This is a genomic window from Streptomyces sp. NPDC001020, from assembly GCF_053599115.1.
Map to the genome: position 1 here is coordinate 1 of NZ_JBSFLQ010000002.1, position 57,540 is coordinate 57,540.

Consider the following 57,540-nt stretch of genomic DNA (forward strand, 5'->3'; position numbering starts at 1 on the left):
GGCCGGAGACGGGGTATCAACATATCTGGCGTTGATTTTTGGCACGCTGTTGAGTTCTCAAGGAACGGACGCTTCCTTTGTACTCACCCGAGAGATTCACTCTCGCGCTTTCCTCCGGGCGCTTCCCTTCGGTGTTTCCGACTCTATCAGATCTTTTCTCGACCCGATTTCCTCGGCGCTTTCCAGGTTCCCGCTCTCGCGTTTCCCTTTCCGGCGGATCCGACTTTATCAGAGTTCTAGGGGCCGATTGACCGGCGTCCATTTCTGAATCATCGGAGGGGCCTCTCGGAACGATGTTCCGGAAGCGACTAGATGCTCACTGTTACCGGGGGGACTGGTCCACCCCTAGGCAACTGTTCGAATCTACCTCCCCACCCGAGCTGTGTCAACGGCTCCTGTGGGGCGAAGAGGAGACTAGCAGGTCAACGCGGGGAAACGCACATCCGACAGCGCCGCTCGCGCGTCAGGCCGCCGTCGGAAGCGTGGCGCTGCGTTCCGCCTCGTCCACGTCGCCGGTGTCGCCGGCCCTCGTCGCACGCCCGCCCAGGACATAGACGTATGTGAGGAACGCCAGCTCAGCGACGATGCCGATGCTTATCCGGGCCCAGGTCGGCAGACCGGACGGGGTCACGAAGCCCTCGATGGCGCCCGAGACGAACAGGACCAGGACGAGGCCGATCGCTATCCCCAGGGCGGCCCGGCCCTCCTCGGCCAGGGCGGTGCGGCGCGAGCGGGGGCCCGGGTCGATCAGGGTCCAGCCGAGTCGTAGCCCCGTTCCGGCGGCCACGAAGACCGCCGTCAGTTCGAGCAGACCGTGTGGGAGTACCAGGCCAAGGAAAGTGTCGAGACGACCTGCCGAGGACATCAGGCCGATCCCCACCCCCAGATTGAGCATGTTGGTGAAGAGGACCAGGAGGACCGGCAGGCCCAGGAAGACGCCGAGGACCAGGCACATCGCCGCGGCCTGTGCGTTGTTCGTCCACACCTGGGCGGCGAAGGCGGCGGCTGGGTGGCTGGAGTAGTACGTCTCGTACTCACCCCCGGGGCGGGTCAGATCGCGTAGTTCGCCGGGCGCCGCGATCGAGGACTGCACCTCCGGATGGGTACCGATCCACCACCCCAGGAGCGCTGCCACCAGTGTGGAGATCAGCGCGGTGGGTATCCACCAGCGGCTCGAACGATAGACCGCGGCGGGGAATCCGTAGGCGAGGAACTGTGTGACATCGCGCCACGAGGCGTGACGGGTGCCTGTCACGGCACTGCGCGCGCGTGCCACCAGTTGACTGAGGCGGCCCATGAGCTGGGGGTCCGGCGCGCTGGACTGGATCACGGACAGATGTGTGGCGGTGCGTTGGTAGAGGGCGACCAGTTCGTCCGCCTCGGCTCCGGTGAGGCGGCGCCGGCGGTGGAGCAGGGCTTCGAGGCGGCCCCACTCGGCGCGGTGGGTGGACACGAACACGTCGAGGTCCATGGGATGGGCAGCTCCTCGTCCTCTCGTCCTGCTCGTCCTGTGTGCCAGCTTGTCTACTGCTGCGGCGCATGCGCCCTCAGCTTGGCAGACTGGCGGCTCTCGGGGTGGGCCAGGGGAAGGACAGCGGGTGTGAGTGAGCTAGTGACGGGTGAGGCGGTGGCGCTGGAGCTGCGCCCCGCGAAGCTGCCGAGCCGGGCACTGGCCGTGTTGCTCGACCTGGTGGTGACCATGGCCGCCTACGTCATCGTGATGATCGCCGTGGTGGCGTCCACGTCCGGACTGGACGACGCCGCTCAGACAGCGATGTCGATCGCGGCCTTTGTCCTCGTGCTCGTGGGCGGGCCGATCGCGGTGGAGACACTCAGCCACGGTCGTTCGCTGGGCAAGCTGGCCTGCGGGCTGCGTGTGGTGCGGGACGACGGGGGGCCCATCCGCTTCAGGCACGCGCTCGTCCGGGGCGCAATCGGTCTGGTCGAGATCCTGATGACGTTCGGGGTCGTCGCGTGCATCGCCTCGCTGGTGTCGGCGCGGGGCCGACGGCTCGGTGACGTGTTCGCCGGAACACTGGTCGTACGGGAACGGGTGCCGGGGGGCCGTACGGGCTTCGTGCCCCCGCCGCCGCCCTGGCTGTCCGGGCGGTTCTCGGAACTGGACCTCTCGGCGGTTCCGGATGGGTTGTGGCTGGCGATCCGGCAGTACCTGACGCGGATGCGGCAGCTGGATCCGCAGGTGGGCTGGACGATGGCGGAGCGTCTGGCCTCCGACCTGGCAGCGCATACGGGGGCGCCGGCGCCGCATGGGGTTCCACCGGCCGCGTATCTGGCGGCCGTGGTGCAGGAACGACAGGCGCGGGAGGCGCGACGGGCGTTCGGCAGCCGGGGGCAGGGCGGGGCCGCGGGTGTGCGCCCGCAGACCGGTCTCGTCACGTATGGGCCCACACCGACGCCGGAACAGGACCCGGTCGCACCGGAGGCCGGTTCGTGGTCGGTTCCCGGGTCGGACGTCCCGAGCCCGTCCGGATCGCCGGTTCGGTCGCAGACGAACGCACAGCCCTGGGCGTCGACGCCCAGGGCACCGCAGGACGGGCCCTCGGGACCGTCGGGCACCGGATTCGTGCCACCGGCCTGACGCTCTTTCCGAGCAGTCGGCCGGGCTGTGGTCACGTGAACGCCGACGGCGGTGACTCGAGGTGCTCCAGCTCGACGCCGGGCGCGGCGAGCACCACGTCGCCGGCGATGTGGACGGTGTCCCGCTCCCCGGTGTCCAAGGCTGTGACCTGGTATTCCTCCACGATCAGGGGGGCGCTGTCAGTGGCGTGTGCTTCTCTTGCGATCAGGGCCCAGGACTGGTCAACGGTGCGGGGAGCGAGGACCGGATCCGTGAACGAGACGAGGCGTACGCGCGTCGCGGACGAAGTGGGGGTGAGGCGCAGTAGACGGGCGGTGGCGACGAGGAACGCCGGGGACGTGCCGGTGAAGGCGTGGGCGCGGACATTGCCTTCGGTGGCGTGCGCGCCGGTGGGGTCGGTACGCACCCAGGTGACGCCGTCGAGGGCGGCGCCCCGCACCTGCCAGCCGGCAGCGTGGAGTTCGAGGCGGATGGGACGGCCGAGTTCGTCAAGGGCGAGGTCGACGGAGCCGGCGTGGTCCCCGGTGGGGGTGGTCAGTTGAGAGACGTAGCGCCAGCCGGAAGGGCCCGGCGCGCACTGGAAGTGTTCTTCGGCGAGGAGGGTGTGGTCGTGCGGATCGTGAAGCGAATAGCGGCCGCGGGGCATGGGGGTCCTGGATCGTGACGGGTGGGTCCGGCCGGTCGGCCTGGCCCGGCATATGAGGCAGGCCCCCGGCACGGGGGTGCGGGGGCCTGCCTCGGGACCTGCTGCTGAAGGGCGCATCCGGAAAACGGACGTGCTCACCATGCGATGGCGCGAGGGCGGCGTGCGCCGACAGCCTGCGGCGTACGCGCGCCCCGGCGCCACGGATGATCAGTAGCGGTAGTGGTCCGACTTGTACGGGCCTTCGACATCGACGCCGATGTACGCGGCCTGCTCGGGGCGGAGGGTGGTGAGCTTCACGCCGAGCGCGTCCAGGTGGAGGCGGGCGACCTTCTCGTCGAGGTGCTTGGGCAGCGTGTACACGCCGACCGGGTACGCGTCGGGCTTGGTGAACAGCTCGATCTGGGCCAGCGTCTGGTCCGCGAAGGAGTTGGACATCACGAACGACGGGTGACCGGTGGCGTTGCCCAGGTTCAGCAGACGTCCTTCGGACAGCACGATGATCTTCTTGCCGTCGGGGAAGGTCCATGTGTGGACCTGCGGCTTGACCTCGTCCTTGACGATGCCGGGGATCTTGGCGAGGCCGGCCATGTCGATCTCGTTGTCGAAGTGACCGATGTTGCCCACGATCGCCTGGTGCTTCATCTTTGCCATGTCACTGGCCATGATGATGTCCTTGTTGCCGGTCGTGGTGACGAAGATGTCGGCCTGACCGACGACCTCGTCGAGGGTCGTGACCTGGTAGCCGTCCATCGCCGCCTGCAGCGCGCAGATCGGGTCGATCTCCGTCACGATCACCCGGGCACCCTGGCCGCGCAGCGACTCCGCACAGCCCTTGCCGACGTCGCCGTAACCGCATACCACCGCGGTCTTGCCACCGATCAGGACGTCGGTGGCGCGGTTGATGCCGTCGACCAGCGAGTGGCGGCAGCCGTACTTGTTGTCGAACTTCGACTTGGTGACCGCGTCGTTGACGTTGATCGCGGGGAACAGCAGGACGCCGTCGCGCTGCATCTCGTACAGGCGGTGCACGCCGGTCGTGGTCTCCTCGGTCACGCCGCGGATCTCGGACGCCAGCTGGGTCCACTTCTGGGGGTTCTCGCCCAGGGTGCGGTGGAGCAGCTGGAGGATGACGCGGTGCTCGTCGGACTCGGCGGTCTCGACGGCCGGGACCTTGCCGTCCTTCTCGTACTGGACGCCGTTGTGGACGAGGAGGGTGGCGTCACCGCCGTCGTCCAGGATCATGTTCGGGCCGCCGGTGGGGCTGTCCGGCCAGGTCAGCGCCTGCTCGGTGCACCACCAGTACTCCTCGAGCGTCTCGCCCTTCCAGGCGAAGACCGGAACGCCCTGGGGGTTGTCGGGGGTGCCGTTGGGGCCGACGGCGATGGCGGCAGCCGCGTGGTCCTGGGTGGAGAAGATGTTGCAGGAGGCCCAGCGGACCCGGGCGCCGAGGGCTACCAGGGTCTCGATGAGCACGGCGGTCTGGACGGTCATGTGCAGGGAGCCGGTGACGCGGGCGCCGGCCAGGGGCTGTGCCTCGGCGTACTCCTTGCGGATCGCCATCAGACCGGGCATCTCGTGCTCGGCGAGGGTGATCTCCTTGCGGCCGAACTCGGCCAGGGAGAGGTCGGCGACCTTGAAGTCCTGTCGACTGTCGACAGTCGTCATTGCGGGGTGCTCCTCGAGGGTCGGGGCGAGGTGGATACGACTGGTCCGCGCGACGGTGGACACAGGGCGCCCGGAAAGGGACGCAGGCATGCCCGCTTCGCGCAGCGCAGTTCGTCGGAGGCCCTCTCTCCCTCGGTCGGCCCGCGTGGGCCGCCCGACCGCCATCAGCAGCGACGTCTGGCTCCGTCAAAGCTACACCGGGCGGCCCCGCGCTCCCCAGTCCGCATCCCGAGACGCCCGGTTGCTTCCGGCCATTTTCGGCCGGTGTCCGCCCCGTCGGCCCACCGTGCTCGGCTTGGGAGTCGGCGCGTGGGCGCACGGCGACGGGCGGCTCGCCGGTGTCGGCCGTGGTCCGGGCGCGAGCAGGGGACGGTCAGTGGGCGGCTGGGGCCGGTCCCCCGGGCGTCGCCTCACGATCCGGGCCCTTGGCCGCTTCCGCCGCACTGTAGATGTCCGGCTCCAGGTAGATCACGCGGGCTATCGGGACGGCGGTGCGGATACGGGCCTCGGCGGCGTCGATGGCGTTCGCGACCTCGGCGGCGGTGTCGTCGTGCCGTACGGCGATCTTGGCGGCGATCAGCAGCTCCTCGGGGCCGAGGTGGAGGGTGCGCATGTGGATGACGCCGGTGACCGTCTCACCGTCGACGATCGCGGTCTCGATCTTCTTGACCTCCTGGGCGCCCGCAGCCTCGCCGAGGAGCAGGGACTTGGTCTCGGCGGCGAGGACGAGGGCGATCAGGACGAGCAGCACGCCGATGCAGACGGTGCCGATGCCGTCCCATACGCCGTTACCGGTGAGCAGCGCGAGGCTCACGCCGCCGAGCGCGAGTACCAGGCCGATGAGCGCGCCGAAGTCCTCCAGGAGGACGACCGGCAGTTCGGGCGCTTTGGCACGGCGGATGAACTGCGCCCAGGAGAGGTTGCCGCGCAGTTCGTTGGACTCCTTGATGGCCGTGCGGAAGGAGAAGCCCTCGGCGATGACCGCGAAGGCGAGGACGCCCACTGGCCAGTACCAGTGCTCCACTGCGTGCGGGTTCCGGATCTTCTCGTAACCCTCGTAGATCGCGAACATGCCGCCGACCGAGAACAGGACGATCGAGACGAGGAACGCGTAAATGTAGCGCTCGCGCCCGTAGCCGAAGGGGTGCTGTGGGGTCGCCTCGCGCTGGGCCCGCTTGCCACCGATCAGCAGCAGGAACTGGTTGCCGGAGTCAGCCAGCGAGTGGACGCCCTCGGCGAGCATCGATGACGAGCCGCTGAAGGCGAACGCCACGAACTTCGATGCCGCGATCGCAAGGTTGGCGCCGAGTGCCGCCACGATCGCCTTGGTGCCGCCTGACGCGCTCATGTGTTCGCGTTGTCCCTTCGTAGACCCGCCCTGGGCACTTGTGCGTCACGCACGCCGTCCCGGGCTTTGCCCGCCCTTTGCTGGTGAGTCATTGTTGCAGCCCGGTCCGACGTCGGTGCGCGGACTGGCACAGCGGCTGGGCGCGGGGTCGGGATCAGACGACGACCGTGGCCCGGAAGAGCGTGCCAGCCCCGGACACCTCGGCCTTCTCCTCGGCCGGTACGAAGACCGACTCACCGGGGGTGAGCTTGTGTCCTCCCGCTCGTACGGAACCGGCCGTGCACAGCAGGATCTGCGGAGTCGCGCACGTGACGTCGTGCGGGGCTGTGTCTTCCGGCAGGACGTACCGGGACAGGCGGAACTCGTCGACGGGAGTCTCGTAGACCTCTTCTTCGCCGGCGGGGGAAGCCGTCGGGCGCAGCACGCCGGGGTCGCCCGCCTCGAAGCGGACGATGCGCAGCAGCTCGGGGACGTCGACGTGCTTGGGGGTCAGACCGCAGCGCAGGACGTTGTCGGAGTTGGCCATGATCTCGACGCCGAGGCCGTTCAGGTAGGCGTGTGGGACGCCGGCGCCGAGGAACATGGCCTCACCGGGGTGCAGCCGGACGTGGTTGAGCAGCATGGCGGCGATCACGCCGGGGTCGCCGGGGTAGTGGTGGGCGATGTCGGCGTACGGAGCGTAGGCGCCGCCCAGGCGGGCGCAGGCGGCCGCGGCCTCGGTGACCGTGTGGGCCATCTTCTCGGGGTCGGCGGTCAGCACGGCGGTGAGGACCTCGCGCAGGGCGTCCTCTTCGGGGTGTGCGCGCAGCAGGTCGACGTACGGCTGGAGGGAGTCGACGTCGAGGCCGGCCAGCAGGTCGGCGGCTGCGGCAGCACTGCGGAAACCGCACAGGCCGTCGAACTCGGTGAGGGCGCAGATCAGCTCGGGCTTGTGATTGGCGTCCTTGTAGTTGCGGTGGGGCGCGTCGACGGGGATGCCGCGGGACTGCTCGTCCTCGTAGCCTTCCCGGGCCTGCTCGAGGTCAGGATGCACCTGCAGGGAGAGCGGGGCTCCGGCGGCGAGGATCTTCAGCAGGAACGGCAGCCGGGGGCCGAACCTGGCCACCGTCCGGTGCCCGAGTTCGCGTTCCGGTGCCTCGTCGATCACCTCGTCGAGCGGGCCGCGCGCGGTACCCGAGGGCGCTCCCGGGTGGGCTCCCATCCACATCTCCGCCTGTGGCTCAGCGGTCGGCTCCACGCCGAGGAGCCGCGGGATCGCGGTCGTCGAACCCCACGCGTAGGGGCGGATGGCGTTGTCGAGGCGGTCCATGGGTGACTTTTCTCCGTACGTACGCTGCTCGGCGGGTGCTGATCAGAAGACGTGCGCCAAGATCAGGCCCTCGAAGCGAGCGCCACGTAAACGGCGGCGAAATCCGTGATGGCGATCAGCTCAGCGAGGGTCTCCAGGTCGTCGCCCTCCTCCGGTTCGAGTTCACTGATCGCCGTGTCGTGACTGAGGGCCAGTTCACGGGCGGCGGGGGCCGCGCTGAGGCCACTGATCGGGCGGTCGCGCAGGAGGATCACGCGCGCGTGGAGGGCCTGTGCCTCCTCGACGCGGTCGCGGAAGAAGTCGTCGGGGTCGGCGCCCGCGGCGAGTGCGCCGGAGAGCAGGACGCTGTGCGCGACCAGCGCCTCGGGTAGCTGAGCGGTGAGCGCTGCGCGGCCGGCCAGCTCCGCGAGCGCGGCGGCGAAGCGGCGACCGGCCGGCGCGGCGGAGACGCCTTCCGTCCAGATCACCGGAAGGGCCTCGGCCAGTTCGGCGGCAAGGTTCTTCGCGGGGTTGTCGTAGGTCGCGATGGCCGGGCCGCAGCGTTCGGCGACGTGGTCGAGTCGATCGGCGACCTTCGCCAGCGCGTCGGGCGGCGCGGAGAGCAGCCCGGTGCGGTCGAGGAGGACGAGCAGCGGGGTGAGCAGGGCCCACAGAACGCCCGGCGCCGATGCGGCGAGGGGTTCCTCCTGCTCGTGCGGGGCGGTCGCCATCGGGACGACCAGGCCGTGCGAACCGGACACCGCATCCGTGATCGGAGAGCGGTCGGGGGCCACGGCGACGACTGTGCAGCCGCGCCGGTAGGCCTGGTCGACCAGGATCGACAGGCCGGGCTCGGTGCCGTCGGGCGTGGCGATCAGCAGGAGGTCGACGGGGCCGGCCCAGCCGGGCAGCTCCCAGCGCAGGGCACCCGCGGCGGGAGCGACGCCGGTGGGGTCGATCCGGAGCACCGGGCAGGCGGCGCCGGCGAGGGTGCCGAGCAGTTCGGCAACGCCCGCGGAGGCCGTGCCGGGGCCCGCGATGAGCACTGCGCGGGGACGGCCGTCGGGCTTCAGGTCGGTGATCCCCGCCTCTGCGGCGTGCCGCACGGCGGTGCGGACCCGGGCGCCCGCCTCGGCGGCGCCGCGGAGCAGCGCACGGCGGTCGGCGCGCGCGAGGGCCTCGGGGTCGTCAAGCAGCGATTCGTCGAGCATGGGCGGCAGCCTCCGATCGCCGGGTCCGCTACGCGGGGCGGCGAGCCTCATCGACGAGCAGGACGGGGATGCCGTCCCGTACGGGGTAGGCGAGGCCGCAGTCCTGGCCGGTGCAGACCAGCTCGTTCTCCTCCTCCTTGAGGGGGGAGTGGCACGCCGGGCAGGCGAGGATCTCCAGAAGGCCGGCTTCGAGCGGCATAACAGGTCCCTTCGGGGCTGGTGCACTTGGCCTGGTCAGATTACCGCTGTGGTGGCCACCGCGGGACTTGAGGCGAGTGGCCGGCTCCCTCTCGGCGGCGAGGAGGAGCCGCGGCGGGCGGGGAAGCGGCCGGAACGGCCGTCCCCGCCCTGCCGGGTCGTGCGGGCGGCGGAGTCAGCCCCGGATGATCTCCAGGGCCTCGTCCCTGAGCTTCGCCATGGTGGCCTCGTCCCTCGCCTCGGCGTTCAGCCGGAGCAGCGGTTCCGTGTTGGACGGGCGGACGTTGAACCACCAGTCGGCGGACGAGACGGTCAGGCCGTCCAGTTCGTCGATATCGATGCCCTCGCGGCCCTCGAACGCGGCCTTGACCGCGGCGAGTCGGCCCTGCTGGTCGTCGACCGTGGAGTTGATCTCGCCGGAACCCACATAGCGGTCGTACTCGGCGACCAGTTGCGACAGCGGGCCGTCCTGGCCGCCGAGGGCAGCCAGGACGTGGAGCGCGGCCAGCATGCCTGTGTCGGCGTTCCAGAAGTCCTTGAAGTAGTAGTGCGCGGAGTGCTCACCGCCGAAGATCGCGCCCGTACGCGCCATCTCGGCCTTGATGAAGGAGTGGCCGACGCGGGTGCGCACCGGCGTGCCGCCGTTCTCCCGGACGACCTCGGGGACCGACCAGGACGTGATCAGGTTGTGGATGATCACGCCCTTGCCGCCGTGCCTGGCCAGCTCGCGCGCGGCGACCAGGGCCGTGATCGCGGAGGGCGAGACCGGGTCGCCGTTCTCGTCGACGACGAAGCAGCGGTCGGCGTCGCCGTCGAAGGCGATACCGATGTCGGCGCGCTCCTCACGCACGCGCTCCTGCAGGTCGACGATGTTCTTCGGGTCGAGCGGGTTCGCCTCGTGGTTCGGGAACGTGCCGTCCAGTTCGAAGTACATCGGGACCAGGTCGATCGGCAGCCCGGCGAGGACGGTCGGCACGGTATGTCCGCCCATGCCGTTTCCTGCGTCGACGACGACCTTCAGGTGAGAAGGGTGCGAAGCGCCTTCCGCGGAGGGGAGGCGGTGGGAGGCGGGCGGACGGATGGAGGTCAGGTCGACGAGGGAGCGCAGGTGCGCCGCGTAGTCCTTCAGCGTGTCGCGCTGTGTGATCGTTCCGGGTGTGGGGGCCGGCTCGGGCGCGCCGGAGTCCACCCACCGCTCGACCCGTGCGCGGATATCGGCGAGCCCCGTGTCCTGGCCTACCGGGGCGGCGCCCGCGCGGCACATCTTGATGCCGTTGTACTCGGCCGGGTTGTGCGAGGCGGTGAACATCGCGCCCGGCAGACCGAACGCGCCCGACGCGTAGTACAGCTGGTCCGTCGAACACAGGCCGATCTCGGTGACGTCGACGCCGCGTGCCACCGCGCCGCGGGCGAACGCGCGGGACAGGCCGGGGGACGAGGGCCGCATGTCGTGACCGATCACGATCGCCTGCGCTCCGGTCACCTCCGCGAAGGCCGCCCCGAAGAGCTCGGCAAGTGAGTCGTCCCACTGGTCCGGGACCACTCCGCGCACGTCGTACGCCTTCACGATCTGCGACAGATCAGTAGCCACGGACAAGCCTCCCGAATTCTCGATGATGCCCCCAAACTACCTGCTGGAACCAGCGCCCTGCCGCCGCTACCCGGTGCCGGAAAGGCGGTTCCGACGGAGTTCATACCGGAACCGGAAGTGCGCACGGGTTCCCGTCCTGGCTGCGACGGCCGTACGCGCAGTGGAATTCGGAGCGATCCTGCCGTCGGCCGCCGGCGCCCATGGGAATGTCGACCAGGGTGCCCATACGTCAAGGAGGATCCGACGGCGGCCAGTTGGGCGGGCACGGAAGACGAACTCGGTGGCCTGCCCGTACGCGTCGCGGCCCTGGCGTCCGCTGGTGGTCCTGGTGCCGGTCGGGGCTAGCGACTCAACCGCCGGGCGCGTGTTCTCAGTTGTCGGGCGAGCGCAGTACCCGCAGGTGGCCGCGGCGTGCGACCTCCATCGGGTCGGCGGTACGGGCGCTGCCTCCGCTCTCGGCCGCGCGCTGCTGCGGACGGGCCGCCTCACGCACCGCGTTCGCGAGCGCCTCCAGGTCGTCACCACTGGGGCGGGCGGGGGCCGAGCCGTCCAGCAGTCGGACGACTTCCCAGCCGCGGGGGGCCGTCAGGCGCTCGGAATGCTCGGCGCACAGGTCGTAGCAGTGGGGTTCGGCGTAGGTGGCGAGCGGGCCGAGGACCGCGGTCGAGTCGGCGTAGACGTACGTCAGCGTCGCGACGGCGGGTCGGCCGCAAGCGGTGCGCGAACAGCGACGTACAGGGCTCACGACGTTGGACGGTACCGCACTCTTGAGCGGGCCGCGACGACTCTCCCCCAGGTCACTCCGCCGTGTCGTGCTGTGAGACGCCCCACACACCCCTCCGGATCGGCCTCATTGACCTGCGCCGACACCGCATGAAGAGGCCCTGGACAGACCTGAATCCGGTCACCACTTGGTACAAATCTCGTCAATTTTCATGAGGTTGGCCCTCCCGGAGAGATATGGAATCGAGCCCAAGCATGGCTGGAATGGTCATCCGGCGACATAAGTACGGTCCCGGCACCCGCTCACGGGGCCGGGCCGTGGGCGGGCCGGCCCCGTGAGCGGGCACCGCGTGGAAGGGCACCGCGTGGGGCCGGGCATGGCGCCCTGTCGAGGACTACGCTTCGTCAGTGATGGACAACCCCGTACCGCCACACTTCGCCGCACCCGGACCCCGCCGCCGTGACCGACACGGCAGGGGGATGCGCGGCCCCGTCGCGCCACCCCAGGTACCGCTCGCCGCGAGCCGCGCAGAGGCGTTCGCGGATCTGGTGCAGGACTCCGTGGACCGCTTGGAGCGACGCTGGCCTCAGGTCGCCGAGATCGACTTCCTGGTGCTGGAGGTGCCGCGCCTCGACGGCACCGGCGGGGGCTGGAACGAGGACGTGGTGCCGCTGGGCGGCACGGTCCCGGCCCGCGAGGGCAGCCGCGCGCGCGTGGTCGTCTACCGCCGCCCGGTCGAGATCCGTACGAAGGGCCGCGACGAGCGTGCCGCGCTGGTCCACGAGGTGGTCGTGGAGCAGGTGGCGGAGTTGCTGGGGCTCGACCCCGAGACGGTGGATCCGCGCTACGGCGAGGACTGAGGCCGGGACCGTCGCCGGGCACGGCACGGGCCGGCCGGGGCCGCAGGCCCCGGCCGTCACTTCTTCAGCAGCACCGACAGGTCCTGGTCGGCGTGCGGCACCTCCACCGTCCCCCGGTCGTCAGGGAGGGTCTGCACCGTGAACGCCGCCGTGCCCTTGGTGTTCGCCTCCAGCGTGCGGGCCGCGTAGACGGGTCCCCCGGAGACCGTCTCGACAGTGAGCGCGTACGTGCCTTTGAGGCCACTCGGCACGAGTGCGTCGACGTTCTGCGTCGTACCGCCCTTGATCGTGTACTGCTTCGTCACCGCCGTGCCACCCTCGCTGCCCGCGGACGCGGTGACCTTGACAGTGGCAGCCTCGCCCGGGGCGCTCAGCGCGAGCGTGGTGCCCTTGGCAGTGTTACCGGCGACCGTCGCGCGCGCGCCGACCGGCGCGGTGGCCGGAATGAACGCCGTCTCCTGCTGGTCGCCCTTGCCGCGCACCACCCGCAGGGCGGCCACCACGGGAACCTCGGTGCCGCTGGATGTGAGCATGAGGGAGCCCGCCTCGCCACGCGTGACGTCGCCGAGGTCCACGACCGTGGTCATCCGGGACTTCACGTGCAGGCTGTCGTTCCCGGCAGGGGTGATCCGTCCGGAGGGCGAGGCGAGGCGCACCGTGAGGTCGGCGTCCGCGTCGCCGGGTACGAAGGCGATCAGGCGGACGTCCGTGGCGTCCTTGGGGATGCCGGGCATCACCAAGGAGCCCTCGGGGCCGACGGAGGCGGCCAGCCAGTCACCCCCGACCTTGTCGTCGAGGGCCTGGATCGCGGCGGCAACCCGGCCGCTGCGGACGCTCACATGGACCGTGAGGTCGTTCTCCCGCACGTCGCTGAGCGTGGACAGCAGGATCGGATCGCTGGAGTGCGGCTTGACGGTGATGCCCTCGCCGACCGTCGACTTGAGGTTGCCGTCCTTGCCGTACAGCTCGATGTCGACGACTGCGGCGGAGTCGTCGGGGTTGGTGAGGTGTACGTAGTCGGTGCGGGAGTTGCTGGTGCTGGCGCCCGGGAACCAGAACTCCGTGTCCGCAGCCGTGCAGTTGGTGCCGAGCAGCCCCCGTCCGGATCCCGCGGCGACCTGGGTGGTCTCCTGGACCGTCCAGCCGGGCGCGAACCGACCGGTGGCGGTACCGATGAGCGCGGGTGTGTCGGCGCCGGAGCTGTCCTTGGTGACCGGCGTGCCGGGCTCCTTGGGGGTCACGGCCGGCGCGTTCGACTGTTTCTTGTGCGTGCCGCTCTTGCCGCCCGTTTTGGAGCCGGAGACCGACCCGTCCGCCGACTGCGCGGTCGCCGCGGTCAGTTCGGCCTTGCCGGCGGCGCCCGCGCCCTGCGATACGGGTGTGAACGAGGTGTACGAGGTCTCGGCGATGTCGGACATGCTCGGCTGGGGGCACAGCAGCCGGGTCCGCTCCACGGGCAGCCGGGCGGCCGTCTTCACGGTGCCGTTGCCGGACGCGTCGGGGGTGGTGAAGGCGGCGAATCCGGTGACGGCGGCGAGCGCGGTCGTGCCGGCGATCAGGGACAGGGTCGTGCGGTTCACTGCTGGCTCCCGTCGGGGCGCTCACTGTCGGTGCCGTGCGCCGGGTCGTACGGCGTGGCGTAGCCCTGGGTGTACGTCTCGTCGTACGAGGCCGGGGTCCCGTAGGCGTACGGGTCGTACTGGGCGCCCTGGTACGGCTGCTGCCCGTACGCGCCCGGTGCGTACTGCTGGTCGCCCGGGTACTGCCCGCCGTCCGCGTACTGCTGGTCGTCCGGGTACTGCCCGCCGTCCAGGTGCTGCTGGTCGCCCGGGTGCTGCTGGTCGCCGTAGGTGCCGTACTCGGTGCCCGCGTAGCCCTCGGTGTCCCACTCGCCGTACGCCCGCTGCTGCGGGACCGCGGCGGAGACTGCGGGAGCCTCCGTCGGAGGAGGAGGCAGCGGGGTGCCGGCTTCCGGCCCGTCCTCGTCCGCCCCGGTCTCGGCCTGGGCGCGCCGGCGGCGGGCACGGCGGCCCTCGCCGGCGGTTTCCTGCGTGGGCTCGGGCCGCTCTTCGGGAAGGTCGTCGTCGACGTCACGGCGGCGGCCGGGCAGGGCGAGCACCACGAGGACGACGGCGAGCGCGCCCTGCGCCCACAGCCAGGCCTTGTGGTCGAGCGGCGTGTCGTACGTGAGGTCCAACGTGCCGCCGGTGGCGGGCAGTTCGAAGCCCTGGGCCCAGCCGTCGACGGTGGTGCGGGTGAGCGGCTTGCCGTCCAGGGTGGCGCTCCAGCCCGCGTCGGCGGTGTCGGCGATCCGCAGAACGCGGCCCGACGCGCCGGAGGGGATCTTGGTGTGGATCTCGACCGGGCCCGCCGCGACGGCCTGGGGTGCGGCGGAGCCGGTGATGATCGCGGCGCGGGAGACCTCGTGGTTCACGCGCCACAGGGCGCTGCCGTTCTGCTGGCTCAGCCGGGTCAGGCCGGGTGTGGAGTCCAGGACTCGGGCCACCTCACGGGGCGTTCCCTTGCGGACGAGGACGTAGCGCACGGCGAAGCCGCCGAGTTCGTCGGCCTGGTCGGCGCCGGAGCCCGCCACGAGATTGGCCACGACCTTGTCGAGTCGCTTGTTCTGGCCGCCCTGCGCGGCCAGTTCGGCGTCGCCGAGGCGGGCGCCGGAGCCTCGGACCAGGGTGTAGCCGATGCGCGATGTGGACTCGCCGTCCATGACGAGGGTGCGGGCCTGGTCGCTGGTGCCGCTCTCCTCGGCGACGAACGCGGGCACCTGGACGGGGTCTCGGCGCTCCAGGGGCCCGTCCGCGCCACGGATCATCCATCCGGCGGCGATGAGAAGGGGCCCGGCCGCGGAGGCGAACGCGATGAGCGCGGCGACCGGCTGGCGCCAGCCGAAGTTCTGCTCGGCCACACGCCCGCGTGCGCCGTCCGCACCCATTGTGGCGGCGGCCAGGAGTGCGAGGCCGTAGACGAGGGTCGCGGGTCCCGCCCACGCGGAGCGGTTGGACAGGACCGCGAGGACGAGCGCCACCAGGGCAACCGCCCACGCCGTCCAGATGCCCGCCTGGCGCTGCGCGCGCAGCAGGGCGGCCAGCGCGGCGAGGACGATGCCGATGAGCATCAGCCCGCTGACGGTGCCGGGGCCGCCGGGGCTCGCGCCGAGCAGGTCGGTGGCAGAGGCGGTGCTACTGCCGTACGCGAGGCCGGCCTCCTTGAAGAAGCCGGACGGCAGCAGCGACAGCGACCAGGGGGCGAGCATCAGCAGAGGAGTGCCCACCTGGGCGAGGAAGCGCGCCCCGTAGGCGACGATGTCGTTCCTGCGGACCACGAGCAGCGCCAGGCCGAGGACCAGGGCAATCGGCCACACGATGGGGGTGAACGCGGTAGTGATCGTCAGCAGGAGCGCGTACGCCCAGGTGGCGCGCCAACTGCCGCGGGCACCCGACGCATGGGCGAGCCCGCCGGCCGCGATGGCCGCACGCGCGATGAGCGGCAGCAGGATCGCGAGGACCGCGGTGCCGATGCGGCCGCCGGCGAGGGCGCCGGTGGCCGCAGGCAGAAAGGCGTACGCGACTGACGCCCACGCGCGCAGCAGCCGTGACTCGACGAGCGGACGCGAGGCGAAGTACGCGCTGATCCCGGCAAGCGGCACCGAGCAGACGAGCAGCACCGTGACCGCGAGCCCGGTGGAGCCGAACAGGATGCTCCCGAACAGGGCGACGAGCGCGAGATAGGGAGGCGCGGAGTGCGTGCCTCCCGCGCCCACCGAATGCCAGGCGTCGAGATACCGCGACCACAACTCGGAGGCGTCGGCGGGCACGGGCAGCAGTGCGCCGCCCGCGAGCGCGCCGCCGCCGAGCAGGGCGCGGCAGGCGACGAGCGAGACTGCCAAAAGGACGGCGAAGAGCACCGGTCCGGGCTTGCGGGCGATGCGCTTGAGCCGGGCGAACTGTTCGATCTCCAGGAAGTCGGCGTCGTCGCCGCCGGGTCCGGATTCCATGGCGCTGCCGTGTCGGCCGGCCGAGGAGACCTCGGAGTCCGAGCGGCCCACCAGATTGCTCGCGACCTGTTCGACGGTGGCCCGGACGGTCGCTCCGGGCGGCGGGAACAGTGGGCGCAGCTCGCCCTTGTCGACCTGCGGTCGGCCGCGGCTGCGCCGCCCGGCGATGATCCGCTCGGGCCGCAGCAATGTCCCCAGGAGGCCGCGGATCTCGTCGACCGCCTGCCCCGGGACCTTGCCGACGAGGTAGGCGACCGTGCGCAGCAGGGTGCCCAGCACCAGGCGGAGCACGATCCAGGGCAGCTGTGCCGTACGGGCGTTGACGAGGAGGGTGTAGACGGCGCCCGCCTTGTCGACCTTGTGCGGGGATGCCGCGGTACGGCCCACGCAGTCGACGGTGCGGCGCTCGCGGGAGGCCGCCTCGGCGTGCCGTACGACCGCTTCGGGGGCTACGAGGACGCGGTGTCCGGCGGCCTGGGCGCGCCAGCAGAGGTCGACGTCGTCACGCATCAGGGGCAGATGCCGGTCGAACCCACCGAGCCGTTCGAAAACATCACGTCGGATCAGCATGCCGGCGGTGGAGACGGACAGCACCTGGTGGACGTGGTCGTGTTGGCCCTGGTCCTGTTCGCGGCGGTCCAGGCCGGTCCAGCGGCGGCCGGAGTTGGCGATGCTGACGCCGACCTCCAGCAGTTGCCGACGGTCGTACCAGCCGCGGAGCTTGGGGCCGACGACGGCCACGTCGTCGCGACCCAATTCGAGTTCGGTGTCCACGACCCGCAGCAACTGAGCCAGGGCATCGGGTTCGGGGGCACAGTCGTCGTGCAGGAGCCACAGCCACTGCATCGGCTCGCCGTACGGCAGCTCCGGCATGTCGTAGGCCTCGTCCCGCCAGGTGCGGGTGACGGGGTCCCAGCCGCTGGGGCGCTTGAGGTAGGGCAGGTCGTCCGGGGTGAGCGGGGCCGCGGTGCGGCTCGCCTCCTCGACGGCCTGGCCGAAACCGGTGCGCCGGGCGAGGTGCAGGACCCGGTCGGCGCCGAGTGCTTCGGTGAGCAGTTGGGCGGAGTCGTCCGCGCTTCCGGTGTCGGCCGCCACGGCGTTCTGCACGGGGCGCTCCTGGCTGAGCAGCCCGGCGAGCGCTTCGGGCAGCCAGCGGGCGCCGTCGTGGGCAACGAGCACGGCGGTGACCACGTGACGCGGAAACTCTGGAGGACGGGTCGGGTCGAACGGCGTCGTGGCGGCGTCGTGTTGGACCGCTGGATGGCTGTGCACGGACATCGAGGTACAGGCCCCGGTTCGCTGGACTGCGGTGGACGCCTGTGCCCGAAGGGGGCAGCGGGGCGTCTCGGACGGAGGCCCACACTAACGGCTGGACACGATCACGGCCCGCCGCCTGTGGACAACCCACCTGCGCCGGGCCGTTCGTTACGTAAGGGTGTACGCCTTTTCTTCGCTCGCCGGTCGGGGCGGCCGCCACGCGTGCGTGAGCCTCTTTTACGACGATCTGGACGGTTCTTTTCAGTCAACGGGGTGTCAGATGGCGGCCTTCTTCAGGCGGCGGCGCTCACGTTCGGACAGGCCGCCCCAGATACCGAACCGCTCGTCGTTGGCAAGCGCGTACTCGAGGCACTCCGAGCGGACCTCGCACGCGAGACAGACCTTCTTGGCCTCACGGGTGGAGCCGCCCTTCTCGGGGAAGAACGACTCGGGGTCGGTCTGGGCGCACAGCGCGCGCTCCTGCCAGCCGAGTTCCTCATCCGCGTCGTCGACCAGCAGTTGCTGCACCAGCTCGGTCATGTGCGCCCCTCGTCTGTCTTTCACGTCCCCGTGATGTAGCCGTTACCGATTTCGGCTGAACGACACGAGTGAAATTACAAGTGTGCCGATCCGGGCCAGTCAAGCCGAGATCTGCTATTGGGCCCCTTATTCACCCTGCGGAACCAAGGCTATGCGGAAAGTGTTCAAATCGGCATAAACCCTGACACTCGGCGGAGGCCAGACGGGCCTCCGCCCCCTCTCGGGGAAGGACGCCCAGGCATTCGGTCCCGTTCCGGTGTGCACCACGAAGCGAACCGGATCACATTCGGATCACGAGATCGCAACGGAGATCGTGCACCGGTCGTGCGCCTTGTGTCCCCCGTATCTCGCAGGCAAACCATTCACCCGCCAGATGAACCGGATGAGGTGAAACATCTCCTACTTCCCGGACATCAAGTTGACAGCGAAGGTGTGACCCGATGTCCTAGTGGGCATGCTCGCGAACTTGGCACCCACCTCGACCCGCCCCGCCGGGTCCACTGGTGCTGCCCGCGCTCGCTGTAGCTGTTCCGGCTGTTGAGCCCGCTCCACCGCTCCGGCCGCTACTGAGTCCACCCGACTCGGCTGCTGTCTCCTCCGCCCGCACCAGGGCTTCCGCCTCGCCCGTGACCCGGGCAGACGACATGCGACACCCAGCCCCCTCTCCCCGCCGAGGAACCACCGCACCCATGAACAGCGACAGCGACCTCCAGATCGCCGGCGACATCCTCGAAGTACCGCATCTGCTCCAGCCGCCGCGCGAGCACCCGGCCACCGTGGCCGAGTTCGCCGGCCTCGCGCGCTCCATCGCCGCCGACCGCTCCCAGTGGGAGCACCTGGTGCGGTACGACGCGGCCTCCCGCTGGTACCACCGGCTGCGCGCCGTTCCCGAGGCTCTCGGCTCCGCTGGAGCAGGAGAGGCCCCGATCGGCTACGAGGTGTGGCTGCTGTCCTGGGTGCCCGGGCAGGGCAGCGGACCGCACGGCCACGGGCGCTCGTCCGGCGTACTGACCGTCCTGCACGGCGCACTGACGGAGCGCACAGAGCGCGGTACACGCGTGTGGAGTGCGGGGGCGCAGCGGGTGTTCGCACCGGGGTACGTGCACGAGGTGGTGAACGACGCGCTGGAGCCGGCGGTGAGCCTGCACATCTACTACCCGGGGCTGACCGAGATGCCGATGCTCTCCCAGCACCGGTTTGGTGCGACCGGGAGCACCCCCGTGGCCTGCGCGGCCGAGCGCGGAACGGCGGACACGGCCACTGCCTGACGCGGTACGCGGCGGCCCGGCGGGCCGGGCTCGGCTCCCGGTTGGGGCAGCGGCCGTCCACAGGCCACTCACGCCCCCTCATCGAGTCAGCCTGACGGCTGACACACTGCCCACCCGCCACCCGACCACCACCCCTCATCGAGTCAGCCTGACGGCTGACACACTGTTTTCATGCGCATTGTGGTTCTGGCAGGCGGCATTGGCGGTGCCCGGTTTCTTCGCGGTCTCAAGCGGGCCGTGCCCGACGCGGACATCACGGTCATCGGTAACACCGGCGACGACATCCACCTCTTCGGGCTGAAGGTCTGCCCGGACCTCGACACGGTGATGTACACGCTCGGCAACGGCATCAACGAGGAACAGGGCTGGGGTCGGGCCGACGAGACCTTCCACCTCAAGGAGGAACTCGCGGCGTACGGAGTCGGACCGGAGTGGTTCGGGCTCGGCGACCGTGACTTCGCCACGCACATCGTGCGGACGCAGATGCTGGGCGCGGGCTATCCGCTCAGCGCGGTCACCGAGGCACTGTGCGACCGCTGGAAGCCGGGGGTCCGGCTCATCCCCATGTCGGACGACCGCGTCGAGACCCATGTCGCCGTCGAGTTGGAGGGCGAGCGCAAGGCGATCCACTTCCAGGAGTACTGGGTGCGGCTGCGGGCCTGCGTCCCGGCCGAGGCGGTCGTGCCGGTGGGTGCCGAGCAGGCAAAGCCGGCGCCGGGCGTCCTCGAGGCGATCGCCGAGGCGGACGTCGTGCTCTTCCCGCCGTCCAACCCGGTGGTGTCCGTCGGCACCATCCTCGCGGTACCCGGTATCCGGGAGGCCATCGCGGACGCCGGAGTACCCGTCGTGGGCCTCTCCCCCATCGTCGGTGACGCGCCCGTGCGCGGGATGGCCGACAAGATGCTCTCGGCGGTCGGCGTGGAGTCGACGGCCGCGGCGGTCGCCGAACACTACGGCTCGGGGCTGCTGGACGGCTGGCTGGTCGACACGGTGGACGCGACGGCCGTGGAGCGCGTCGAGGCGGCGGGCATCCGCTGCCGGGCGGTGCCGCTGATGATGACGGATCTGGACGCGACGGCGCGGATGGCCCACGAGGCGCTGAAGCTGGCGGAGGAGGTGCGGGGCGCTTGAGCAGCAGGCTTTCGGGACACGAGGGTGCCGGCGGCGGGCCGGCGCGGATCGGGGCGACCGCGGACGGGCGTCCGGGCGGCGGGGGGATTCCCGCAGACGGTGGCACGATCGGTGCCGCGCCCGGTTACCGGGTGTGGGCGGTATCCGGGCTACCGGAGATCCGCCAGGGTGACGACCTGGCCAAGGTCATCGCCGCCTCCGAGCCCGGACTCGTCGACGGGGACGTGCTGCTCGTCACCTCGAAGATCGTCTCCAAGTCCGAGGGACGCGTCGTGCGGGCCGACGACCGGGAGGCCGCCATCGACGCCGAGACGGTACGGGTCGTGGCCCGACGCGGGCCGCTCAGGATCGTCGAGAACCGGCAGGGGCTGGTGATGGCCGCCGCCGGTGTCGACGCCTCCAACACTCCCTCGGGGACCGTGCTGCTGCTGCCGGAGGATCCCGACGCCTCCGCGCGGGCCCTGCGGAACGGGCTGCGGGACATCCTCGGCGTCGAGGTCGGCGTGGTCGTCACCGACACCTTCGGGCGGCCCTGGCGCAACGGGCTCACCGATGTCGCCATCGGCGCCGCGGGCGTACAGGTCCTCGACGACCTTCGCGGTGGCACGGACGCGCACGGCAACCCGCTGAGCGCGACCGTCGTCGCCACCGCCGACGAACTGGCCGCCGCCGGTGACCTGGTCAAGGGCAAGGCCGCCGGGCTGCCCGTCGCCGTCGTACGCGGACTGCCGCACATGGTGACCGGGGACGACGGCGAGGGGGCCCGCGCGATGGTGCGCGACGCCCACGACGACATGTTCCGGCTCGGCACCTCCGAGGCGGTACGGGAGGCGGTGACCCAGCGGCGCACGGTGCGGGCGTTCACCGGCGAGCCCGTGGACCCCGGTGCCGTACGGCGCGCGGTGGCCGCCGCCGTGACCGCTCCGGCGCCGCACCACACGACGCCGTGGCGGTTCGTGCTCCTGGAGTCCGAGGAGTCCCGGACCCGGCTGCTGGACGCGATGCGGGAAGCGTGGATCGCCGATCTGCGCCGGGACGGGAAGACCGAGGAGTCGATCGCGAAGCGGGTCCGGCGTGGGGACGTGCTGCGCCATGCTCCGTATCTCGTCGTGCCCTGCATGGTCATGGACGGGTCCCACACCTACGGCGACGCGCGGCGGGACGCGGCCGAGCGGGAGATGTTCGTGGTCGCCACCGGGGCGGGCGTGCAGAACCTCCTGGTCGCGCTCGCCGGGGAGCGGCTCGGTTCGGCATGGGTGTCGTCGACGATGTTCTGCCGGGACGTCGTCCGTGAGGTACTCGGGCTGCCGGAGAGCTGGGATCCGATGGGCGCCGTGGCGGTGGGCCATCCGGCCGAGGAGCCGAGGCCGCGGCCCGGGCGGGACGCGGGGTCGTTCATCGAGGTGCGGTGAGCAGGGCGCCGGTTCCCGTACCGCGGCCGTACGCGGTGTGTGCGCCCTCTACGCTCGTAGGACAGCCGTCGAGACAGCCCCAGCATCACTAGGACCTCACCCGTGGCCGGACGATTCGCTCCCCGTCCCACCCGCACGACCGTGCGCGGGGGACATGTCGTCGCGCCCGCGGGGGTACCGCGGCCGGCCACGGCGCCGGGACGACGGCGGGCCTGGACCCCGCCCGGGCCCCTGGACCTCGGGCTGGTACTCGGGCCGCTGCGGCGCGGTCCCGGGGATCCGACGTTCCGGGCGACACCGGACGGAGCGGTGTGGCGGGCCAGTCGCACACCGGCGGGACCGGGCACCCTGCGGGTCGCGCTGCGCGGCGCAGTCGCCGAGGCGGAGGCGTGGGGGCCCGGGGCACAGTGGCTGCTGGACCAACTGCCGGAGATGCTAGGGGCGTTGGACGCTCCGGAAGTCTTCGAGCCACGGCACCGGCTGGTCGCGCAGGCGCGGCACCGGCGACCGGGGCTGCGGCTGACGCGGACGGGACTGGTACTGGAGTCGCTGATTCCGTCCGTCCTGGAGCAGAAGGTCACCGCGGACGAGGCGTACCGGGCGTGGCGGCTGCTCGTGGGGAAGTACGGAGAGCCCGCGCCGGGACCCGCGCCGGGGCGGATGCACGTCATGCCGGCGCCGCGCACATGGGCGCTGATCCCGTCGTGGGAGTGGCACCGGGCGGGGGTCGACTACAAGCGGGCGTCGACGATCTTGCGGGCGGTGCGGGTCGCTGCGCGGCTGGAGCAGACGATGGGGATGGAGCCCGCGCAGGCGCAGGCGCGGCTGGAACTGGTGCCGGGCATCGGGCCGTGGACCTCCGCGGAGACCGTGCAGCGCAGCCATGGGGCGGCGGATTCCGTGACCGTGGGGGATCTGCATCTGCCGGGGATCGTGGGGTATGCGCTGGCCGGGGACCGGCACGCGGACGACTCCGTGATGTTGACGCTGCTGGAGCCGTACGCGGGGCAGCGGCACCGGGCGGCACGGCTGATCCTGCTGAGCGGCCGGGTACCGCCGCGGCGCGCTCCGCGGATGCAACCGGGGGACATCGGGCGGTTGTAGGGGACGGATGCGTCCGGTGCGCGCCGGGCCACCGGACACCCGCCCCGGGCGATGCCTCCCCGGCCGTCGCAAGCCCTACTGGTCCGAGGAGAAGCGCACCGCAGCCGCCGGGATGTTCGCATCGCACCAGACACGTACCCCGTCACGAAGTTCGTTGTCCGCGCCGACCACCGCGCCGTCGCCGATGACCGCGCCGGTGATGACCGAGCGCTCGCCGATGCGGGAGCGGGCTCCGATCAGGGAGTCCGTGATGACCGCGCCTGGTTCCACGTTCGCGCCGGAGAGCAGCGTGCTGCCATGGATCCGGGCCCCCTGCCCCACGAACGCGCCCTCGCCCACCACCGTGCCACCCGTCAGCTTCGCGTCCGGGGAGACCGTTGCCGTCGGCAGGATCAGCCGGTCGCCGCGTCTGCCGGGTACCGCGGGGGACGGGGCACGGCCCAGGACCAGGTCCGCCGAGCCGCGGACGAAGGCCGCCGGGGTGCCCAGGTCCAGCCAGTACGTCGAGTCCACCATGCCCTGCAGATGGGCTCCGGTCGCCAGCAGGTCCGGGAACGTCTCGCGTTCCACCGAGACCGGGCGGCCCGCCGGGATGGTGTCGATGACCGAGCGGCGGAAGACGTACGCCCCGGCGTTGATCTGGTCGGTGACGATCTCCTCCGGGGTTTGCGGCTTCTCCAGGAACGCGGTCACCCGGCCCGTCGCGTCCGTGGGGACCAGTCCGTATGCCCTGGGGTCCGTCACCTTCGTGAGGTGGAGCGAGACGTCCGCGCCCGTCGACTCATGGGTGTGGACCAGGGCACGGATGTCCAGGCCCGTCAGGATGTCGCCGTTGAAGACCAGGACCGGCTCGTCCGGGCCCGAGTGGAGGCGGCTCGCCACGTTGCGGATGGCGCCGCCCGTGCCGAGCGGCTCCCTCTCCGTGACGTACTCCAGCCGCAGGCCCAGGGCCGAGCCGTCGCCGAAGTACGGCTCGAAGACCTCGGCCAGATAGGACGTGGCGAGCACGATGTGCTCCACGCCCGCGGCCCTCGCCCGCGCCAACTGGTGGGTGAGGAAGGGGACCCCGGCCGCCGGAACCATCGGTTTCGGTGTGTTCACCGTGAGCGGGCGCAGCCGGGTACCCCTGCCGCCGACCAGGAGGATCGCTTCTGTCACCTGTCGTCTCTGCTTCCTGCCGGGACCGGCCGAACTGTCCATCGGCCGGCCAGTGTATGCAGACCGGGTTATGAGGACTGCTGAGGGCGTTATGAGGACCGTTAGAGGAGCCCTTTGGATGCGCCTTCGATGACAGCGGGTGTCCTTCGACGGCTGTGCGGGGGGGTGCCCCGCCATCTTCGTGCGGATGGGCTCGTACGGCGTCTCGTGGGCGTCGTGCGGTGTGATGCCGGTCACCGCACGAGGCGTACGGTGACCGCGCCCCTCAGCGGCCCTGGTAGCGGGCCGCGGTGGAGCGGACCGAGCCGAGTTTGCCGTAGAGCAGCCTTCCCGGGCACTCCGTGCTGAACCCGTCGCGATGGCCGGAGATCACGTTCATTCGTGCGTTCTCACCCATTGGGAAGAGATTGCCACCCTTGGACGTCAGGTGGGTCGCACCGCGCGGATCCATGCCGTAAAGGCCGAGCTTCCACGCGGCGACCTTGGCGATGGAGGTCACCACGGCGGCCGGTGGTGTGGTCCCGTCATAGCTGCCGATGGCGGCGATCCCCATGCTCTCGTCGTTGAACCCGAGGGTGTGGGCGCCCATGACGGGCTTGTCCACGCCGCCGGCGCGGCCTTCATAGATGTTTCCGCACTTGTCGACGAGGAAGTTGTAGCCGATGTCCCGCCAGCCGCTGCTCACGACGTGGTAGCGGTAGATACCGCGGATGACTGAAGCGGCTTGGGAGCAGCCGTAGTTGTTGCCCGTCGCCGTGTGGTGCACGAAGGCCACCTTCACCTTGTCCGTATAGCTGGAGCCGGGCTCCCTCAGACTCTCGTCGGCGCGCCAGTCACGCCGCGTGATGATGCTCGGGCGCGCTCCGATGTACGGAACCGCGTGCGCCGTGCGCCCCTCGGACACCGCTTGTACCGCCTCCGGCGCGGCCTTGGCCGTCGCCCCCTTCGAGAGGGCCGGGATCTCCCGGTCGCCCAGGTGTGCGAGACCGCCGCCGATGGCGGACTCGACGGCGTCCGTACCCGGTACGGAGCCGGGCACCCTCGCGCCCGGCTCCCATGAGGCGGCGGTGTCCCCCCGCTGCTGCGGGGGCTCCACGGCCGGTTCGGCGCCTGGGTCGACCAACTCGACCCGCAGGCCGTCGGGGAGTGCTGGCGCACGGGTCTCACCCGCGTGGGCTTCGTCCGCACGCACCCGTACCTCGACGCCGTCCGAGGCACCGACCCACAGGGGAGCCGTTGATCCGCGCAGTCGGTTCGAGCGTCCCTCCGGGGCCTGCGGGTCGGGGCCGTGGCCGTCGTTGTGCACCTCCAGCTCCTGCCAGCCGGACCATCGGGCCGTGCCACTCGCCCGGGTGCGGATCTGGGCGCTGCCGTGCAGTGCGGCGCCCGGGTCGTCCCAGACGACGCCGATCAGCGAGAAGGGACGTACAGCCTGAGGGGCCAGCCCGCGTTCGGGCACCGCCCCGGGGATGCGGGGGCGGGTGAGGGGCTCGAGGGTGAGGGACTGGGTGCTGCCGGGGACGGCCGACCTGTCGGCCGGGTCGGACCCGGCCGCCGTGGCCGGCGAAACCCCCGCATCCGTCCCGGCCGCCGCGACCGGGAGGGCGAGCGTGAGGGTCAGTACCGCCGAGCAGGTGACACCGATCGAAGAAGCAAGGTATCCGCGCATGCCCCTGATCTTGGACATAGTCAGACATATATGTCTATCCGGGAACTGACGGGGCATCGGCTCTGCTCCGCCGAACCGGTGGCCCGTCACTGCGCCCCGGGGTGGCCGCCCCGCGTACGCTTGCGCGGGTGAACGCCAGCGACCGCACACCTGCCGACCTGCTGCGATCCGCGCTCGCCGCGGATCCGGCACGCCCCCTGGTGACCTTCTACGACGACGCCACGGGCGAACGTGTCGAACTCTCCGTGGCCACCTTCGCCAATTGGGTGGCCAAGACCGCCAATCTCCTCCAGGGAGATCTCGCCGCCGAGCCCGGCGACCGGGTCGCGCTGCTGCTGCCCGCGCACTGGCAGACGGCGGTGTGGCTGCTCGCGTGCGCGTCCGTGGGCGTCGTCTGCGACATCGGCGGCCACGCGGGCGCCGCCGACCTCGTCGTCAGCGGACCCGACACGCTCGATGCGGCGCGCGCCTGCACCGGGGAGCGCGTCGCCCTCGCCCTGCGCCCCCTCGGCGGCCGCTTCCCACAGGTCCCGGACGGCTTCGTCGACTACGCGGTCGAGGTACCGAGCCAGGGCGACCGTTTCCAGCCGTACGCGCCCGTCGACCCGGAGGAGCCGGCCCTGATCGTCGCCGGGGCCGAGTACACGGGGGCCGAGGTCGTGGAGCGGGCCCGCGCGGACGCGCTCCCGCTCGGCCTGACGGGTCCCGGGTCGCGACTGCTGTCCGGGCTGCCGTACGACACATGGGAGGGGCTGAGCGCCGGACTGTACGCGCCTCTCACGTCCGGCGGGTCCGTGGTGCTCTGCCGTCATCTGGACCGGCTGGACGAGGACGCGGTGGCCAAGCGGATCGAGAGCGAACGGGTCACCGCCACGGCCCGCTGAGAAACCGCCGGGGTGGCGGGCCGCCGGTGACCTCCCGCGGCCCTCCCCCTTTCACGGGCGCCCCACCCCCATTCGGACCAGCACCGGCCGCCCAGGACGTCCACCTCGGGCCATGGTCGTAGGAGCCCGAAACACTCGTACGTCGCAGGGGGTGGACCCGGCAGTGACGACCAGAGGCACCCCCCGACGGCAGGGCGCCGCGGGCCCCGGCGTCTCCGCCGCCGGCCCCGGGCTCACCCGCCGCCGGCGCCGACGCCGGTTGCACCGGGCCGCGCTGGGACTCGCCGTACTCATGGCCGGGGCCGCCGTGGCCGGATGGGCCGCGTACGAGAAGCTGAACTCGAACATCACCGCGGACGACGACGCCGCCTCCGAACTCGCCCGGCACGAGAAGGAGCGGCCCCGCGTGCTCGTGCCCGGCGCACGGAACATCCTGCTCATCGGGTCCGACTCCCGGGCGGGCGACGGGAACGACCGGTACGGCAGAGACTCCGGTACCGAGCGGTCCGACACCATGATCCTGCTCCACCTCGCGGCCGACCGGCACAGCGCCACCGCCGTCTCCCTCCCCCGCGACCTCATGGTCGACGTGCCAGACTGCCGCCTGCCCGACGGCAGCCGCAGCCGACCGGTGTTCACGATGTTCAACCAAGCCTTCGCCACCGGCGGTTCCGCCTGCTCCGTCCGTACGCTCGAAAAGCTGACGGACATCCGCGTCGACCACTACCTGGTCGTCGACTTCAGCGGATTCAAAAAGCTGGTCGACGCACTCGACGGCGTCCAGGTGTGCCTGAAGGAACCGATCGACGACAAGGACGCCGGGCTGAAGCTGCCCGCGGGCAAGGTGACGCTCGACGGCGAGCAGGCGCTGGGCTACGTACGCGCCCGCAAGAGCCTCGGCGACGGCAGCGACACCGAACGGATGGAGCGCCAGCAGCGTTTTCTCGGCGCGCTCGTGAGCAAGGTGCACAGCAATCACGTGCAGCTGAATCCCCTGAAGCTGTATCCGGTGCTGGACGCGGCCACCTCGTCCCTCACCACGGACCCGGGCCTGGCAAGCCTGCGAAGGCTCTACGGACTTCTGCGCGAACTGCGGAACCTGCCCACGCAGCGCGTGCAGTTCCTGACAGTGCCGCGCACGCCGTACCCGTACAACGCCGATCGCGACCAGCTCGTGGAACCCGCGGCGCGGAAACTCTTCGCACGGCTGCGCGAGGACCAGCCCGTCGAGGTCGCACGGAAAGTTCGGGAGGGCTCCCCCGCGAAAGCCGGTGCCACGGTATTGGTTCGCGGTGACAGTGAGGAGCCGTACGGCGACGGAAAGTCCATGGCAATGCGCCCTGGCACGCGTGGATCGAGTCCCCAACCCCCGCCCACTTTCCCCGGGAACGAGGCCACCCCGGACGCCTGTTGGTAAAGCGCGTACCAAGTCTGGGGACGCCTGAGCGAAGAACCTTCTGAGAAATAGACGGGATTGCCCAGTTGTAGGGCAGTGGAGTTTGTCACCGTCGTCGCTTGACGCCGAACTGGGCGGATAGTGTGAGCGATCCGGTGCCACACCCTTGATGTCCGTCGTGGGTCACGCACTGGTTGAAGAGACCCGAGCGCCTCGAGGGGAAGGCGCCGCGTGGCCCCGACGGAGGATCAGACAACCGTGGACGCGCAAGGCCGTGGGCGGGCGGACAACATCGACCCCGCAGACCAGTGGGTGCTCAACCCTGACACCGGTGAATACGAACTGCGACTGCCCCCTTCCGCACCGCAGTCGACCGTACCGAGACCGCGGCGGGGAGCTCCCACCGGGAACGCCCAGGGGGGCACCCGCACGTCGCCCGGTCCTCGGCGCCGGGCTCCGGAGCAACCGGTCCCGGACACCGTGCCGGGGCCGCGCCGCCGCCGGGGGGCGCCCGAGCAACCGGTGCCAGGGAGACGCCGCACGAAGCCCAAGAAGGGCAAGGCGAAGAAGATACTGCTGTGGACCGGCGGCAGTATGGCCTTCGTCCTGGTCGCGGTCGTCGGCGCCGGTTACCTCTACATCAAGGACCTCGAGGGGAACATCACGGCGCAGGACGTCGGCGCCGCCGCCAAGGACAGCTTCAGCAAGGACGAAGCGTTCAACATCCTGATCATCGGGACCGACAAGCGCACCGGCAAGGGCAACGAGGGGTACGGCGACAAGGGCAGCGTCGGTCACGCCGACACCAACATCCTGCTGCACGTCGCCAAGGACCGTACGAACGCGACCGCGATGAGCATCCCGCGTGACCTGGTCGTCGACAACATCCCCGACTGCCCGACCAAGCAACCGGACGACTCCACCAAGGTCATCCCCGGCTCGCAGAAGGTCCGGTTCAACGAGAGCCTCGGCCAGGCGGGCCGCGACGCGGGGTGCACGATGCTCACGGTCAAGGAAGTCACCGGCATCGCGCCCGACCACTTCATGATGGTCGACTTCAACGCCGTGAAGACGCTGACCTCGGCGGTGGGCGGGGTCGAGGTCTGCGTGGGCAAGGACATCGACGACGAAAAGTCGCACCTCAAGTTGTCCAAGGGGACGCACCCGATCGAGGGCGAGCAGGCCCTCGCCTTCCTGCGCACCCGGCACAGCTTCGGCAACCAGGGCGACCTGGACCGCATCAAGGCGCAACAGCAGTTCCTCGGCTCGCTGGCCCGCAAGATGACCTCCAGCGACACGCTCACCGACCCCGGCAAGCTGATGGACCTGGCGCAGGCCGCCACCAAGGCGCTCACCGTCGACAAGGGCATCGGCAAGGTGGGCACGCTCAAGGACGTGGCCCTGGAGCTGAAGAAGGTGCCGCCGAAGAACATCAGCTTCATGACGGTGCCGGTGCGCGACAATCCCGCGGACGGCGTCGTACACAAGACCGTCATCCTCGACGAGAACGCGGCGCCGCAGGTGTTCGATGCGATCAGGAACGACGTCTCCTTCACCGAGGTGAAGAAGAAGCAGAAGGAGAAGAAGAGCGCCGAGGCCGCCAAGCTCAAGGGCCCCCGCTCGGCCGCCTCCGACATCCGCGTCGACATCTACAACGGCGGCGCTCGGGGCGGCAGTGCACAGCAGACGCTCAACTGGCTGCAGGTCAACAAGGGCGTCCTCAAGTCCAGCCAACTGGGCAACGCGAGCGAGAACCTCAGCAAGACGACCCTCGAGTACGCTCCCGACCAGGCCGATCAGGCACGCATGCTGGCGGACATCATGGGGTTGCCCGCGTCGGCGATGAAGCCGGGCAAGAGCGAGAAGAACTCCCAGGGGCTGCCGGCGATCGTGCTGACCCTCGGCAAGGACTTCAAGGGAGCCGGGGTGCCGCTGACCGCGCCGACCAAGGCGCCGGAGGTCAACAAGGCCACCGCGGACAAGGTCGAGTGCGCCAAGTGACCTGAGTGCCTTGCCACGCGTCCTACAGGACGCAGACGCGGCCGGTGGGTTTGTGCATCCCACCGGGCGTTTCAAGCGTCCAACTGGACGCAGGACGTGTCCAGTCGGTGCCGGGAGGCGTCCTCCGGAGCGCCGGACGGACCGTTCGTCAGGCACAGGGTGGGAGGCAGGGGAGATGACTCAGAGCGATGTGCGCGGGGGAAGACGGTCACGGACTCGGGCCCCGGGCGACAACGGTTCGCACGAGGATGCCGGGCCGGCCGAGGGCGGTCGGGGAGGCGGTGACGACGCCGGGGCACGCCACGGGCGGCGGCGCGGCCGACGCGGGCGCGGGCGCCGCATCCTGCGCTGGGCCGCGATCAGCTTGGCGGTGCTGACACTCGGCACCGCCGGCGCCGGGTATCTCTACTACCAGCACCTCAACGGCAACATCCGCAAAGGCGTACGCAGCAGCGGAGACTCCAAGGCCAAGAAGGCGGCGCCGAACGCGGACGGCCAGACGCCGGTGAACATCCTGCTGCTCGGCTCCGACAGTCGCAATTCCGACGCGAACGTGAGGCTGGGCGGCAGCAGGGACAACCGCGGCAATCCGCCGCTGGCCGACGTCGAGATGCTCGTCCACGTGTCCGCGGACCGCAAGAGCGCCGCGGTGGTGAGTATCCCGCGGGACACCCGGGTCGACATACCCAAGTGCACGGACCACAAGACGGGCACGTCCTATCCCCCGACCAACACCATCATCAACGCCTCACTTGCCCGGGGGGGAGCCGGCTGCACCCTGGCCACCTGGGAGAACCTCACCGGTGTCTACATAGACCACTGGATGACGATCGACTTCGCGGGCGTGGTGAAGATGGCGGACGCCATCGGCGGTGTGGAGGTCTGCGTGAAGCAGAACGTCTACGACAGCCATTCGCACCTGAAATTGGAGCATGGCACCCACAAGGTGAAGGGCGAGCAGGCCCTGCAGTGGCTGCGCACCCGGTACGCCTGGGGCAGTGACCTCATGCGGGCCAGGGCCCAGCACATGTACATGAACTCGATGATCCGTACGCTCAAGGACCAGAACATCTTCACCGACACCGGCCGGCTCATGAACCTGGCCGAGGCCGGCACGAAGTCCCTGGAGGTCTCCGAGGAGATCGGCACGGTCCCGAAGCTGTACAACCTGGGCATGCTGCTCAAGAAGGTGCCGACCGACCGCATCACCATGACGACGATGCCCAACGTCCAGGACCCGCAGGACAGGAACCACGTGGTCCCGGACGGCGCCAACGCCGAGAAGGTGTGGCAGATGCTCCGCGACGACGTTCCCTTCGACGACAAGGGCACCACGTCGGGCTCGAAGAAGACGAAGAGCAAGGACGAGGCGCCCAAGACTCCCTCCGTCTCGACCGACCAGCTCGGCGTGCTGGTGCAGAACGCGACCCGGACGTCCACGCTGGCCCCGGCCGGTGGCCGGGCGAACGAGATCAAGCAGGAGCTTGTGCAGAAGGGCTTCGGCAGGGCGGCTGCCGACACCTCGGCGGCACTGTCCGTGGACCGGACGGTCGTGCGCTACCCGAGCGCGGATCTGGAGGGCGACGCCCAGAGTGTCGCCAAGGCTCTGGGGATTCCGATGAGTTCGGTGAAGAGGTCGACCGATGTGTCGGGCGTCACCGTCGTCGTGGGGTCCGACTGGCGTACAGGCGCGGTCTACCCGAAGCAGGCCCCGCCGAAGGCCGGGGACCTGCCCGGCAACTCCGACGCCATGAACGGCTCGGACACCGACCAGTGCATGGAGGTGTACAACAAGCGCGATCAGTGGTAGTCGGCCGCCGCGCCCTGTGACACGACGCCGAGAGGGGCCTGCCGCTCGTGCGGCAGGCCCCTCTCGGCGTTCGGCACACCCGCTCAGGTCCCGCTGAGAACCGTCGGCCGCCGCGACGCGATGACCTTCTTCGCCAGCGACTTCGGGCTGGTCAGAAAGCCCCAGCCCCACGACATGTGCATGGTCGCGAGAGCGACGGGGATCTGCAGCCGGGCCTTCAGCGGCAGGCCCTTGCCCGCGGGGACGGAACCGAGGGCGATCGCCGCGAGGTAGCCGCCGGGAATCACGAAGCCCCACGGGGTCAGCACCGCGCCCACCACGATGCCCGCCGCGATCGCGCAGACCGCGGTCGGCGGGGCGAGGTAGCGCAGGTTGATGGAGCCCTCGTGGAAGCGGGCGACGACGTGCCGCCAACGGCCGTAGTTCTTGTACTGCTTGGCCAGCTCCCTGACCGACGGCCGCGGCCGGTACGACACCTTCAGCTCCGGCGAGAACCAGATGAGGCCACCCGCCTCACGGATGCGGAAGTTCAGCTCCCAGTCCTGGGCGCGGATGAACTCCTCGTTGTAGCCGCCCAGTTGCTCCAACGCCTCACGACGGAAGACACCGAGATAGACGGTCTCTGCCTCAGCCGCCTCGCCGCCCGTGTGGAACGCGGCGTTGCCGACGCCGATCTTCGAGGTCATGGCGGCGGCGACCGCGTGCTCCCAGTCGTTCTCGCCCTCGGCGTGCATGATGCCGCCGACGTTCTGCGCGCCGGTCTCCTCCAGAAGACGTACGGCGGTCGCGATGTAGTTCGGCGAGAGCATGCCGTGGCCGTCGACGCGGACCACGATCGGATGGCGGGAGGCCTTGATCGCGGCGTTGAGCGCGGCGGGCGTGCGGCCGGTCGGGTTCGGGACCGTGTGCACGCGCGGGTCCTCACGGACCAGCTCGGCCGCGATCTCGTCCGTGCGGTCCGTGGAGGGACCGAGGGCGATCACCACCTCCATCTCGCCGCGGTACTCCTGGGCAAGGATCGCTGAGACGGCTCCGCGCAGATGTCGCTCCTCGTTGAGGACGGGCATGATCACGGACACGGCGGGGAGCTGCACGTCGGACTTCGCGTTCATAGGGGGCTCACGTTACCGCGAACGGGGGACACGGGTGCGCGCCGCCCGGGTGCCGCCCAGGGCCGCAGATCGTGTCGGCCTACGGTGCTCGCGGATCCACGCCCAGCCTCGCGGAGGTCTCCCCCGTGCCCACGCCGACCCGCCCGCCCGCGCGCCCCCAGCCGGTCCGTCGCACCCCCGCGCGGCGGCTGCCCGTCCGGAAGAAGTCCGGCTGGGCCGCGCGGGCGGTCACCACGTTCTCCGTCGTGGTCCTCGCCGCGGCCGGCATCGGGCACGCGGTGCTCACCAGCCTCGACGAGGGCATCTCCCGAATCGATCCCTTCAAGGACATGAAGAACCGTCCCGCCGCGGGCCACGGCATGAACGTGCTGCTGGTCGGCACCGACGGGCGGGACCGGATCACGGAGGAGGAGCGACAGAAGTACCGTCTCGGCGGCATCCCGTGCCACTGCACGGACACGATCATGATCGTGCACATCTCGGCGGACCGGAACCGGGCCACCGTCGTGAGCCTGCCGCGGGACTCGTACGCGCAGGCGCCGGCGCACACCGACCGGACGACCGGACAGCAGCACGGCCGCCACCCGATAAGGCTGAACGCGGCGTACGCGGAGGGCGGCCCGAACCTGACCGTGCGCACGATCGAGGAGATGACGCACGTCAAGATCGACCACTATCTGGAGGTCGACTTCGTCAGCTTCATGAAGACCGTGGACGTGCTCGGCGGCGTCCGTATCTGTACGACGGAGCCGATGAAGGACTCGTTCACCGGGCTCGACCTGAGCGCGGGCACACACACGCTCGGCGGCGGAGAAGCGCTGCAGTTCGTACGGTCCCGGCACATCGACGGGGCCTCCGACCTGGGGCGGATGCAGCGGCAGCAGAAGTTCGTGGCGGCGCTGCTCGACCGGGCGACCTCGTCGGGCGTACTCCTCAACCCGGTGAAGTTCCGCAACATGACACAGGCCGTGCTCGGCTCGCTGCGGGCCGACCAGGGCTTCGGAACGGACGAACTGGTCGACCTGGGGCGGGCGATGCGGCACTTCACGCCGAGCTCTTCCGAGTTCACGACCGTGCCGATCGAGCAGACGGAGTACGAGGTCAAGGGCCTTGGCTCCACGGTGAAGTGGGACGACACGAAGGCGGGCGCGCTCTTCCAGTCGCTGCGCGACGACAAGCCCCTCACCCCGACCCGCCCGGCCGAGAAGAGCTCGACCGTGGTGCCCGTGGACGTGGCCCCGCAGCAGATCCGGGTGCGGGTGGAGAACGGGACGGGCACGAAGGAGATCGGCAAGCGCCTGGCCGACGCGCTCGCCGCCACCGGGTTCCGGACCACGGGTCAGCCGGCGGACGCGCCGGAGGGCACCGTCCGGCGCACGGTCATCGCCTACGACCCGCGCTGGAACCGCTCGGCGCTGTCCCTGGCGGCGGCCCTGCCGGGCAGCGAACTGCGCCCGGTGTCCGGGCAGGGGCCGACGCTGAAGGTGATCGCGGGGACGGACTTCACCGAGGTACAGCGGGTGAAGGCGGCCGAACCGCAGGGTACGGAGGTGCCGCAGCGGGTGCTGACCGGGGACCAGGTGCGCTGCTCCTAGGGCCGGGGCACCACCAGCGCCCACCAGTTCAGGCCAGGGGACCCGCCGGACCCGGCGTCCCTCAGTCCTCGATGCCCTCCGCCGCCCGGCTCTCCCGCAGTTCCTTGATCGCGCGGCGACGGGCCAGGCGGTGGGTGCGGCGGATCTGTGCCTCCTGGTAGCGGCGCTTGTCGCGCTCCGTCTCGGGGACGACCGCGGGCACCAGCCGCGGCTTGCCGTCGGCGTCGACCGCCGTGAAGACGAGGTACGCGGAGCCGACCTGGGTAGGCGGCGCCGACTCGTTCCAGCGCTCGGCCAGGACCCGTACACCGACCTCCATCGACGTCCGGCCGGTCCAGTTGACCTGGGCCTTCACATGGACGAGGTCGCCGACCCGGACCGGCTCCAGGAACGCCATCTCGTCCATGGACGCGGTCACGGCCGGGCCGCCGGAGTGCCGGCCGGCCACGGCGCCCGCCGCGTCGTCGACGAGCTTCATGATCACACCACCGTGCACCGTGCCCAGCAGGTTGGTGTCGTTGTGGGTCATGATGTGGCTGAGGGTGGTCCGGGACGCGGAGGTGGGCTTCCCGGGCAGATCACACACTATGTCGTCCGGAATTTCTGGTTTTGGGGCGGGGGCCTGGTCTGTCATGCCCTCCACCTTATGCCGGGGCCACAGCCGCGGACTTTGTGTCGGCTTGGCAACAGCCCTGGCCCCGTTCCTCACCGCCCCTTGTAAGGTGCCCAGCCGGACCCGGCACACTGTGGCGCATGAACGATTGGCCCGAGGGATGGTCCGACGACAACCGCGGCAACCGCTACGGACGCGGAAGCTCCAGCGCGCAGCCCGAGGGCGCACGCGTGATGCGTCAGGTCCGGCGTGGACCCGGCGGGCCGGGCGGCCCCCGGGTGGCGCCGCCGCACGGCGGGGTGCCACAGCAGCCCAGGTATCCGGACGATGGATACGACTCCTACGACAGCGGCTACAACACCGGGCAGGTCTACGGCGGCCCGCAGGGGCCGGACGACGGCCGCGGAGGCTCACGCCCGGCACCGAACTGGCGCCGCCGGATCAAGTGGGCCGCGATCACGCTGGTCACCGTGCTGGTGGTGACCTCGGTGGCCACCTATTTCTGGGCCGACTCCAAGCTCCACCGGGACGTGGACCTCTCCAAGGTGCTCGACCGGCCCGCCGCGGGTGAGGGCACGAACTACCTGATCGTCGGCTCCGACAGCCGCAAGGGCATGACGGCCGAGGACAAGAAGAAGCTGCACACCGGGTCCGCCGAGGGCAAGCGCACGGACACCATGATGATCCTGCACACCGGTGACAACGGCTCCACGCTGATATCCCTGCCCCGTGACTCGGACGTGGAGATCCCCACGTACAAGGGTTCCTCGTCGGGCAAGGTCTACCAGGGCACGGGCCGCCACGTGAAGCTGAACGCGGCGTACGCGGAGGACGGACCCGAACTGCTGGTCCGCACGGTCGAGTTCAACACCGGGCTGCGCATCGACCACTACGCGGAGATCGGCTTCGGTGGCTTCGCGAAGATCGTGGACGCGGTCGGCGGTGTCGAGATGACGATCGACAAGGGCTTCAAGGACAAGTGGTCGGGCGCCGACTTCAAGTCGGGCAAGCAGACGCTGGACGGTCAGCAGGCCCTCGCCTTCGTCCGCACCCGGCACGCCTTCGCGGCGAGTGACCTGCAGCGCACGAAGAACCAGCAGAAGTTCCTGTCGGCGCTGGCCCACGAGGTCGCGACCCCGTCCACGGTCCTCAATCCGTTCAAGTTCTACCCGACGATGGGCGCGGGCCTGGACGCGCTGACCGTGGACAAGGACATGAGCCTGTGGAACCTGGCCAGCATGTTCTGGTCGATGAAGGGTGTCTCCGGCGGTGACGGCACGTCGATGAACATGCCGATCTCCGGCTCGAGGGGCGGCAACCTGGTGTGGGACAAGGCCAAGGTCAAGACCCTGGTGAACGAGCTGAAGAACGACGAGAAGGTGACCGTGACGGGGAACTGACCCCGGACCCCGTCGCCCGTACGCCACACAGGGCCCCGCCGAGCGATCGCTGCTCGGCGGGGCCCTGCGCATGGACGGCCGGTCGCCGCCAGATCACCTCATCAGCAGGCGCAGAGGCAGAACGGGTGCCCCGCCGGGTCCGCGTACACCCGCCAGTCACGCGAGCGGTCCTCCGTGTCCAGCGGCCGGGCACCGAGCGCGAGGACGCCCTGCTCGGCCGCGTCCAGGTCGTCGACGACGAGGTCCAGATGGAACTGCTGCGAGCCGTCGGGAGCCGGCCACTTCGGCGGTACGTACCCGGGTGCGGCCTGGAAAGCCAGCGACCGACCGTCGCCCACCTTCAGGTCGACCCACCTCGCGTCACCCTCCACCGTGCCGCCGAGCACCCCGGCGTAGAAGTCGGCGAGCGCACGAGGGTCGGGACAGTCCAGGACGACGACACCCAGCTTGGCGAGAGCCATGCCTTCTCTCCTCCGAGTCGGAGTTACCCGTAGAGCCGGGCAACCGGTAACCGTTACCCCATGCTTGCGCATAAGCAGTAACCTCGCAAGAGGATTCCGAGAGGTGACGCCGCGCGCATAAGGTCGCAGACATGAGTGACAGACATGAGTGACAGAGCCCCCGCACCCGATGGCCTCGCCCTGGTGGAGAACCTGGTCAACACCGTGGACCTGGCAACGGGCGCGGACCGCCTGGACACTGCCGAGGGACGCGCCGAGTTCGGCGTCACGGAAAAGGACCTGGCGGACGTACGGGAGCTACGGGAGTCCCTGCGCGCCGTCTGCCTGGCGCACGCGGGCCACTCCCCGCACCGCGAGGTGACACCCCTGGGCGTGCTGCTGACGCGGGCGCCACTGTATGTGACCGTCGACGAACGGGACGGCTCGGCCAGCCTCACGCCCGCCGACGAGGACACCCTGCTCTCCCGGGTCGCCACGGCCGTCGCACAGGCAGTCACCGCCGGCACCTGGCTGCGCCTCAAGGCCTGCGAACTGCCCGAGTGCCACGAGGCGTACTACGACCGCAGCCCGGCCGGGAAGCGCCGCTGGTGCTCGATGTCGGTGTGCGGGGCACGGGCGAAGATGCGGCGGTACCGAGCCAAGTAGCCGCGGACAGCGGGCAGTCGGGCGCTCGGCCGCCCGCGCGAGGCGCGGTGGCGCGGAACACGAAAGGACGCCGGTCCGGCTGCCGGGGCACGGCCGGACCGGCGTCAACCGTCTGCTTACGCGGTGGGACGGCCCATCGCCCGATACGTCCACCCCGCGCGGCGCCACAGCTCGGGGTCGAGCGCGTTACGGCCGTCGAGGACCACACGGGTGGCCGCCGCCTCGCCCAACTGCGCCGGGTCCAGCTCACGGAACTCGCGCCACTCCGTGAGGTGCAGCACCACGTCGGCGCCGCGCACGGCGTCCAGGGCGGTGTCGGCGTACCCGAGCGTCGGGAACACCTTCCGGGCGTTGCCCATGCCCTTGGGGTCGTAGACCGTGACCTGGCCGCCCTGGAGGTGTATCTGTCCGGCGACGTTCAGCGCGGGTGAGTCGCGCACGTCGTCCGAGTCCGGCTTGAACGTCGCGCCGAGGACCGCGACCCGCTTGCCGAGGAACGAACCGCCGCCGAGCGCCTCGCGCGCCATCTCCACCATCTGGCCACGGCGGCGCATGTTGATGGAGTCGATCTCACGCAGGAAGGTCAGCGCCTGGTCGGCGCCCAGCTCGCCCGCGCGCGCCATGAAGGCCCGGATGTCCTTCGGCAGACAGCCGCCGCCGAAGCCGACCCCGGCCCGCAGGAACTTCCTTCCGATCCGGTCGTCGTGCCCGATCGCCTCCGCCAGCTTGGCCACGTCGCCGCCGGCGGCCTCGCAGACCTCCGCCATCGCATTGATGAAGGAGATCTTGGTGGCGAGGAAGGAGTTGGCGGAGGTCTTCACCAACTCGGCGGTCGGGAAGTCGGTGACGACGAACGGCGAGCCCTCGGCGACCGGGGTCGCGTACACCTCGCGCAGCAGCTTCTCGGCGCGCTCGCTGCGCACACCGACGACGATCCGGTCCGGGTGCAGCGTGTCCTGCACGGCGAAGCCCTCGCGCAGGAACTCCGGGTTCCAGGCCAGTTCGGCGTCCTCGCCCACGGGCGCGTGCTCGGCGAGGTAGGCGGCCAGGCGGTCCGCCGAACCGACGGGCACGGTCGACTTGCCGACGACCAGAGCCGGGGCCTTCAGATGCGGCGCGAGAGAGGCGATCGCAGCGTCGACGTACGACATGTCACAGGCGTACTCACCGTGCTTCTGCGGGGTGTTCACGCAGACGAAGTGGATGTCGCCGAAGTCGGCCAGCTCGGCCCAGTCCAGGGTGAACCGCAGCCGCCCGGTCGACCCCTCGATGCCCGCCACGTGCCCCCGCAGCAGCTCCTCGAGACCGGGCTCGTACATCGGGGCCTCGCCCCGCTGGAGCCTCTCGATCTTCTCCGCGACCACGTCGAGCGCCAGCACCTCGAATCCCAGCTCGGCCATGGCCGCGGCGTGCGTGGCGCCGAGATAGCCGGTTCCGATCACGGTGATCTTGAGGGCCATGCGTGCTCCAGAGAGGTGCGTCGTCAGTGCGGTGCCCGAGCATAGTCGGGCCCCTCACCGGGCACGCTTCCCGCTGTCGCCAAGCTCACGTATCACTACCCGTGGGCGGGCCCCTAAGATTTGGGTTACTTAACGGTAATTAGCGTCATCACACAGTTCGTCAGAGCGTCCTTGGAGCGTGAGAGACCTTGGCCGGATCGGCTGATTTCGACCTGTACCGCCCGTCCGAGGAGCACGACATGCTCCGTGACGCCATCCGCTCGCTGGCCGAGGCGAAGATCGCGCCGTACGCCGCCGCGGTGGACGAGGAGGCCCGCTTCCCGCAGGAGGCGCTGGACGCGCTCGTCGCGAACGACCTGCACGCGGTGCACGTGCCCGAGGAGTACGGCGGCGCGGGCGCCGACGCGCTCGCCACGGTCATCGTGATCGAGGAGGTGGCCCGCGCCTGCGTGTCCTCCTCCCTGATCCCGGCCGTGAACAAGCTCGGCTCCCTGCCGGTGATCCTCTCCGGCTCCGAGGAGCTGAAGAAGAAGTACCTGGCGCCGCTGGCCAAGGGCGACGCGATGTTCTCGTACTGCCTGTCCGAGCCGGAAGCGGGCTCCGACGCGGCCGGCATGAAGACCAAGGCGGTCCGCGACGGCGACCACTGGGTGCTCAACGGCGTCAAGCGCTGGATCACCAACGCGGGCGTCTCCGAGTACTACACGGTCATGGCGGTGACCGACCCCACCAAGCGTTCCAAGGGCATATCGGCCTTCGTCGTCGAGAAGTCGGACCCTGGCGTCTCCTTCGGCGCTCCGGAGAAGAAGCTCGGCATCAAGGGCTCGCCCACGCGCGAGGTGTACTTCGACAACGTGCGGATCCCGGCCGACCGCATGATCGGCGAGGAGGGCACCGGCTTCGCCACGGCGATGCGCACCCTCGACCACACCCGCATCACCATCGCCGCCCAGGCCCTCGGCGTCGCCCAGGGCGCCCTCGACTACGCCAAGGGCTATGTCCAGGAGCGCAAGCAGTTCGGCAAGCCGATCGGCGACTTCCAGGGCGTCCAGTTCATGCTCGCCGACATGGCGATGAAGATCGAGGCCGCCCGCCAGCTCACCTACGCGGCGGCGGCCAAGTCGGAGCGCGGCGACAGCGACCTTACCTTCCAGGGCGCCGCCGCGAAGTGCTTCGCCTCGGACGTGGCGATGGAGGTCACCACGGATGCCGTCCAGCTCCTCGGGGGGTACGGCTACACCCGTGACTACCCGGTGGAGCGCATGATGCGCGACGCGAAGATCACGCAGATTTATGAGGGCACGAATCAAGTTCAGCGGATCGTGATGGCGCGCAACTTGCCGTAGCACGGCTTGCGTAGGTCAGAGCCCGTTGGAGGCGGCACCAACGAACCCGCCAGGGCTTTCTGCCAGGCTTGTGACCTGCAAGAACATACACGGCCCCCGGCACGACGCCGGGGGCCGTACCAGTGCCTGCCTTCATCTGGAAACGATCACGGCTGACAGAACAGAAACCGCGTGGTCACTGGGCGGGGCTGCTGGGCGGGCGGTTGAGAATGAGGTCGCCGGCGCGGGCGAGAACCTGGGCGCGGGTGCGGCCGGGGTGGTCGGCGGCAAGGAAGTGGCTGCCGATGGCCATGCAGAACGCCAGCACGCTGCGGGCCTCGATCTCGTCCGGGTCGGTGCAGACGGTGCCGATCGCCTCGCGCAGCAGGCCCATGCGTGCGTTGTCCACCCGGCGCAGGCGCTCGGCGACGGACTGGTCGCGGCGGGCCCAGTCGCGGATGGCCAGGTCGATGGGGCGCAGGCGGTCGGAGAAGGTGAGTTGCCCGGCCAGGAAGGCCTTGTCCATGATGTCTCCACCCTCGTGGTCGATCTGGTCGAGGACGTCGTCGATGGCCTCCCGTTCCCAGGTGTCCAGCATTTCCTCCAGCAGCGCGTCGCGGTCGGCGAAGTAGCCGTAGAACCCACCCTTGGTCACACCAAGGGACTTGGCCAGGGCCTCGACGCGCAGGGCGTCCACGCCGCCTGAGGCCAGCGCCCGCAGGCCCTCCTCGACCCACTTCTCGCGCGGTGTGCGCAACGAACCCATGGCGTGACCCGCCTCACTCATCCGCCCGTTGTACGGCACCGCACAACGGGTCTAACCTCCAGCTATACGTAAGCGTATATCCCAGGGAGGGGATCGTTATGTCGTTCGGCTTCGTCGCCTTTCACTACCCGAAGCCCGAGCATGTGCAGGAGTTCGTCGACCGCACCCATCGGGTCCGCGAGGTGCTGGCCACGCAGCCGGGATTCCTGCGCGCCGAGCCCTGGGTCACCCCCGAGGGTGACGCCGTCGTCACCACCGGAGAGTTCGATTCACAGCAGGCGTTCCAGGCAGCGTTCGCTGCTGTGGCCCGGGAGCTGGGCTCGGCCGTCGCCTTCGACGAGCGCGAGGTCAAGCCCCGCCAGATCCACACCCTGTTGTCGCGGTGACGGGGCAGGCTGCGACGACCAGCAGGTCATTGTCGTGATCGCATTGCGCGGGGGACCTCGGGTCATCGCCCGCCGGCGGGATGCGTCCATGCGCGCAACCTGCCGTGACACACGGCCCGTTGTGGCACCGTACACAGGAACGGGGCACCCTTCGGGGTGCCCCGTTCGTGCGTGCGGCAGGGGCGCGCTGTGCGCGCCGGCAGCGGCTCGCTGTGCGCGCGTCAGCCGTCCAGGTCCTCCATCGTCGCGTTCGACGGACCCCGCTGTGCGCTCAGGTCGCGGGCCACGTCCTCGGCCGCGCCCAGCACCCGTACCGCGTTCTGCCAGGTCAGCTTGGCCAGGTCCGTGGTCGACCAGCCGCGGTCCAGCAGTTCCGCGATCAGGTTGGGGTAGCCGGAGACGTCGCTCAGGCCGTCGGGGGTGAAGGCCGTGCCGTCGTAGTCGCCACCGATACCGAGGTGGTCGATGCCCGCCACCTCGCGCATGTGGTCCAGGTGGTCGGCGACCGTCGCGACCGTCGCGATCGGGCGCGGGTGGGCCTCCTCGAAGGCGCGGTGGATCTTCATCGCCTCCTCGGTCGAGTCGAGGTGATGGAAGCCGTGCGCCCGCATGTTCTCGTCGGCCGCGGCCGTCCAGTCCACGGCGGCCTGGAGCACGAACTTCGGCACGAACGTCACCATCGCCACACCGCCGTTGGCGGGAAGGCGTTCGAGGACGTCGTCCGGGATGTTGCGCGGGTGGTCGCACACGGCCCGGGAGGAGGAGTGGGAGAAGATCACCGGCGCGGACGTCGTGTCCAGCGCGTCCCGCATCGTCGTCGCCGCCACGTGCGAGAGGTCGACGAGCATGCCGAGGCGGTTCATCTCCCGCACCACCTCGCGGCCGAATTCGGACAGTCCGCCGACGCCCGGATCGTCGGTCGCGGAGTCCGCCCACGGCACGTTGTCGTTGTGGGTGAGGGTCATGTAGCGCACACCCAGCTCGTACAGGCCCCTGAGCGTGCCGAGGGATCCCGCTATCGAGTGGCCGCCCTCCGCGCCCATGAGGGACGCGATGCGGCCCTCCGCGCGCGCCGCCTCCATGTCAGCGGCGGTCAGGGCCCGGCGCAGGTCGGCCGGATAACGGTCGATCAACTGCCGTACGCAGTCGATCTGTTCGAGCGTCGAGGGCACCGCGTCGGGCAGGTCGCTGCGCACATACACCGACCAGAACTGCGCACCGACCCCGCCTTCCCGCAGCCGGGGGATGTCCGTGTGCAGGTGCGCGTTCTGGGGGCCGGCGATGTCGCGGGCGTCGAGGTCGTAGCGGACCTGCTCACGCAGCGCCCAGGGCAGGTCGTTGTGGCCGTCGACGACGGGGAACTCGCGCAGCAGCTCCCGGGCCTTGTCCAGTGAGGTCAACGCAGTCACTTCCCCGTTCCGAAGCCGAAGTTGCCCGATCCCTCGACCTTGGAGCGCAGGCGCTTGCCCTTCTCGGTGGCCTGGTCGTTGAGTTCCCGCTGGAAGTCCCGCATCTTCTGGAGGAGTTCCTCGTCGTGCGCGGCGAGGATCCGGGCCGCCAGCAGACCCGCGTTGCGGGCACCGCCCACCGAGACCGTCGCCACCGGGACGCCGGCCGGCATCTGCACGATCGACAGCAGCGAGTCCATGCCGTCCAGGTACTTCAGCGGGACCGGGACGCCGATGACCGGCAGCGGGGTGACCGAGGCGAGCATGCCGGGCAGGTGCGCGGCACCGCCCGCGCCCGCGATGATCGCCTTCAGCCCGCGGTCCGCGGCGTGCTCGCCGTAGGCGATCATCTCGCGCGGCATGCGGTGCGCGGAGACGACGTCGACCTCGTAGGCGATCTCGAACTCGTCGAGGACCTTGGCGGCGGCCTCCATGACGGGCCAGTCGGAGTCCGACCCCATGACGATGCCCACCAAGGGGCGCGCGTCAGCGCTCGTTGAGGGGTGGTGGCCGGGTGACGGGAGGGCAGGGCTCATTCGGTGATGGTGCCTCTCAGGTAGCCGGCAGCGTGACGGGCGCGTTCCAGCACGTCGTCGAGGTCGTCGCCGTAGGTGTTGACGTGTCCGACCTTGCGGCCGGGCTTCACGTCCTTGCCGTACATGTGGATCTTGAGCTGCGGGTCGCGGGCCATGCAGTGCAGATACGCGGAGTACATGTCCGGGTAGTCGCCCCCGAGGACGTTCACCATGACGGTCCACCCGGCGCGCGGGCGCGGGTCGCCGAGAGGGAGGTCGAGGACGGCGCGGACGTGGTTGGCGAACTGGGACGTGATGGCGCCGTCCTGGGTCCAGTGGCCCGAGTTGTGCGGGCGCATCGCCAGTTCGTTGACGAGGATGCGCCCGTCGCGGGTCTGGAACAGCTCGACGGCGAGGTGGCCGACGACGCCGAGTTCCTTGGCGACCGTCAGGGCCAGTTCCTCGGCCCTCAGCGCCAGCTCCTCGTCGAGGTCGGGTGCGGGCGCGATCACGGTGTCGCAGACCCCGTTGACCTGCCGCGATTCGACGACGGGGTACGCCACCGCCTGTCCGTGCGGCGACCGTACGACATTGGCGGCCAGCTCCCGTACGAAGTCGACCTTCTCCTCGGCGAGGACGGGCACACCGGCCCGGAACGGTTCGGCGGCCTCCTCGACGGAGCGTACGACCCACACGCCCTTGCCGTCGTAGCCGCCGCGGACGGTTTTGAGGACGACCGGGAAGCCGTCGCCCTCGGCCGCGAAGGCGACGACATCCTCCGGGTCGCTCACGATGCGGTGGCGCGGGCACGGCACACCGATCGCGTCGAGCTTCGCGCGCATCACGCCCTTGTCCTGGGCGTGCACGAGCGCGTCCGGGCCGGGGCGGACGGGGATGCCGTCAGCCTCCAGGGCCCGCAGGTGCTCGGTGGGCACGTGCTCGTGATCGAACGTGATCACGTCACAGCCCCGTGCGAAGGCGCGCAGCGTGTCCAGGTCGCGGTAGTCGCCGATGACGACGTCGCCTACGACCTGTGCCGCGGAATCCTGAGGAGTGTCACTGAGGAGCTTGAACCTGATGCCGAGCGGGATGCCTGCCTCGTGTGTCATACGGGCGAGCTGGCCCCCACCGACCATGCCGACTACGGGGAACGTCACGCACCCAGGGTATCCGTCGCGCCGAGGCGGTCGGATTCCGTACCGGTGAGGACTGCTCGATGGGCGCTTGTGACCGGTTTCTTTTCGTTCTCACCAACGTGGCGGCTTTCTTTCCGTCCTCATGAACTCGACCGCGGGCATCGCCCACGGCCGCTGGTTAGCATGGCGGGATCGGCAGAACCGCTCGGCACCCGTTGCCGACCGGCCGACACGACCGACCGAAGCGACCGACCCGACGGGGGCTGGCAACACCATGGGCAGAGGTTCCACGGGCCTGAAGGACAAGCCCCAAGGCGGGGTGCGCGGACGGCTGGACCAGCTGATGCGCGAGATCGCCAAGTTCGGCGCGGTCGGTGGGGCGGGTCTGCTGGTCAATCTGCTCGTGTTCAACCTGGTGCGGCAGGCCACCGGGCTCCAGGTGGTCCGGGCCAGCGTCATTGCCACCGTCGTCGCGATCGTCTTCAACTACATCGGGTTCCGCTACTTCACCTACCGGGATCGTGACAAGAGCGGCCGCACCCGGGAGATGACGCTGTTCCTGCTGTTCAGCGCGGCGGGCCTGGTGATAGAGAACGGTGTGCTGTTCCTGGCGACGTACGGTCTCGGCTGGGACAGCCCGCTGCAGAACAACGTCTTCAAGTTCCTCGGCATCGGTCTGGGGACGCTGTTCCGCTTCTGGTCGTACCGCACATGGGTCTTCAAGGCGCTGCCGGTCCGGGAGACCCTGGTGGGCGCGGAGTCCTTCCTCGCCGCGGAGGCGCGGCAGCAGGGGCGGCGCGGACAGCACGTCAACCGCTGAGCCCGCTCCTGGTCCCTGGCCTGTTCTCCCTCCCGATGCCCGGCTGCGACCGGCCGCGGCGGCCTCTGGGGTCCCTCGGCGTGCCGGCTGACCGCACCGAGCTGGTGCCCGGCCCGCGGGGCTACCTGACCGTTGGCTCCGGTTCGTCCCCCGGTAGCGGCGCCTTCAGCGGGGTGCGGGACAGGAACAGGCCGAAGACCGGGGGTGCGGTCTGGAGCATCTCCAGGCGGCCGCCGTCGGCCTCCGCGAGGTCGCGGGCGACCGCCAGGCCGATGCCCGTGGAGTTGCGGCCGCTGATGGTTCGCTCGAAGATGCGGGAGCCCAGCTGGGGCGGTACGCCCGGGCCCTCGTCGGTGACCTCCACGACCGCCTGGTTGCCGGTGACGCGGGTGCGCAGCGCGACCGTGCCGCCGCCGTGCATGAGCGAGTTCTCGATCAGCGCCGCCAGGACCTGGGCTACCGCGCCGGGGGTACCGACGGCCCGCAGATGCCGTTTGCCGGAGCTGACGATCGCCCGGCCCGCGCTGCGGTAGGCGGGGCGCCACTCGGCGAGCTGCTGCTGGATGACCTCGTCGAGATCGAAGGAGACGGCGGAGCCGGTGCGCGGGTCGCGGGCGTTGGTGAGCAGTCGCTCCACCACGTCCGTGAGCCGCTCCACCTGGGTCAGCGCGATGGTCGCCTCCTCCTTCACCGTGTCCGGGTCATCGGTGAGGGTGATCTCCTCCAGGCGCATGGAGAGCGCGGTGAGCGGCGTGCGCAACTGGTGCGAGGCGTCCGCGGCCAGGCGGCGCTCGGCCGTCAGCATGCGTGCGATCCGCTCCGCGGAGGAGTCGAGGACGTCGGCGACCCGGTCCAGTTCGGGGACGCCGTACCGCTTGTGCCGGGGCCGCGGGTCGCCGGAGCCGAGTCGCTCCGCGGTCTCGGCGAGGTCGGTGAGCGGGGAGGCGAGGCGACTGGCCTGGCGTACGGCGAGCAGCACCGCGGCGATGATCGCGAGCAGCGCGACCAGGCCGATGATCAGCAGTGTGCGGCCGACCTCGCGGGTGACGGTGGAGCGGGGCTCCTCGACCCGGACAGTCTCGCCCGCCTCGCCCTTGGCCGTGGAGTGGATCACGTCGCCGACGGGCTTGGTGCCGACCTTGACGGTCGGCCGGCCGGGGATGTCGATCACCGCGTACTTCTCCCCGGTGACCTGGTCCTTGAAGAGCGCCCCCTTGACGTTCTCCTCGCTGAGGAGACGGCTGTCCACGATGCTGGCGAGCCGCAGCGCCTCGGAGTCGACGCGCTCCTGGGCGCTGCTGCTGATCGTACGGGTCTCGACGATCACGAGGGAGACGCCGAAGACGGCGATCACCACGAGGACGACGGCGAGGGTGGACTGGATGAGACGACGGCGCACGGGGGCCCTCCGGGCGATGGCTTTACGTTGACCAGTGTGCCCCGAGCGCGGTCGGCATCCCGAGCGGCGTCACGGCACGCCCGCCCGCGGTCGGAGCGCCGGCCCCGGTAGGGTCCGGCACCCGGCCGGGGGCACCAGTGCCTCGGCACTGGTGCTGTGACCGGAAGGGTTTACCGGGAAGCTCGCGGCGTCCGGTGCTGGGGGTACCTCCCACGCCCTTCAGGCAGTGGGGGAGCATCGCAAGGCGGAGCATCACCCGCGTACTGGATGTACTCGGGTGATGCGACAACGCGGCGTGGGGGTCCCCCCTGCTCGAAGAGCTTGGGGGAGTGCCGTGCCGGGCGCCGGTGAACCTTTCCGGTCACAGCACTAGCTCTTCTCGAAGCGGAAGCCCACGCCTCGTACGGTCGCGATGTAGCGCGGGTTCGCCGCGTCGTCGCCCAGCTTCTTGCGGAGCCAGGAGATGTGCATGTCCAGGGTCTTCGTGGAGGACCACCATGTCGTGTCCCAGACCTCGCGCATCAGCTGGTCGCGTGTGACGACCCGGCCCGCGTCCCGGACGAGAACCCGCAGCAGGTCGAATTCCTTGGCGGTGAGCTGCAGCTCCTCGTCGCCCATCCACGCGCGGTGCGACTCGACGTCGATACGCACCCCGTGCGTGGCGGGCGGCTGCGCGGGCTCGGTGGCGCCGCGCCGCAGCAGGGCCCGGACCCGGGCGAGAAGTTCGGCGAGCCGGAAGGGCTTGGTGACGTAGTCGTCGGCGCCGGCGTCCAGGCCGACGACGGTGTCCACCTCGTCGGCACGCGCGGTCAGGATCAGGATCGGGACGGTGTGGCCCTCGGCGCGCAACCTGCGGGCCACCTCCAGGCCGTCCATGCCGGGCAGCCCCAGGTCCAGCACGACCAGGTCGACGCCGCCCTGCATTCCGGCGTCGAGCGCGCTGGGTCCGTCCTCACGCACTTCGACGTCATAACCCTCCCGGCGGAGGGCACGGGCCAGTGGCTCAGAGATGGACGCGTCGTCCTCGGCGAGCAGTACACGGGTCATGGGGTGATGGTAGTCCGCCCAGGCGGGGCGCAAGGAGGTGATGGGAGGTGTGATCGGCGTACACGGATTCTTACTTCGGGCTTTCGCGACGCCACCGCGCCACCGTCCGCCACCGTGCGGAGTGCCACCTGCGCCTGTGGGGTGTCATCCCTGTAGATACCTTCGAATAGGCGTCCTCGGTTCCGAAATCACCTGTGATTCACGTCTCAGGTTCTTCCATTTCGGCTGCTGTCATGCCGTATGGTGACCAGAACGCCTGTAGCACCATTGGAGACCTTTGGCGAGTACATGACGCTGAAGGTCTCTTTTGCGTGCGGGTTGGGGATTCTCCAGCCTTGAAAAAGAACGACCTGTGGCCGGGCCCCGCACGCAATGACGCGCGCTGGGCGTGGATCCCGGCGGTCGCCGTCCACCGCTCCGTGACCCGGAGCGGACACCCCTGGGCGTGGGGTGGACGATCGATTCCGCTGGTGCCGGCCTTCCCCCACCGGGCGCGCAGCGCTTTTGCAGCGCGTCCCGACCAGCAAGGAACGACCATGGCGTCCAGCCTGACGAAGGACTCGGTCCAACCGGGCACCCCCGGTTCCGAGAAGACCTTCTTCGGCCACCCCCGCGGCCTGGCCACCCTCTTCATGACCGAGATGTGGGAGCGCTTCAGCTTCTACGGCATGCGGGCCCTTCTCGTCGTGTACCTGCTCTCCGGCGGTCCCGACGCCAAGAAGGGGAGCATGGGCGGTGGGCTCGGCATCGATCTGGCCACCACCACCGCGGTCTACTCCGTCTACCTGTCGATGGTGTACCTGCTCGCCATGCCCGGCGGGTGGCTGGGCGACCGCGTCTGGGGCCCCCGCAAGACGGTGGCGATCGCGGCGGTCACGATCATGGCGGGCCACGGGGTACTCGCGCTGCCCGGCGGCCAGGCGCCCTTCTTCGCAGGTCTCGCGCTTGTCGCGCTCGGCTCCGGTCTGCTGAAGGCCAACATCTCCACCATGGTCGGCCACCTCTACAACGGCCCGGACGACCCGCGCCGCGACGGTGGCTTCACGATCTTCTACATGGGCATCAACATGGGTGCCTTCTTCGCGCCGCTGGTCATCGGCACCGTCGGCCAGCAGGTCAACTGGCACCTGGGCTTCGGTCTCGCCGCCGTGGGCATGGGCATCGGCCTCGCGGCCTTCCTGCTCGGCACCCGTAACCTGAACCCGCAGAGCAACGTCGTACCCAAGCCGCTGGACGCCGCGGAGCGCGCCTCCTGGCTGCGCAAGGGGCTGATCTGGCTCATCGTCGCCACCGTCTTCTACGGCATCGTGGGCTTCACCGGCCACTTCACCCTGAACTGGGCGATGATCCCGCTCACCGTGATCGGTCTGCTCATCCCGGCCGGCGTCCTGCTGCGCATCAAGCGGGACAAGGAGCTGTCGGACGTCGAGCAGTCCAAGATGACCGGGTACATCTGGTTCTTCGTGGCGGCCGCCGCCTTCTGGATGATCTACGACCAGGGCGGTTCCACGGTCCAGGCGTTCGGTGAGACCAAGACGTCCGGCTCGCTGCTGGGCTTCGACTTCCCGTCCTCCTGGTACCAGTCGCTGAACCCGGTGTTCATCATGGCCCTGGCCCCGGTCTTCGCCTGGTTCTGGCTGTGGCTGAACCGCAAGGGCAAGGAGCCGAGCACCGTCGCGAAGTTCGCGGCCGCCCTGTTCTTCATCGGCGTGTCGTTCTTCTTCTTCCTGCTGCCGCTGGGTATGGCCACGGGCCACACCGAGGTCAGCCCGATGTGGCTGGTGGGCATCTACCTGATCCAGACCGTCGGTGAGCTGTGTCTGTCCCCGGTCGGCCTGTCGGTCACGACGAAGATGGCCCCGGCCAAGTACGCCAGCCAGATGATGGGCGTGTGGTTCCTCGCGGTCACCGCGGGCGACTCCATCACCAGCCTGCTGTCCAACCCCGCCATCGCCGGGGTCGACCTCAGCGGCAAGGGAGCGGTTGCCCTGGAGGCCGTCCTCGCCACCCTCGCCGGTTTCGCGATCTACATGTACCGCCGGAAGGTCAAGGCCCTGATGGGCGACGTGAACTGACGCCGTCGTCCGGCCGGACAGAAAGGGCCGCCCCGTTCGGGGCGGCCCTTTCGTGTGTCCGCGTCGTTCTCACCCTGGTCGCTTCCCGGTGCGGCGGCGGGCGCCGCCGCAGCCGACCGGGGCGAAGCGCGGCGGCGGGTCGTGTCCGGTGTGGCACGACCCCATGGGCCGTGACAGGGCGTCAGGCCGGTCGTCGGCGTACGGCGGTCTCGCCGGGGGAAACACCAGGCGCGCCGGATCCGTGCGGATCCGGCGCGCGCGGAGCGGTGCCCGGGTGCCCGGATGTCTCCCGACCGGTTCAGGCGGGTGCGCCCAACTCGGCCCACACCCTCTTGCCGGCGACACCCGGAAGGCGTACGACCCCCCAGTCCAGGCACAGCCGCTGGACGATGAACATGCCGTGTCCGCCGGGGCGGCCGGCGCGGTGCGGGGTGCGCGGCGCGGGCTGGCCGGCGCCGTGGTCGGCGACCTCGATGTGGATCACCTTCTTGTCGCAGGTGATCTCCAGCCGGTCGGGGCCCTCGGCGTGCAGGCAGGCGTTGGTGACCAGTTCGGAGACGACGAGGAGCACGTCCTCGGCGGCGGCCCGCTGGTCGGCGGTCGCGGCGGGCAGCCACCCCCACGCGTACAGGGCCTGGCGGGTGAAGTCCCGGGCGAGCGGGACAACTCCACTCCTGCCCTCGAAGCTCAGGCCCCGGACCTGCCGACCGGAGGAGAGCTCCCCCTCTTCGGGCACACCGGAGGAAACGCCCTCCTCGGACGCATCCCCCGCGGATGTCCCGGAAGCGCCGCTGGGCTCGAGGCCGCGGTCGCCCGGCGAGTTGGGCCGGGTGGTGCTCATCAGCGCTTCACCTCACCGATTCACCAGTTCACAATTCAAAACTCAGTATGAGATCGACGACGTTTCCGTCGGTTGTTGCTCGTGCCCTTCCGGGGCTCTTTTCGTCGCGACTTCCGCCCCGACTGCCGACCTGTTCAGCATGTCTCCTGCCCGACCGAACCGCCGGAACACCCATGGATTCGACCGGCGACTGTGACGCGCGTAACGCGGCGACCACAAGGGGTCATCCGAGCACGCACCCCCGGTCCCGCACTACTCGGTCAGGGCCGCGTCCAGCGTCTCGTGGACGGTGAAGACGGCCTCCGCCCCGGTGATCTCGAAGACCCGGGCCACCACGGGCTGCATCTGGGCCAGATGGACCCCGCCGCCGGCGGCTTCGGCCTTCAGCCGGGCGCCGAGCAGGACGTTCAGTCCGGTGGAGTCACAGAACTCCAGTCGCGAACAGTCCACGACCAGGCGTGAGACCCCCCTGGCGAAGCAGTCATCCAGCGGTTCGCGCAGCAGATCGGCGGTGTGGTGATCCAACTCACCCGCCGGGGTCACGACGGCACTCGTGCCCGCCTGCCGCACCTCGACCAGAAGTCGGCCCGACTGTGTGTTGCCGACCGTCCCGCGGTCCATGCCGTCTCTCTCCCGACCGTCGTGGCTTTCGATGGACGCCCCCGAACACTACGCCTTCCTCACACTGCCTGACACCCGAACAACCCTATGAAATCGGACATTTAGCCACAGATCTCACTTGCAGCAGGCCTGTGAAACCGGGTAGGGCTAGTAGGGACACCTACTCGACACGGCCGGCTTCGGAGGCGCCGCACACCGCACCGCACGTATTGGCATCGGCGGCCATATGCCGAGAACGATGGAGGACATCATGTCACCCCGGCTCGACGCATCGCAGACCAAGAGGGCGACGTCGGCTCCCTCTCCGGAACGACTGGACCACGACCTTGTGGACAGTACGGCGGAAGACACACTCGCCGGACTCCCGGAGATCCCCCCCTACGACGAGGTGGGGCCAATGGACGCACGGGCCCTGTCCAAGACGCTCTTCGAACGACTGGAGTCGCTCGAAGAGGGCACGTACGAATACTCGTACGTCCGCAACACACTCGTCGAACTGAACCTGGCCCTGGTGAAGTTCGCCGCCTCCCGCTTCCGTTCGCGCAGCGAACCGATGGAGGACATCATCCAGGTCGGCACGATCGGCCTGATCAAGGCGATCGACCGCTTCGAACTGAGCCGGGGCGTGGAGTTCCCCACCTTCGCGATGCCGACGATCATCGGCGAGATCAAGCGATTCTTCCGCGACACGTCGTGGTCCGTGCGCGTCCCGCGTCGGCTGCAGGAACTCCGGCTGGACCTGGCGAAAGCCGGCGACGAACTCGCTCAACAGCTCGACCGCGCCCCGACCGTGGCAGAGCTGGCGACGCGCCTCGGTATCTCGAACGACGAGGTCGTCGAGGGCATGGCGGCGTCGAACGCCTACACGGCGAGTTCCCTCGACGCCCAGCCCGAGGAGGACAACTCCGAGGGGGCGCTCGCGGATCGCATCGGGTACGAGGACCACGGACTCGAAGGCATCGAGTACGTCGAGTCGTTGAAGCCGCTGATCGCCGAACTCCCGCAGCGCGACCGCAAGATCCTGTCCCTGCGTTTCGTGGCCAACATGACGCAGTCGGAGATCGGCGACGAGCTGGGCATCTCGCAGATGCACGTGTCCCGGTTGCTCTCCCGGACGCTGGTGCGGTTGCGGAAGGGGCTCACAGCCGAGGAATGACGGCCCTGCGGTGACGGCCCGTCGAGGCGATCACCGTCCGCCTGGTGCCCGGCCGAACCCGATTCGGCCGGGCACCAGGTGTGTCAGGCGACCCTGCTGCCGCGTCGCCACACTTCGCTGACCAGCGGTACGCCCGGCCGGTAGGCCAGGTGGACATGGCTCGGCGCGTCGAGGATCGCCAGGTCCGCGTACGCGCCCGGGATGAGGCGTCCGATGTCCGTGCGACGCAGGGCCTGCGCTCCGCCCGCCGTGGCCGACCAGAGCGCCTCGTCCGGGGTCATACGCATGTCCCGTACGGCCAGCGCGATGCAGAACGGCACCGAAGAGGTGAAGGACGAGCCCGGGTTGCAGTCCGTCGACAGGGCCACCGTCACGCCCGCATCCAGGAGACGGCGGGCGTCGGGCCACTCGGCGCGGGTGGAGAACTCGGCGCCGGGCAGCAGGGTTGCGACCGTGCGGCTGTTCGCGAGCGCGTCCACGTCGGCGTCCGTCAGGTGCGTGCAGTGGTCGGCGCTGGCCGCGTCGAGTTCGACGGCGAGCTGTACGCCCGGACCGTACGACAGCTGGTTCGCGTGGATGCGCGGGTGCAGGCCCTTGGCCCTGCCCGCGGTGAGGATCGCGCGGGCCTGGTCGCCGTCGAAGGCGCCCTTCTCGCAGAAGACGTCGACCCATCGGGCGTGCGGCGCACAGGCGTCGAGCATCTCGCCGGTGACCAGCGCGACGTACGCGGCCGGGTCGTCGGCGTAGTCCGGGGAGACGATGTGCGCGCCGAGGTAGGTGACCTCGTCCGTGTGCGCGGCGGCGATGCGCAGGGCGCGTGCCTCGTCCTCGACCGTGAGGCCGTAGCCGGACTTCGTCTCGAGGGTGGTGGTGCCCTGGCGGAGGGCTTCGGCGAGATAGCGGACGAGACCCGCCTCCAACTCCGCGTCCGTCGCGGCCCGGGTCGCCGCCACGGTCGTGCGGATGCCTCCCGCCGAGTAGCCGCGGCCCGACATGCGGGCGTTGAACTCCTGCGTGCGGTCGCCGGCGAAGACGAGGTGCGAGTGGGAGTCCACGAAGCCCGGGATCACCGCCCGGCCACCGGCGTCGACCCGGTTGTCAGTGGCGGGTGCTTTGCTTGATTCACCGGTCCACGCGATGCGGTCGCCGTCGATGACGACGGCCGCGTCCCGGATCAGTCCGAGCTGCGTTTCGTCACCGAGGGAGGGATCGTTGGTGACCAGGCTGGCGATGTTGGTGATGACCGTGCTGCTCATGTGTTCCTCGTGGCTGGCCGGAGTGGGGGTGGGGGTCAGGCGCGCAGGGCGTCGACGGCATCCGTCAGTGCCCGCGGCACGTCCGGTACGAGGGTGTGCGCCCCGTCTCGGACGACGTGCCGGCCGCCCACGACCGTATGCCGTACATCCGCTGCCGTCGCGGCGAATACGGCCGTCTCGGCACCAAGTCGTGGCTGCGTCCCCGCGGTCCTGACGGAGTCGAGCGCGATCGTCGTGAAGTCGGCGAGCGCGCCGGGCTCCAGGGCGCCCGCGTTCTCCCAGCCGAGTGCGGCGTGCCCGGTGGCCGAGGCCGCCCGCAGCAGGGCCGCGGCCGTCCAGTGACCGCGGGTGCGGGTGCGCAGCCGCTCGTTCAGCTCCATCGCGCGTGCCTCTTCGAGGAGGTCGATGACGGCGTGGCTGTCGGAGCCGAGGCAGAGCGGGGAGCCGGCCGACTGCAGGGCCACGGCCGGGCCGATGCCGTCGGCGAGGTCCCGCTCGGTGGTCGGGCACATGCAGGTGCCGGTGGATGTGGAGCCGATCAGCGTGATGTCCTCGGCCGTGAGGTGCGTGTTGTGGACGCCGGTGGTGCGCGGCCCGAGGACGCCGTGGTCGGCGAGGAGGCGCGTGGGGGTGCAGCCGTGGGCCTCCTGGCAGGCGTCGTTCTCCGCCGTCTGCTCGGACAGGTGGACGTGGAGCGGGGCCCGCCGCTCCTCGGCCCAGCGTGCCACCGTCGCCAACTGCCCTGCGGGCACGGCCCGTACGGAGTGGATGGCCGCGCCGATCCGTGCGTGATCCCGTTCCTTGAGAACTGAACAGCGTTCGGCCCATGCCTGAGCCGTGCCGTCGGAGAAGCGGAGTTGGTGGGTGGTGGGTGGTTGTCCGAAGCCGGAGGAGAGGTAGGCGGTGTCAAGGAGGGTGATGCGGATGCCGGCCTCGGCAGCGGCGGCGATGAGGGCCTCGCCCATGGCATTGGGGTCGGTGTACGGGGTGCCGCCCGGCGCGTGGTGCACATAGTGGAACTCGCCGACGCTGGTGACCCCGGCCAGCGCCATCTCCGCGTACACGGCACGGGCCAGCGCGTGGTAGGTGTCCGGGGTCAGCCGGTCGGCGACCGAGTACATGACCTCGCGCCAGGTCCAGAAGGTGCCGGAGCCGACCTGGACCGTGCCGCGCAGGGCGCGGTGGAAGGCGTGCGAGTGCGCGTTGGCGAGACCGGGGAGGGTGAGCCCGCGCAGGATCTCGGCGCCGGGGGGCGGGGCGGCGACTCCGGTGCGGACGGCGGTGATGCGCCCGTCGGCCCCCGCGGCGGAGCCGCTCGGTGTCACGGTAAGGACCACTCCCGACTCGACGGCGGGGTCGAGCCAGGCGTGTTCCAGCCAGTACGTCCGCGTCACCTGCCCACCAGCCCTTCCAGTACGTCGGCGAGTGCGGTCACCCCGGCCAGGCAGTCGTCCTCGGCGGCGTGCTCGGCCGGGGAGTGCGAGACACCTGTGGGGTTGCGCACGAACAGCATGGCGGTCGGGACGCTCCCGGAGAGGATTCCGGCGTCGTGTCCCGCTCCGGTGCCGAGGACGGGCACGGTCAAGCCGGTGTCCTTGCCGAGGATGCGGGCCAGTTCGTCGCGCAGGGCGTGGTCGAACTCCACGACGGGCGTGAACGACTCGCGGACGACGTCCAGTTCGACGCCGTGGGTGTCCGCGTACGCACGGGCCGCCTTCTCGATGCCGCCGACGACGGTGTCGAGGCGCTCCTGGTCGGCGGCGCGGGAGTCGAGCCAGCCGCGGACCAGGGAGGGGATGGCGTTGACGCCGTTGGGTTCGACGGCGATCTTGCCGAAGGTGGCGACGGCACCGGCGCTTTCGGCCTCGCGGCGGGCGGCCAGGACGGTCTCGGCGTAGGACAGCATGGGGTCGCGGCGGTCGACGAGCCGGGTCGTCCCTGCGTGGTTGGCCTTGCCCCGGAAGTCGAACCGCCAGCGCCCGTGCGGCCAGATGGCACTGGCCACGCCCACCGCGTCACCGCTCAGGTCGAGGGCCCGCCCCTGCTCGACGTGCAGCTCGACGAACGCGCCGATGCGGCCGAGCCGCTCGGGATCGGCTCCGATGGCGTCGGGGTCGTAGCCGGCGGCCTCCATGGCCTGCGGCAGGGTGACGCCGTCGGCGTCGGTCAGCTGGTGCGCCTGCTCGAGGGTGAGCTGCCCGGTGACCAGCCGGGACCCGACACAGGCGAGCCCGAACCGGGCACCCTCCTCGTCGCCGAAGTTGACGATGCCGAAGGGCCGACCGAACGCGGCATTCCGCGACCGCAGTTCGTCGAGAGCGGCGAAGGAGGACACGACTCCGAGAGGTCCGTCGAAGGCGCCGCCGTCCGGGACGGAGTCCAGATGGGATCCGGTGACGACGGCGTCCCCCGCGGCGGGGTCCCCGAGCCAGGCCCACTGGTTCCCGTTCCGGTCGACCTCGTAGGCGAGCCCACGGGATTCGGCCTGCTCCTTGAACCAGGCCCGGCAGTCGGCGTCGGCACCGGTCCAGGCGAAACGGCGATAGCCGCCGGAGGCGGAGCCGCGGCCGATCGGCAGCAGCTCCGCCCACATGCTGTGGAAGGTCACGCGTCGTCACCCTCGCGCATCGGGACACGGACGCCCCGCTCCTGGGCCACCGACTCGGCGATGTCGTATCCGGCGTCGACGTGCCGGATGACGCCCATGCCCGGGTCGTTGGTGAGGACCCGCCGGATCTTCTCCCCGGCCAGCTTGGTGCCGTCGGCCACCGTCACCTGCCCGGCGTGGAGGGAACGGCCCATCCCGACCCCACCGCCGTGGTGGATGGACACCCACGACGCACCGGAGGCCACGTTCACCATCGCGTTCAGCAGCGGCCAGTCGGCGATCGCGTCGGAGCCGTCGAGCATCGCCTCCGTCTCGCGGTAGGGCGAGGCGACGGAGCCGCAGTCGAGGTGGTCGCGGCCGATGACGACCGGCGCGGCGAGTTCGCCACTGGCCACCATGTCGTTGAACCGCTCGCCGGCCCGGTCACGTTCGCCGTAGCCGAGCCAGCAGATACGGGCGGGCAGCCCCTGGAAGTGGACGCGTTCGCCGGCCAGCTTGATCCAGCGCGCGAGGGACTCGTTCTCGGGGAACAGGTCGAGGATGGCCCGGTCGGTCCTGGCGATGTCGGCCGGGTCGCCGGACAGCGCCGCCCACCGGAAGGGGCCCTTGCCCTCGCAGAACAGCGGCCGGATGTAGGCGGGCACGAAACCGGGGAAGGCGAACGCCCGGTCGTATCCGGCCAGTTGTGCCTCGCCGCGGATGGAGTTGCCGTAGTCGAAGACCTCGGCGCCGGCGTCCAGGAAGCCGACCATCGCCTCCACGTGCCGGGCCATCGACTCCCGGGCGCGGGTGGTGAAGCCGGCCGGGTCCTTGGCGGCGTAGTCGGCCATGTCCTCGAAGGCGACACCGGTCGGCAGGTACGACAGCGGGTCGTGGGCCGAGGTCTGGTCGGTGACGATGTCGATGGGGGCGCCCATGGCCAGCAGCTGCGGGACGAGGTCGGCGGCATTGCCCAGGACACCGATGGACAGTGGACGGCGGGCGTCGCGCGCCTCGACGGCCAACTGGAGGGCATGCTCCAGGGAGTCGGCCTTCACGTCGAGGTACCGGTGCTCGATGCGGCGCTCGATGGCACGCGGGTCACAG

At 70.4% G+C, this 57,540-nt stretch carries 48 protein-coding genes (1 of these 48 only partly in view); 18 read left to right on the top strand and 30 right to left on the bottom strand.

The genetic code is table 11. The features are described from left to right. Positions 1 to 463: 463 nt before the first annotated feature. Positions 464 to 1,471 (bottom strand): stage II sporulation protein M, encoded by a 1,008-nt coding sequence (locus tag ACWDEX_RS01670; RefSeq protein WP_450461117.1) that lies wholly within the window; start codon positions 1,469 to 1,471, stop codon positions 464 to 466. A gap of 129 nt (positions 1,472 to 1,600) precedes the next feature. On the opposite strand from ACWDEX_RS01670, the gene ACWDEX_RS01675 reads away from it, so the two are divergent. Further along, positions 1,601 to 2,599, top strand: a complete 999-nt coding sequence (locus ACWDEX_RS01675) for an RDD family protein (protein WP_450461118.1) — start codon at positions 1,601 to 1,603, stop codon at positions 2,597 to 2,599. A gap of 31 nt (positions 2,600 to 2,630) precedes the next feature. Here the strand turns inward: ACWDEX_RS01675 and ACWDEX_RS01680 are convergent, their stop codons facing one another. The 8 genes from ACWDEX_RS01680 to ACWDEX_RS01715 all read right to left on the bottom strand — a co-directional run bounded on the left by ACWDEX_RS01680 (position 2,631) and on the right by ACWDEX_RS01715 (position 11,291). Then, positions 2,631 to 3,245 (bottom strand): hypothetical protein, encoded by a 615-nt coding sequence (locus tag ACWDEX_RS01680; RefSeq protein WP_450461119.1) that lies wholly within the window; start codon positions 3,243 to 3,245, stop codon positions 2,631 to 2,633. Between the two features lie 207 nt (positions 3,246 to 3,452). Beyond that, positions 3,453 to 4,910 (bottom strand): adenosylhomocysteinase, encoded by a 1,458-nt coding sequence (gene ahcY, locus ACWDEX_RS01685; protein ID WP_450461120.1) that lies wholly within the window; start codon positions 4,908 to 4,910, stop codon positions 3,453 to 3,455. Positions 4,911 to 5,283: 373 nt separating this feature from the next. Next, entirely contained in the window at positions 5,284 to 6,258 is a 975-nt protein-coding gene (locus tag ACWDEX_RS01690; protein ID WP_450461121.1) for a cation diffusion facilitator family transporter, read from the bottom strand. A 154-nt stretch (positions 6,259 to 6,412) separates the two neighbouring features. Next, positions 6,413 to 7,567, bottom strand: a complete 1,155-nt coding sequence (manA, locus tag ACWDEX_RS01695; protein ID WP_450461122.1) for a mannose-6-phosphate isomerase, class I — start codon at positions 7,565 to 7,567, stop codon at positions 6,413 to 6,415. 62 nt (positions 7,568 to 7,629) lie between these two features. Then, positions 7,630 to 8,757 carry an SIS domain-containing protein gene (locus tag ACWDEX_RS01700; protein WP_450461123.1) on the bottom strand — a complete coding sequence of 376 codons (1,128 nt, stop codon included), beginning with the start codon at positions 8,755 to 8,757 and terminating at the stop codon, positions 7,630 to 7,632. 28 nt (positions 8,758 to 8,785) lie between these two features. Then, entirely contained in the window at positions 8,786 to 8,956 is a 171-nt protein-coding gene (locus tag ACWDEX_RS01705; protein WP_450461124.1) for a Trm112 family protein, read from the bottom strand. A 174-nt stretch (positions 8,957 to 9,130) separates the two neighbouring features. Next, complete coding sequence (locus ACWDEX_RS01710) at positions 9,131 to 10,546, bottom strand: phosphomannomutase/phosphoglucomutase (protein WP_450461125.1); 1,416 nt, start codon at positions 10,544 to 10,546, stop codon at positions 9,131 to 9,133. Positions 10,547 to 10,916: 370 nt separating this feature from the next. Continuing rightward, positions 10,917 to 11,291: a DUF3499 domain-containing protein gene (locus ACWDEX_RS01715; RefSeq protein ID WP_450461126.1), complete on the bottom strand. Its 375-nt coding sequence runs from the start codon at positions 11,289 to 11,291 to the stop codon at positions 10,917 to 10,919. A gap of 389 nt (positions 11,292 to 11,680) precedes the next feature. Between ACWDEX_RS01715 and ACWDEX_RS01720 the strand changes: the two genes are divergently transcribed. Next, on the top strand, positions 11,681 to 12,130 hold the full coding sequence (locus ACWDEX_RS01720; RefSeq protein WP_450461358.1) for a metallopeptidase family protein: 450 nt from the start codon (positions 11,681 to 11,683) through the stop codon (positions 12,128 to 12,130). 56 nt (positions 12,131 to 12,186) lie between these two features. Here the strand turns inward: ACWDEX_RS01720 and ACWDEX_RS01725 are convergent, their stop codons facing one another. From ACWDEX_RS01725 to ACWDEX_RS01735, 3 genes are all read right to left on the bottom strand, one after another. Continuing rightward, positions 12,187 to 13,710, bottom strand: coding sequence for a DUF5719 family protein (locus tag ACWDEX_RS01725; RefSeq protein WP_450461127.1), 1,524 nt, complete (start codon positions 13,708 to 13,710; stop codon positions 12,187 to 12,189). Beyond that, complete coding sequence (locus ACWDEX_RS01730) at positions 13,707 to 17,417, bottom strand: glycosyltransferase (RefSeq protein WP_450461128.1); 3,711 nt, start codon at positions 17,415 to 17,417, stop codon at positions 13,707 to 13,709. Before ACWDEX_RS01730 ends, ACWDEX_RS01725 begins: the two co-directional genes overlap by 4 nt. A 255-nt stretch (positions 17,418 to 17,672) precedes the next feature. After that, positions 17,673 to 17,936 carry a WhiB family transcriptional regulator gene (locus ACWDEX_RS01735; protein WP_010986447.1) on the bottom strand — a complete coding sequence of 88 codons (264 nt, stop codon included), beginning with the start codon at positions 17,934 to 17,936 and terminating at the stop codon, positions 17,673 to 17,675. 689 nt (positions 17,937 to 18,625) lie between these two features. On the opposite strand from ACWDEX_RS01735, the gene ACWDEX_RS01740 reads away from it, so the two are divergent. The 4 genes from ACWDEX_RS01740 (at position 18,626) to ACWDEX_RS01755 (ending at position 22,851) form a co-directional block, all read left to right on the top strand. Continuing rightward, positions 18,626 to 19,204, top strand: a complete 579-nt coding sequence (locus ACWDEX_RS01740; RefSeq protein ID WP_450461130.1) for a cysteine dioxygenase — start codon at positions 18,626 to 18,628, stop codon at positions 19,202 to 19,204. A gap of 171 nt (positions 19,205 to 19,375) precedes the next feature. Then, the gene (gene cofD, locus ACWDEX_RS01745) at positions 19,376 to 20,335 is read left to right on the top strand and encodes a 2-phospho-L-lactate transferase (protein ID WP_450461131.1); all 960 of its coding nucleotides are present in this window, start codon (positions 19,376 to 19,378) and stop codon (positions 20,333 to 20,335) included. Between the two features lie 86 nt (positions 20,336 to 20,421). Then, the gene (locus ACWDEX_RS01750) at positions 20,422 to 21,747 is read left to right on the top strand and encodes a coenzyme F420-0:L-glutamate ligase (protein WP_450461359.1); all 1,326 of its coding nucleotides are present in this window, start codon (positions 20,422 to 20,424) and stop codon (positions 21,745 to 21,747) included. 102 nt (positions 21,748 to 21,849) lie between these two features. Beyond that, on the top strand, positions 21,850 to 22,851 hold the full coding sequence (locus ACWDEX_RS01755; protein ID WP_450461132.1) for a DNA-3-methyladenine glycosylase family protein: 1,002 nt from the start codon (positions 21,850 to 21,852) through the stop codon (positions 22,849 to 22,851). A gap of 75 nt (positions 22,852 to 22,926) precedes the next feature. Here the strand turns inward: ACWDEX_RS01755 and ACWDEX_RS01760 are convergent, their stop codons facing one another. Together ACWDEX_RS01760 and ACWDEX_RS01765 are read right to left on the bottom strand one after the other, a co-directional pair. Further along, positions 22,927 to 24,009, bottom strand: a complete 1,083-nt coding sequence (locus ACWDEX_RS01760) for a sugar phosphate nucleotidyltransferase (RefSeq protein ID WP_450461133.1) — start codon at positions 24,007 to 24,009, stop codon at positions 22,927 to 22,929. 265 nt (positions 24,010 to 24,274) lie between these two features. Then, the gene (locus tag ACWDEX_RS01765; protein ID WP_450461134.1) at positions 24,275 to 25,678 is read right to left on the bottom strand and encodes an N-acetylmuramoyl-L-alanine amidase; all 1,404 of its coding nucleotides are present in this window, start codon (positions 25,676 to 25,678) and stop codon (positions 24,275 to 24,277) included. 128 nt (positions 25,679 to 25,806) lie between these two features. On the opposite strand from ACWDEX_RS01765, the gene ACWDEX_RS01770 reads away from it, so the two are divergent. From ACWDEX_RS01770 to ACWDEX_RS01785, 4 genes are all read left to right on the top strand, one after another. Then, on the top strand, positions 25,807 to 26,562 hold the full coding sequence (locus ACWDEX_RS01770; RefSeq protein ID WP_450461135.1) for a TIGR03089 family protein: 756 nt from the start codon (positions 25,807 to 25,809) through the stop codon (positions 26,560 to 26,562). 163 nt (positions 26,563 to 26,725) lie between these two features. Then, positions 26,726 to 27,979 carry an LCP family protein gene (locus ACWDEX_RS01775; RefSeq protein WP_450461136.1) on the top strand — a complete coding sequence of 418 codons (1,254 nt, stop codon included), beginning with the start codon at positions 26,726 to 26,728 and terminating at the stop codon, positions 27,977 to 27,979. 237 nt (positions 27,980 to 28,216) lie between these two features. After that, on the top strand, positions 28,217 to 29,959 hold the full coding sequence (locus tag ACWDEX_RS01780) for an LCP family protein (protein ID WP_450461137.1): 1,743 nt from the start codon (positions 28,217 to 28,219) through the stop codon (positions 29,957 to 29,959). A gap of 175 nt (positions 29,960 to 30,134) precedes the next feature. Beyond that, positions 30,135 to 31,769, top strand: a complete 1,635-nt coding sequence (locus ACWDEX_RS01785; protein ID WP_450461138.1) for an LCP family protein — start codon at positions 30,135 to 30,137, stop codon at positions 31,767 to 31,769. 83 nt (positions 31,770 to 31,852) lie between these two features. Here ACWDEX_RS01785 and ACWDEX_RS01790 read toward each other — a convergent pair whose 3' ends face one another. Continuing rightward, positions 31,853 to 32,881, bottom strand: coding sequence for a glycosyltransferase family 2 protein (locus ACWDEX_RS01790; RefSeq protein ID WP_450461139.1), 1,029 nt, complete (start codon positions 32,879 to 32,881; stop codon positions 31,853 to 31,855). A gap of 125 nt (positions 32,882 to 33,006) precedes the next feature. Between ACWDEX_RS01790 and ACWDEX_RS01795 the strand changes: the two genes are divergently transcribed. After that, the gene (locus ACWDEX_RS01795) at positions 33,007 to 34,476 is read left to right on the top strand and encodes an LCP family protein (RefSeq protein ID WP_450461140.1); all 1,470 of its coding nucleotides are present in this window, start codon (positions 33,007 to 33,009) and stop codon (positions 34,474 to 34,476) included. A gap of 61 nt (positions 34,477 to 34,537) precedes the next feature. Here the strand turns inward: ACWDEX_RS01795 and ACWDEX_RS01800 are convergent, their stop codons facing one another. Further along, positions 34,538 to 35,110, bottom strand: coding sequence for an acyl-CoA thioesterase (locus ACWDEX_RS01800; protein ID WP_450461141.1), 573 nt, complete (start codon positions 35,108 to 35,110; stop codon positions 34,538 to 34,540). 119 nt (positions 35,111 to 35,229) lie between these two features. On the opposite strand from ACWDEX_RS01800, the gene ACWDEX_RS01805 reads away from it, so the two are divergent. Next, the gene (locus ACWDEX_RS01805; protein ID WP_450461142.1) at positions 35,230 to 36,489 is read left to right on the top strand and encodes an LCP family protein; all 1,260 of its coding nucleotides are present in this window, start codon (positions 35,230 to 35,232) and stop codon (positions 36,487 to 36,489) included. Between the two features lie 101 nt (positions 36,490 to 36,590). Here the strand turns inward: ACWDEX_RS01805 and ACWDEX_RS01810 are convergent, their stop codons facing one another. Then, complete coding sequence (locus ACWDEX_RS01810) at positions 36,591 to 36,950, bottom strand: VOC family protein (RefSeq protein ID WP_450461143.1); 360 nt, start codon at positions 36,948 to 36,950, stop codon at positions 36,591 to 36,593. Between the two features lie 144 nt (positions 36,951 to 37,094). On the opposite strand from ACWDEX_RS01810, the gene ACWDEX_RS01815 reads away from it, so the two are divergent. After that, the gene (locus tag ACWDEX_RS01815; RefSeq protein WP_450461144.1) at positions 37,095 to 37,595 is read left to right on the top strand and encodes a CGNR zinc finger domain-containing protein; all 501 of its coding nucleotides are present in this window, start codon (positions 37,095 to 37,097) and stop codon (positions 37,593 to 37,595) included. Between the two features lie 116 nt (positions 37,596 to 37,711). Here the strand turns inward: ACWDEX_RS01815 and ACWDEX_RS01820 are convergent, their stop codons facing one another. Beyond that, positions 37,712 to 39,055, bottom strand: a complete 1,344-nt coding sequence (locus ACWDEX_RS01820) for a UDP-glucose dehydrogenase family protein (protein ID WP_450461145.1) — start codon at positions 39,053 to 39,055, stop codon at positions 37,712 to 37,714. A 188-nt stretch (positions 39,056 to 39,243) separates the two neighbouring features. Between ACWDEX_RS01820 and ACWDEX_RS01825 the strand changes: the two genes are divergently transcribed. Continuing rightward, positions 39,244 to 40,401, top strand: a complete 1,158-nt coding sequence (locus ACWDEX_RS01825; RefSeq protein ID WP_450461146.1) for an acyl-CoA dehydrogenase — start codon at positions 39,244 to 39,246, stop codon at positions 40,399 to 40,401. 175 nt (positions 40,402 to 40,576) lie between these two features. Here ACWDEX_RS01825 and ACWDEX_RS01830 read toward each other — a convergent pair whose 3' ends face one another. Continuing rightward, complete coding sequence (locus tag ACWDEX_RS01830; protein ID WP_450461360.1) at positions 40,577 to 41,146, bottom strand: TetR/AcrR family transcriptional regulator; 570 nt, start codon at positions 41,144 to 41,146, stop codon at positions 40,577 to 40,579. Between the two features lie 98 nt (positions 41,147 to 41,244). On the opposite strand from ACWDEX_RS01830, the gene ACWDEX_RS01835 reads away from it, so the two are divergent. Beyond that, positions 41,245 to 41,532, top strand: coding sequence for an antibiotic biosynthesis monooxygenase (locus ACWDEX_RS01835; protein WP_450461147.1), 288 nt, complete (start codon positions 41,245 to 41,247; stop codon positions 41,530 to 41,532). Between the two features lie 221 nt (positions 41,533 to 41,753). On the opposite strand, the gene ACWDEX_RS01840 is transcribed toward ACWDEX_RS01835, so the two are convergent. Genes ACWDEX_RS01840 through ACWDEX_RS01850 form a run of 3 tightly spaced genes read right to left on the bottom strand, consistent with a single transcriptional unit; the run spans position 41,754 to position 44,652 of the window. Continuing rightward, positions 41,754 to 42,932: a dipeptidase gene (locus ACWDEX_RS01840; RefSeq protein ID WP_450461361.1), complete on the bottom strand. Its 1,179-nt coding sequence runs from the start codon at positions 42,930 to 42,932 to the stop codon at positions 41,754 to 41,756. A gap of 5 nt (positions 42,933 to 42,937) precedes the next feature. Continuing rightward, positions 42,938 to 43,516: a 5-(carboxyamino)imidazole ribonucleotide mutase gene (purE, locus tag ACWDEX_RS01845; RefSeq protein WP_450461148.1), complete on the bottom strand. Its 579-nt coding sequence runs from the start codon at positions 43,514 to 43,516 to the stop codon at positions 42,938 to 42,940. Further along, positions 43,513 to 44,652 carry a 5-(carboxyamino)imidazole ribonucleotide synthase gene (locus ACWDEX_RS01850; protein WP_450461149.1) on the bottom strand — a complete coding sequence of 380 codons (1,140 nt, stop codon included), beginning with the start codon at positions 44,650 to 44,652 and terminating at the stop codon, positions 43,513 to 43,515. Before ACWDEX_RS01850 ends, purE begins: the two co-directional genes overlap by 4 nt. Positions 44,653 to 44,905: 253 nt before the next feature. On the opposite strand from ACWDEX_RS01850, the gene ACWDEX_RS01855 reads away from it, so the two are divergent. Beyond that, complete coding sequence (locus ACWDEX_RS01855) at positions 44,906 to 45,451, top strand: GtrA family protein (RefSeq protein WP_450461150.1); 546 nt, start codon at positions 44,906 to 44,908, stop codon at positions 45,449 to 45,451. 121 nt (positions 45,452 to 45,572) lie between these two features. On the opposite strand, the gene ACWDEX_RS01860 is transcribed toward ACWDEX_RS01855, so the two are convergent. Further along, positions 45,573 to 46,850: an ATP-binding protein gene (locus ACWDEX_RS01860; protein WP_450461151.1), complete on the bottom strand. Its 1,278-nt coding sequence runs from the start codon at positions 46,848 to 46,850 to the stop codon at positions 45,573 to 45,575. A gap of 369 nt (positions 46,851 to 47,219) precedes the next feature. After that, on the bottom strand, positions 47,220 to 47,897 hold the full coding sequence (locus tag ACWDEX_RS01865; RefSeq protein ID WP_450461152.1) for a response regulator transcription factor: 678 nt from the start codon (positions 47,895 to 47,897) through the stop codon (positions 47,220 to 47,222). Positions 47,898 to 48,433: 536 nt separating this feature from the next. Between ACWDEX_RS01865 and ACWDEX_RS01870 the strand changes: the two genes are divergently transcribed. Beyond that, complete coding sequence (locus tag ACWDEX_RS01870) at positions 48,434 to 49,972, top strand: peptide MFS transporter (protein ID WP_450461153.1); 1,539 nt, start codon at positions 48,434 to 48,436, stop codon at positions 49,970 to 49,972. 298 nt (positions 49,973 to 50,270) lie between these two features. Here ACWDEX_RS01870 and ACWDEX_RS01875 read toward each other — a convergent pair whose 3' ends face one another. Further along, positions 50,271 to 50,813: an ATP-binding protein gene (locus ACWDEX_RS01875; protein WP_450461154.1), complete on the bottom strand. Its 543-nt coding sequence runs from the start codon at positions 50,811 to 50,813 to the stop codon at positions 50,271 to 50,273. A 252-nt stretch (positions 50,814 to 51,065) separates the two neighbouring features. Continuing rightward, positions 51,066 to 51,434, bottom strand: a complete 369-nt coding sequence (locus ACWDEX_RS01880) for an STAS domain-containing protein (RefSeq protein ID WP_450461155.1) — start codon at positions 51,432 to 51,434, stop codon at positions 51,066 to 51,068. 250 nt (positions 51,435 to 51,684) lie between these two features. Between ACWDEX_RS01880 and ACWDEX_RS01885 the strand changes: the two genes are divergently transcribed. After that, positions 51,685 to 52,590, top strand: a complete 906-nt coding sequence (locus ACWDEX_RS01885) for an RNA polymerase sigma factor SigF (RefSeq protein ID WP_450461156.1) — start codon at positions 51,685 to 51,687, stop codon at positions 52,588 to 52,590. Between the two features lie 83 nt (positions 52,591 to 52,673). Here ACWDEX_RS01885 and hutI read toward each other — a convergent pair whose 3' ends face one another. The 4 genes in view from hutI to hutU are tightly spaced (at most 35 nt apart) and all read right to left on the bottom strand, a layout consistent with a single transcriptional unit that may run on beyond the window. Then, positions 52,674 to 53,846: an imidazolonepropionase gene (gene hutI, locus ACWDEX_RS01890; RefSeq protein WP_450461157.1), complete on the bottom strand. Its 1,173-nt coding sequence runs from the start codon at positions 53,844 to 53,846 to the stop codon at positions 52,674 to 52,676. Between the two features lie 35 nt (positions 53,847 to 53,881). Continuing rightward, positions 53,882 to 55,240: a formimidoylglutamate deiminase gene (locus ACWDEX_RS01895; protein ID WP_450461158.1), complete on the bottom strand. Its 1,359-nt coding sequence runs from the start codon at positions 55,238 to 55,240 to the stop codon at positions 53,882 to 53,884. Continuing rightward, a complete protein-coding gene (locus ACWDEX_RS01900) occupies positions 55,237 to 56,454 on the bottom strand; it encodes an allantoate amidohydrolase (protein WP_450461159.1) in 1,218 nt (405 codons plus the stop codon). Before ACWDEX_RS01900 ends, ACWDEX_RS01895 begins: the two co-directional genes overlap by 4 nt. Then, positions 56,451 to 57,540: the 3' portion of a urocanate hydratase gene (gene hutU / locus ACWDEX_RS01905; RefSeq protein WP_450461160.1), read on the bottom strand. It continues 575 nt past the right edge of the window; 1,090 of the gene's 1,665 nt are visible here — the last part of the coding sequence; its start codon lies beyond the right edge, outside the window — the gene reads right to left on this strand; it ends in the stop codon at positions 56,451 to 56,453. The genes ACWDEX_RS01900 and hutU overlap by 4 nt, the downstream gene beginning before the upstream one ends.

Coding starts and splice junctions, on each gene's coding strand:
- ACWDEX_RS01670 (WP_450461117.1), bottom strand. CDS start 1,471: ATGGACCTCGACGTGTTCGTGTCCACCCACCGCGCCGAGTGGGGCCGC.
- ACWDEX_RS01680 (WP_450461119.1), bottom strand. CDS start 3,245: ATGCCCCGCGGCCGCTATTCGCTTCACGATCCGCACGACCACACCCTC.
- ahcY (WP_450461120.1), bottom strand. CDS start 4,910: ATGACGACTGTCGACAGTCGACAGGACTTCAAGGTCGCCGACCTCTCC.
- ACWDEX_RS01690 (WP_450461121.1), bottom strand. CDS start 6,258: ATGAGCGCGTCAGGCGGCACCAAGGCGATCGTGGCGGCACTCGGCGCC.
- manA (WP_450461122.1), bottom strand. CDS start 7,567: ATGGACCGCCTCGACAACGCCATCCGCCCCTACGCGTGGGGTTCGACG.
- ACWDEX_RS01700 (WP_450461123.1), bottom strand. CDS start 8,757: ATGCTCGACGAATCGCTGCTTGACGACCCCGAGGCCCTCGCGCGCGCC.
- ACWDEX_RS01705 (WP_450461124.1), bottom strand. CDS start 8,956: ATGCCGCTCGAAGCCGGCCTTCTGGAGATCCTCGCCTGCCCGGCGTGC.
- ACWDEX_RS01720 (WP_450461358.1), top strand. CDS start 11,681: ATGGACAACCCCGTACCGCCACACTTCGCCGCACCCGGACCCCGCCGC.
- ACWDEX_RS01730 (WP_450461128.1), bottom strand. CDS start 17,417: ATGTCCGTGCACAGCCATCCAGCGGTCCAACACGACGCCGCCACGACG.
- ACWDEX_RS01735 (WP_010986447.1), bottom strand. CDS start 17,936: ATGACCGAGCTGGTGCAGCAACTGCTGGTCGACGACGCGGATGAGGAA.
- ACWDEX_RS01740 (WP_450461130.1), top strand. CDS start 18,626: ATGAACAGCGACAGCGACCTCCAGATCGCCGGCGACATCCTCGAAGTA.
- cofD (WP_450461131.1), top strand. CDS start 19,376: ATGCGCATTGTGGTTCTGGCAGGCGGCATTGGCGGTGCCCGGTTTCTT.
- ACWDEX_RS01765 (WP_450461134.1), bottom strand. CDS start 25,678: ATGCGCGGATACCTTGCTTCTTCGATCGGTGTCACCTGCTCGGCGGTA.
- ACWDEX_RS01785 (WP_450461138.1), top strand. CDS start 30,135: ATGACTCAGAGCGATGTGCGCGGGGGAAGACGGTCACGGACTCGGGCC.
- ACWDEX_RS01790 (WP_450461139.1), bottom strand. CDS start 32,881: ATGAACGCGAAGTCCGACGTGCAGCTCCCCGCCGTGTCCGTGATCATG.
- ACWDEX_RS01800 (WP_450461141.1), bottom strand. CDS start 35,110: ATGACAGACCAGGCCCCCGCCCCAAAACCAGAAATTCCGGACGACATA.
- ACWDEX_RS01805 (WP_450461142.1), top strand. CDS start 35,230: ATGAACGATTGGCCCGAGGGATGGTCCGACGACAACCGCGGCAACCGC.
- ACWDEX_RS01810 (WP_450461143.1), bottom strand. CDS start 36,950: ATGGCTCTCGCCAAGCTGGGTGTCGTCGTCCTGGACTGTCCCGACCCT.
- ACWDEX_RS01815 (WP_450461144.1), top strand. CDS start 37,095: ATGAGTGACAGAGCCCCCGCACCCGATGGCCTCGCCCTGGTGGAGAAC.
- ACWDEX_RS01820 (WP_450461145.1), bottom strand. CDS start 39,055: ATGGCCCTCAAGATCACCGTGATCGGAACCGGCTATCTCGGCGCCACG.
- ACWDEX_RS01830 (WP_450461360.1), bottom strand. CDS start 41,146: ATGGGTTCGTTGCGCACACCGCGCGAGAAGTGGGTCGAGGAGGGCCTG.
- ACWDEX_RS01835 (WP_450461147.1), top strand. CDS start 41,245: ATGTCGTTCGGCTTCGTCGCCTTTCACTACCCGAAGCCCGAGCATGTG.
- purE (WP_450461148.1), bottom strand. CDS start 43,516: ATGAGCCCTGCCCTCCCGTCACCCGGCCACCACCCCTCAACGAGCGCT.
- ACWDEX_RS01855 (WP_450461150.1), top strand. CDS start 44,906: ATGGGCAGAGGTTCCACGGGCCTGAAGGACAAGCCCCAAGGCGGGGTG.
- ACWDEX_RS01865 (WP_450461152.1), bottom strand. CDS start 47,897: ATGACCCGTGTACTGCTCGCCGAGGACGACGCGTCCATCTCTGAGCCA.
- ACWDEX_RS01870 (WP_450461153.1), top strand. CDS start 48,434: ATGGCGTCCAGCCTGACGAAGGACTCGGTCCAACCGGGCACCCCCGGT.
- ACWDEX_RS01875 (WP_450461154.1), bottom strand. CDS start 50,813: ATGAGCACCACCCGGCCCAACTCGCCGGGCGACCGCGGCCTCGAGCCC.
- ACWDEX_RS01880 (WP_450461155.1), bottom strand. CDS start 51,434: ATGGACCGCGGGACGGTCGGCAACACACAGTCGGGCCGACTTCTGGTC.
- ACWDEX_RS01885 (WP_450461156.1), top strand. CDS start 51,685: ATGTCACCCCGGCTCGACGCATCGCAGACCAAGAGGGCGACGTCGGCT.
- hutI (WP_450461157.1), bottom strand. CDS start 53,846: ATGAGCAGCACGGTCATCACCAACATCGCCAGCCTGGTCACCAACGAT.